Origin of the sequence: Xanthomonas sp. NCPPB 2922 (genome assembly GCF_041520885.1) — a bacterium.
Taxonomy (GTDB): domain Bacteria; phylum Pseudomonadota; class Gammaproteobacteria; order Xanthomonadales; family Xanthomonadaceae; genus Xanthomonas; species Xanthomonas campestris.
The window spans coordinates 342238-399908 of sequence record NZ_JBGOFY010000003.1 but is presented as its reverse complement, the minus strand read 5'-3'; the positions used below and the strand labels follow the sequence as shown (position 1 = coordinate 399908).

General features: G+C 62.1%; 54 protein-coding genes, 3 tRNA genes and 2 pseudogenes (2 of these 59 only partly in view). 17 read left to right on the top strand and 42 right to left on the bottom strand.

The window, feature by feature from the left end:
- The 11 genes and pseudogenes from ACD584_RS06555 to xerC form a co-directional block, all read left to right on the top strand.
- On the top strand, positions 1-34 hold the 3' end of the coding sequence (locus ACD584_RS06555; RefSeq protein ID WP_076036772.1) for a hypothetical protein. 179 nt of this gene lie to the left of the window's left edge; the window shows 34 of its 213 coding nt (coding positions 180-213); its start codon lies off the left edge, out of view; the stop codon is at positions 32-34.
- Between the two features lie 9 nt (positions 35-43).
- Positions 44-2740: pseudogene (locus ACD584_RS06550) on the top strand (toprim domain-containing protein).
- A 320-nt stretch (positions 2741-3060) separates the two neighbouring features.
- Positions 3061-3279: a hypothetical protein gene (locus ACD584_RS06545; RefSeq protein WP_076036771.1), complete on the top strand. Its 219-nt coding sequence runs from the start codon at positions 3061-3063 to the stop codon at positions 3277-3279.
- On the top strand, positions 3276-3563 hold the full coding sequence (locus ACD584_RS06540) for a hypothetical protein (RefSeq protein ID WP_076036770.1): 288 nt from the start codon (positions 3276-3278) through the stop codon (positions 3561-3563). Before ACD584_RS06545 ends, ACD584_RS06540 begins: the two co-directional genes overlap by 4 nt.
- On the top strand, positions 3563-3835 hold the full coding sequence (locus tag ACD584_RS06535) for a hypothetical protein (protein WP_076036769.1): 273 nt from the start codon (positions 3563-3565) through the stop codon (positions 3833-3835). The genes ACD584_RS06540 and ACD584_RS06535 overlap by 1 nt, the downstream gene beginning before the upstream one ends.
- A 78-nt stretch (positions 3836-3913) precedes the next feature.
- Positions 3914-4339 carry a hypothetical protein gene (locus ACD584_RS06530; RefSeq protein WP_076036768.1) on the top strand — a complete coding sequence of 142 codons (426 nt, stop codon included), beginning with the start codon at positions 3914-3916 and terminating at the stop codon, positions 4337-4339.
- Positions 4332-4514 carry a hypothetical protein gene (locus tag ACD584_RS06525; RefSeq protein WP_055821049.1) on the top strand — a complete coding sequence of 61 codons (183 nt, stop codon included), beginning with the start codon at positions 4332-4334 and terminating at the stop codon, positions 4512-4514. Before ACD584_RS06530 ends, ACD584_RS06525 begins: the two co-directional genes overlap by 8 nt.
- On the top strand, positions 4507-4779 hold the full coding sequence (locus ACD584_RS06520; RefSeq protein WP_076036767.1) for a hypothetical protein: 273 nt from the start codon (positions 4507-4509) through the stop codon (positions 4777-4779). Before ACD584_RS06525 ends, ACD584_RS06520 begins: the two co-directional genes overlap by 8 nt.
- Positions 4776-5000: a hypothetical protein gene (locus ACD584_RS06515; protein ID WP_076036766.1), complete on the top strand. Its 225-nt coding sequence runs from the start codon at positions 4776-4778 to the stop codon at positions 4998-5000. Before ACD584_RS06520 ends, ACD584_RS06515 begins: the two co-directional genes overlap by 4 nt.
- Positions 5001-5471: 471 nt before the next feature.
- Complete coding sequence (locus ACD584_RS06510) at positions 5472-5690, top strand: hypothetical protein (protein ID WP_040941058.1); 219 nt, start codon at positions 5472-5474, stop codon at positions 5688-5690.
- Positions 5690-6931 carry a tyrosine recombinase XerC gene (gene xerC / locus ACD584_RS06505; RefSeq protein ID WP_076036762.1) on the top strand — a complete coding sequence of 414 codons (1242 nt, stop codon included), beginning with the start codon at positions 5690-5692 and terminating at the stop codon, positions 6929-6931. The genes ACD584_RS06510 and xerC overlap by 1 nt, the downstream gene beginning before the upstream one ends.
- A gap of 77 nt (positions 6932-7008) precedes the next feature.
- On the opposite strand, the gene ACD584_RS06500 is transcribed toward xerC, so the two are convergent.
- From ACD584_RS06500 to grxD, 12 genes are all read right to left on the bottom strand, one after another.
- A tRNA-Asn gene (locus tag ACD584_RS06500) sits at positions 7009-7085 on the bottom strand.
- 60 nt (positions 7086-7145) lie between these two features.
- The gene (locus tag ACD584_RS06495; RefSeq protein ID WP_070690756.1) at positions 7146-7592 is read right to left on the bottom strand and encodes a type IV pilin protein; all 447 of its coding nucleotides are present in this window, start codon (positions 7590-7592) and stop codon (positions 7146-7148) included.
- Positions 7589-11320, bottom strand: coding sequence for a pilus assembly protein (locus ACD584_RS06490; protein ID WP_076037840.1), 3732 nt, complete (start codon positions 11318-11320; stop codon positions 7589-7591). Before ACD584_RS06490 ends, ACD584_RS06495 begins: the two co-directional genes overlap by 4 nt.
- A 9-nt stretch (positions 11321-11329) precedes the next feature.
- On the bottom strand, positions 11330-11860 hold the full coding sequence (locus ACD584_RS06485) for a PilX N-terminal domain-containing pilus assembly protein (protein WP_070690753.1): 531 nt from the start codon (positions 11858-11860) through the stop codon (positions 11330-11332).
- Positions 11850-12986, bottom strand: a complete 1137-nt coding sequence (locus ACD584_RS06480) for a PilW family protein (RefSeq protein ID WP_076036761.1) — start codon at positions 12984-12986, stop codon at positions 11850-11852. The genes ACD584_RS06485 and ACD584_RS06480 overlap by 11 nt, the downstream gene beginning before the upstream one ends.
- Positions 12983-13459: a type IV pilus modification protein PilV gene (gene pilV, locus ACD584_RS06475; protein WP_076036760.1), complete on the bottom strand. Its 477-nt coding sequence runs from the start codon at positions 13457-13459 to the stop codon at positions 12983-12985. Before pilV ends, ACD584_RS06480 begins: the two co-directional genes overlap by 4 nt.
- On the bottom strand, positions 13456-14001 hold the full coding sequence (locus tag ACD584_RS06470; protein ID WP_076036759.1) for a GspH/FimT family pseudopilin: 546 nt from the start codon (positions 13999-14001) through the stop codon (positions 13456-13458). Before ACD584_RS06470 ends, pilV begins: the two co-directional genes overlap by 4 nt.
- A gap of 113 nt (positions 14002-14114) precedes the next feature.
- Positions 14115-15500 carry a nucleotide 5'-monophosphate nucleosidase PpnN gene (gene ppnN / locus ACD584_RS06465; RefSeq protein WP_076036758.1) on the bottom strand — a complete coding sequence of 462 codons (1386 nt, stop codon included), beginning with the start codon at positions 15498-15500 and terminating at the stop codon, positions 14115-14117.
- Between the two features lie 105 nt (positions 15501-15605).
- Positions 15606-18851: a TonB-dependent receptor gene (locus tag ACD584_RS06460; RefSeq protein WP_012437977.1), complete on the bottom strand. Its 3246-nt coding sequence runs from the start codon at positions 18849-18851 to the stop codon at positions 15606-15608.
- Positions 18852-19612: 761 nt separating this feature from the next.
- Complete coding sequence (locus ACD584_RS06455) at positions 19613-20212, bottom strand: YhgN family NAAT transporter (RefSeq protein WP_006450537.1); 600 nt, start codon at positions 20210-20212, stop codon at positions 19613-19615.
- Complete coding sequence (locus ACD584_RS06450; RefSeq protein WP_076036757.1) at positions 20209-20949, bottom strand: SDR family NAD(P)-dependent oxidoreductase; 741 nt, start codon at positions 20947-20949, stop codon at positions 20209-20211. Before ACD584_RS06450 ends, ACD584_RS06455 begins: the two co-directional genes overlap by 4 nt.
- A complete protein-coding gene (gene grxD, locus ACD584_RS06445; RefSeq protein WP_011037633.1) occupies positions 20946-21266 on the bottom strand; it encodes a Grx4 family monothiol glutaredoxin in 321 nt (106 codons plus the stop codon). Before grxD ends, ACD584_RS06450 begins: the two co-directional genes overlap by 4 nt.
- A gap of 121 nt (positions 21267-21387) precedes the next feature.
- On the opposite strand from grxD, the gene ACD584_RS06440 reads away from it, so the two are divergent.
- Positions 21388-21966 carry a superoxide dismutase gene (locus ACD584_RS06440; protein ID WP_076036756.1) on the top strand — a complete coding sequence of 193 codons (579 nt, stop codon included), beginning with the start codon at positions 21388-21390 and terminating at the stop codon, positions 21964-21966.
- Between the two features lie 233 nt (positions 21967-22199).
- Here ACD584_RS06440 and ACD584_RS06435 read toward each other — a convergent pair whose 3' ends face one another.
- Together ACD584_RS06435 and purE are read right to left on the bottom strand one after the other, a co-directional pair.
- Positions 22200-23342: a 5-(carboxyamino)imidazole ribonucleotide synthase gene (locus tag ACD584_RS06435; RefSeq protein WP_076036755.1), complete on the bottom strand. Its 1143-nt coding sequence runs from the start codon at positions 23340-23342 to the stop codon at positions 22200-22202.
- The gene (purE, locus tag ACD584_RS06430) at positions 23339-23842 is read right to left on the bottom strand and encodes a 5-(carboxyamino)imidazole ribonucleotide mutase (protein WP_011037636.1); all 504 of its coding nucleotides are present in this window, start codon (positions 23840-23842) and stop codon (positions 23339-23341) included. The genes ACD584_RS06435 and purE overlap by 4 nt, the downstream gene beginning before the upstream one ends.
- A gap of 58 nt (positions 23843-23900) precedes the next feature.
- Between purE and ACD584_RS06425 the strand changes: the two genes are divergently transcribed.
- The 3 genes and pseudogenes from ACD584_RS06425 to ACD584_RS06415 all read left to right on the top strand — a co-directional run bounded on the left by ACD584_RS06425 (position 23901) and on the right by ACD584_RS06415 (position 26176).
- Positions 23901-24170 (top strand): Trm112 family protein, encoded by a 270-nt coding sequence (locus tag ACD584_RS06425; RefSeq protein ID WP_011037637.1) that lies wholly within the window; start codon positions 23901-23903, stop codon positions 24168-24170.
- Positions 24171-24178: 8 nt separating this feature from the next.
- Positions 24179-25051, top strand: a complete 873-nt coding sequence (gene nadC / locus ACD584_RS06420) for a carboxylating nicotinate-nucleotide diphosphorylase (protein ID WP_076036754.1) — start codon at positions 24179-24181, stop codon at positions 25049-25051.
- Between the two features lie 62 nt (positions 25052-25113).
- Positions 25114-26176 (top strand): annotated as a pseudogene (locus tag ACD584_RS06415) (DUF2272 domain-containing protein).
- 704 nt (positions 26177-26880) lie between these two features.
- On the opposite strand, the gene pnp reads toward ACD584_RS06415, so the two are convergent.
- From pnp to tpiA, 25 genes are all read right to left on the bottom strand, one after another.
- Positions 26881-28995, bottom strand: a complete 2115-nt coding sequence (pnp, locus tag ACD584_RS06410; protein WP_011037640.1) for a polyribonucleotide nucleotidyltransferase — start codon at positions 28993-28995, stop codon at positions 26881-26883.
- Positions 28996-29168: 173 nt separating this feature from the next.
- Entirely contained in the window at positions 29169-29429 is a 261-nt protein-coding gene (gene rpsO / locus ACD584_RS06405; RefSeq protein WP_011037641.1) for a 30S ribosomal protein S15, read from the bottom strand.
- 157 nt (positions 29430-29586) lie between these two features.
- On the bottom strand, positions 29587-30513 hold the full coding sequence (gene truB / locus ACD584_RS06400) for a tRNA pseudouridine(55) synthase TruB (protein ID WP_076036753.1): 927 nt from the start codon (positions 30511-30513) through the stop codon (positions 29587-29589).
- 78 nt (positions 30514-30591) lie between these two features.
- Positions 30592-30984, bottom strand: coding sequence for a 30S ribosome-binding factor RbfA (gene rbfA / locus ACD584_RS06395; RefSeq protein WP_042598608.1), 393 nt, complete (start codon positions 30982-30984; stop codon positions 30592-30594).
- A 115-nt stretch (positions 30985-31099) separates the two neighbouring features.
- Complete coding sequence (gene infB, locus ACD584_RS06390) at positions 31100-33808, bottom strand: translation initiation factor IF-2 (protein WP_175611625.1); 2709 nt, start codon at positions 33806-33808, stop codon at positions 31100-31102.
- Positions 33809-33903: 95 nt separating this feature from the next.
- Complete coding sequence (gene nusA, locus ACD584_RS06385) at positions 33904-35415, bottom strand: transcription termination factor NusA (RefSeq protein WP_011037645.1); 1512 nt, start codon at positions 35413-35415, stop codon at positions 33904-33906.
- A 4-nt stretch (positions 35416-35419) separates the two neighbouring features.
- A complete protein-coding gene (rimP, locus tag ACD584_RS06380; RefSeq protein WP_011037646.1) occupies positions 35420-36010 on the bottom strand; it encodes a ribosome maturation factor RimP in 591 nt (196 codons plus the stop codon).
- Positions 36011-36208: 198 nt separating this feature from the next.
- Positions 36209-36285, bottom strand: a tRNA-Met gene (locus tag ACD584_RS06375).
- Between the two features lie 201 nt (positions 36286-36486).
- Positions 36487-37947: an NADH-quinone oxidoreductase subunit NuoN gene (gene nuoN / locus ACD584_RS06370; RefSeq protein WP_011037647.1), complete on the bottom strand. Its 1461-nt coding sequence runs from the start codon at positions 37945-37947 to the stop codon at positions 36487-36489.
- Positions 37948-37983: 36 nt separating this feature from the next.
- Positions 37984-39486 (bottom strand): NADH-quinone oxidoreductase subunit M, encoded by a 1503-nt coding sequence (locus tag ACD584_RS06365; RefSeq protein WP_011037648.1) that lies wholly within the window; start codon positions 39484-39486, stop codon positions 37984-37986.
- Positions 39487-39506: 20 nt separating this feature from the next.
- Positions 39507-41666: an NADH-quinone oxidoreductase subunit L gene (gene nuoL, locus ACD584_RS06360; RefSeq protein WP_076036751.1), complete on the bottom strand. Its 2160-nt coding sequence runs from the start codon at positions 41664-41666 to the stop codon at positions 39507-39509.
- 7 nt (positions 41667-41673) lie between these two features.
- Positions 41674-41979 carry an NADH-quinone oxidoreductase subunit NuoK gene (nuoK, locus tag ACD584_RS06355; RefSeq protein ID WP_005914274.1) on the bottom strand — a complete coding sequence of 102 codons (306 nt, stop codon included), beginning with the start codon at positions 41977-41979 and terminating at the stop codon, positions 41674-41676.
- Positions 41976-42638 (bottom strand): NADH-quinone oxidoreductase subunit J, encoded by a 663-nt coding sequence (locus ACD584_RS06350; RefSeq protein WP_175611841.1) that lies wholly within the window; start codon positions 42636-42638, stop codon positions 41976-41978. The genes nuoK and ACD584_RS06350 overlap by 4 nt, the downstream gene beginning before the upstream one ends.
- A 4-nt stretch (positions 42639-42642) precedes the next feature.
- Complete coding sequence (nuoI, locus tag ACD584_RS06345; protein WP_014508211.1) at positions 42643-43131, bottom strand: NADH-quinone oxidoreductase subunit NuoI; 489 nt, start codon at positions 43129-43131, stop codon at positions 42643-42645.
- A 3-nt stretch (positions 43132-43134) separates the two neighbouring features.
- Positions 43135-44226: an NADH-quinone oxidoreductase subunit NuoH gene (nuoH, locus tag ACD584_RS06340; RefSeq protein WP_011037652.1), complete on the bottom strand. Its 1092-nt coding sequence runs from the start codon at positions 44224-44226 to the stop codon at positions 43135-43137.
- Positions 44223-46457 carry an NADH-quinone oxidoreductase subunit NuoG gene (gene nuoG, locus ACD584_RS06335; protein ID WP_076036750.1) on the bottom strand — a complete coding sequence of 745 codons (2235 nt, stop codon included), beginning with the start codon at positions 46455-46457 and terminating at the stop codon, positions 44223-44225. The genes nuoH and nuoG overlap by 4 nt, the downstream gene beginning before the upstream one ends.
- Positions 46454-47788, bottom strand: a complete 1335-nt coding sequence (gene nuoF / locus ACD584_RS06330) for an NADH-quinone oxidoreductase subunit NuoF (protein ID WP_012437962.1) — start codon at positions 47786-47788, stop codon at positions 46454-46456. Before nuoF ends, nuoG begins: the two co-directional genes overlap by 4 nt.
- Before the next feature lie 3 nt (positions 47789-47791).
- On the bottom strand, positions 47792-48319 hold the full coding sequence (nuoE, locus tag ACD584_RS06325; protein WP_011037655.1) for an NADH-quinone oxidoreductase subunit NuoE: 528 nt from the start codon (positions 48317-48319) through the stop codon (positions 47792-47794).
- Positions 48316-49623 carry an NADH-quinone oxidoreductase subunit D gene (locus ACD584_RS06320; RefSeq protein ID WP_011037656.1) on the bottom strand — a complete coding sequence of 436 codons (1308 nt, stop codon included), beginning with the start codon at positions 49621-49623 and terminating at the stop codon, positions 48316-48318. Before ACD584_RS06320 ends, nuoE begins: the two co-directional genes overlap by 4 nt.
- Positions 49620-50372: an NADH-quinone oxidoreductase subunit C gene (locus ACD584_RS06315; protein ID WP_011037657.1), complete on the bottom strand. Its 753-nt coding sequence runs from the start codon at positions 50370-50372 to the stop codon at positions 49620-49622. Before ACD584_RS06315 ends, ACD584_RS06320 begins: the two co-directional genes overlap by 4 nt.
- Positions 50373-50408: 36 nt before the next feature.
- Positions 50409-50963, bottom strand: a complete 555-nt coding sequence (locus tag ACD584_RS06310; RefSeq protein ID WP_016944318.1) for an NADH-quinone oxidoreductase subunit B family protein — start codon at positions 50961-50963, stop codon at positions 50409-50411.
- Positions 50954-51310, bottom strand: a complete 357-nt coding sequence (locus ACD584_RS06305; RefSeq protein WP_011037659.1) for an NADH-quinone oxidoreductase subunit A — start codon at positions 51308-51310, stop codon at positions 50954-50956. Before ACD584_RS06305 ends, ACD584_RS06310 begins: the two co-directional genes overlap by 10 nt.
- A gap of 105 nt (positions 51311-51415) precedes the next feature.
- Positions 51416-51500: transfer RNA gene (locus ACD584_RS06300), tRNA-Leu, on the bottom strand.
- A gap of 49 nt (positions 51501-51549) precedes the next feature.
- Positions 51550-52038: a preprotein translocase subunit SecG gene (secG, locus tag ACD584_RS06295; RefSeq protein ID WP_011037660.1), complete on the bottom strand. Its 489-nt coding sequence runs from the start codon at positions 52036-52038 to the stop codon at positions 51550-51552.
- Between the two features lie 33 nt (positions 52039-52071).
- Positions 52072-52827 carry a triose-phosphate isomerase gene (gene tpiA, locus ACD584_RS06290; RefSeq protein WP_014508214.1) on the bottom strand — a complete coding sequence of 252 codons (756 nt, stop codon included), beginning with the start codon at positions 52825-52827 and terminating at the stop codon, positions 52072-52074.
- A gap of 112 nt (positions 52828-52939) precedes the next feature.
- Here tpiA and ACD584_RS06285 point away from each other — a divergent pair, with 112 nt between their 5' ends.
- Entirely contained in the window at positions 52940-53755 is an 816-nt protein-coding gene (locus tag ACD584_RS06285) for an SDR family oxidoreductase (protein WP_076036749.1), read from the top strand.
- Positions 53756-53809: 54 nt separating this feature from the next.
- On the top strand, positions 53810-55219 hold the full coding sequence (locus ACD584_RS06280) for a hypothetical protein (RefSeq protein ID WP_076036748.1): 1410 nt from the start codon (positions 53810-53812) through the stop codon (positions 55217-55219).
- A 75-nt stretch (positions 55220-55294) separates the two neighbouring features.
- Here ACD584_RS06280 and ACD584_RS06275 read toward each other — a convergent pair whose 3' ends face one another.
- The 3 genes in view from ACD584_RS06275 to ACD584_RS06265 are tightly spaced (each overlapping or abutting the next) and all read right to left on the bottom strand, a layout consistent with a single transcriptional unit that may run on beyond the window.
- The gene (locus ACD584_RS06275; protein ID WP_014508218.1) at positions 55295-55720 is read right to left on the bottom strand and encodes a group 1 truncated hemoglobin; all 426 of its coding nucleotides are present in this window, start codon (positions 55718-55720) and stop codon (positions 55295-55297) included.
- On the bottom strand, positions 55720-56595 hold the full coding sequence (locus ACD584_RS06270; protein WP_175611624.1) for a DUF3034 family protein: 876 nt from the start codon (positions 56593-56595) through the stop codon (positions 55720-55722). The genes ACD584_RS06275 and ACD584_RS06270 overlap by 1 nt, the downstream gene beginning before the upstream one ends.
- On the bottom strand, positions 56592-57671 hold the 3' end of the coding sequence (locus ACD584_RS06265; protein ID WP_076036747.1) for a bifunctional diguanylate cyclase/phosphodiesterase. 1284 nt of this gene lie beyond the right edge of the window; 1080 of the gene's 2364 nt are visible here — the last part of the coding sequence; its start codon lies beyond the right edge, outside the window — the gene reads right to left on this strand; it ends in the stop codon at positions 56592-56594. Before ACD584_RS06265 ends, ACD584_RS06270 begins: the two co-directional genes overlap by 4 nt.

Genomic DNA, 57671 nt, shown 5'->3' with positions numbered 1-57671 from the left:
TCCGCCTGCGCCTCGGCGCGTGCTCGGCGTTTAAGGAAGCTCGATGCAAGAGGATCTGCGACAACAGGTGCTGTCCCGGCTGGAACGGGATTACGGACTCAAGCACCGCAGTGGTACCGAGTACATGCGCGGCGGCAAGTGCCCGTCGTGCAGCAAGAAAGAGCTCTACACCAACCATCTCAAGCCATGGGTGGTGAAGTGCGGCCGTCAATCCAAGTGCGGGCGCGAACTGCACGTCAAGGATCTGTACGACGACCTATTCGACGACTGGTCCAAGCGCTTCCAGCCAACGCCTGCGGCTCCCAATGCTGCAGCCGATGCTTATCTGCAGTTCTCGCGTGGTTTCGATCTGGCGCCGCTGAAAGGTCTCTACACCCAGGACAGCCACTACGATCGCAAGATCAGCGCCGGCACCGCAACTGTGCGCTTTGCGCTGGTCAAGGGCGGCTGGTAGGAGCGCCTGATCGATCGCCCGCACCGCTTCGGCAAACAGAAGGCGCGCTTTGCGCCAGGCCAGAGCTATGCGGGTGTGTGGTGGGCGGCGCCTGCTGCGCTGACAGCCATGCAAACGGCGCGGGAGGTGTGGATCGTAGAGGGCATCTTTGATGCGATCGCGCTCCTGCAGCACGGCGTGTGCGCGGTATCGGCCATGTCTTCCAACGCATTCCCAGAAGAATCGCTGCGCGAGCTGTCCAAGGCACGCATGGCCAATCTTCCGACGCTTGTGTGGGCACTGGACAACGAGCCAGGCGCCCGTGCGTACACGCACAAGCACATCAAGCGTGCAGCAGCGTTGGGCTTCGACTCGCGGGCAGCGCAGATCGTCCAGCGCGGTAGCAAGAAGACCGACTGGAACGACCTGCATTTGCGCGCTATCGCGTCGGATGATCCCAAGCAGTGGGACAACGACGTCAAGGAAGCCCGCTACCAGGGCGACCTGCTTGTGGCCCGCTCAGCGGTGGACAAAGGCCTGCTGATGTTCGAGCACGACGGCCGCAACGACTTCTGGCTGGAGTATCGCTCCCTCCTGTACTGGTTCGATTTCGATACTCAGCGCTTCGACAAGCTGCGCAAGGAGAAGCTGGGTGACATCGATGCCGACGACGGCGACGAGGTTGCAGCCGAGGATCTGAAGAAGATCAAGCGCGCCGCCTGTTCCGTGCAGAAGATCGCCAACTGCTACCCCGAGGCGCTGTACTTCCAGCGCCAGGAGGTCACGGATGAGAGCTGGTACTACTTCCGAGTCGATTTCCCGCACGATGGCCCCAGCGTAAAGGGCACCTTTACCGGTGGTCATGTCTCCAGCGCGTCCGAGTTCAAGAAGCGCCTGATCTCCCTGGCGGCCGGCGCCATGTTCACCGGCACCGGCCACCAGCTGGACCGCCTGATCGAAGAGCAGACCGAGGCAATCAAGACGGTGGACGCCATCGACTTCGTTGGCTACAGCAAGGAACACCGCGCCTACCTTCTCGGCGATATGGCTGTGCGCGACGGCGAGCTGGTGACGGCCAACGAGGAGGACTACTTCGAGTTCGACAAGCTGCGCCTGAAGACCACGCAGAAGTCCATCCGATTGGAGATTCAGCGCGACGCTGAGGCGTTCCGCGTGGATTGGCTGCCATGGCTGTGGCAGTGCTTCGGCACGCACGGCATGGTCGCCATGACGTTCTGGTTTGGCTCGTTGTTCGCCGAGCAGATCCGCGCCGGGCACAAGAGCTTTCCGTTCCTTGAAGCCACCGGTGAAGCCGGCGCCGGCAAGACCACGCTGCTGACGTTCCTGTGGAAGCTGCTGGGCCGCTCGGACTACGAGGGCTTCGACCCGGCCAAATCGTCCAAGGCCGGCCGTGCACGCGCCATGGGCCAGGTGTCAGGCATGCCCGTCGTCCTGCTGGAAGCCGACCGCAGCGAGCCGGACAAAGCGCACTCCAAGACGTTCGAGTGGGATGAGCTGAAGGACTTCTTCGGCGGCGGCACCCTAGCAACGCGCGGCGTGCGCAACGGCGGCAACGAGACCTACGAGCCACCGTTTCGCGGCACGATCGTGATCACACAGAACGCTGCGGTGGACGCCAGCGAGGCGATCCTCACGCGCATCGTGAAACTGCATTTCAAGCGGCCGCAGGTCACCACCGAAAGCCGCATCGCGGCCGACAACCTCAACGCGCTGCAGGTCGAAGAAGTCAGCCACTTCCTCGTGCGTGCCGTTCGGCAGGAGCGCGCCATCCTCGATCTGTTCGCCGAGCGCGTGAAGGTATTCGAGGCCAAGCTTCGCGCTCAGCAGGATCTCCGCCTCGAGCGCGTTATCAAGAACCACGCGCAGATGCTGGCGCTGTTCGACTGCCTGCGTCTGGTCATCGCTATCCCTGACGACATCGTCGAGCAGACGCGGCTCGCGCTGTTGGACATGGCCCTGGAAAGGCAGAAGGCGATCAGCGCTGACCACGCGATGGTCAACGAGTTCTGGGAGGTCTACGAATACCTCGAAGCCACCGGCCACGGTAAAGCCGTCGTCAATCACAGCCGCGACGCGCAGCGCATTGCGATCAACCTCAACCACTTCGCTGCGCGGGCTGCGCAGTTCAGCCAAGCCGTGCCCGACCTCAAGGTACTGCGTGCGCTGCTCGGTGATTCGCGCCGCCACAAATTCATCGGCGCGAACGTGGCCGTCAACAGCGCTGTCCTCAAGGACGATCTGACGGGTGTCGGCACCACGGTCAAGTGTTGGGTGTTCCAGAAATGAGCGCGCTCGCACAGGTGGGAAATTTTGGGAAATTTTCATTGACATCAACCCGGGAGCGGAGCAACCATTACCCCGTCGCCGCACAATCGGCGACCGGGTTTAGCAGCCCGACTAGGAGGCGCACCAGCGCCCATCGATCGATGCACGGCGCTTTTTTTATGCCCGCTGTGTCGACGTGGGCACGTGCCAGCCAGTTCTATGGCGGGCGGTGTGCGGAGGCTTTCGGGCCTGCCGGTGACTCCTACCGGTCTGCTAACCGCGCACCGTCCGCCACCTCGTTTAGCAGCGATGTGCCGGACTCCAATGACTTAGGAGCCCGCATGTCTTACGACGCCCAAGAAGCGCCGGCTAATGCCGCGCGTCAGATCGCCCATTTCTTCGGCTTGATCGCCGACACCCTCGACTGGAATCACACCGCCTGGCTCGCCCTGCAGGCGAAGCTGCAAGCCACGGGCAAAGCACCCGAGGCGCTGACCCTGGCCGATGTCGAGGCCGCCATTTCCAGCATCAATGCCGACCTGGCCGAGGTGCGCCAGTGAGCCGGCGCAACCTGCACAAGGCGACGCGCATCGCTCCAGGCGTCTACCTGCTCCTGCAGATCCGTGCGACGGATGTGCTGGCCGAACTGTACGCGGACTGCCTGCATGACCGTTCCCCGGTGATGTTCGCCTGCAGCGCGATCAAAGCCCCCGGCGAGATTTTCACGGTGGACGACGGCACAGGTCTGGTCATCGGCACTTTGCATCTGGTCATGCCGGAGGCAGAGGCGGCGTCGCTGTGGGAATGGGTAATCGAACGCATGCCCTCAACGGAGGTCGCTTGATGGACGCCGCCCATACGAACGAACAATTCCCAGAGGATGCTGATTTCGCGATCAGTGAAGAGGAGCAATTCCGACTGTGGCGTGCCTATCACGCGGCCACATTGCTTGCTGCGCTGACCAACGACGTCGCGATTGAGGCGGGCATCAATCACGACGGGCCAGCCGCGGTGGCCGAGTACATCCGGCACGAACTGCTCGATGTCCTCAGCAACGCGCAGCGCCTGCGCGAGCCTGATCCCAGCATTCCGCCATCTGGCGCCGACCTGATCTAAACCCGTAACAGCGGGGCCGGCGGGCGGTGCTGTAACACCGCCCCAAGGCCCTCCACCAACGCAACTTGGAGAGTCGATATGCAACAGCAAACTGGAACACGTCCAGCCGCGGCAGCACTTCCGTTGGCTTTGAGCACCGGACCCGGCGCGGAGGCTACCACGCCGGCCGTCGTCGCCTACGACAGAGGCACGGGCGACTGCTCAGCGACCATCACCATGCACGTCACGCATGGCTCGGTCGTGGTCACTGCCGCTCTGAGCATGGGGCCGGTTCGGGAAGCTCGCCAGTCTTGGGAGCGCCGCCGCGGCCCCGGTAGCGGCTGGAAGCTCATCGACGGCCCTCGCTTGTGGACCAAGGCGGAAGGCTGCATCAGCACGGAGCTCGCCGAATTTATGGACGGCCTGGACTTCCCCTTCGACCTGGCCAACATGCTGCCGCGCAGGCCGACAGCGGCCGCAATTGCCACTGTGGCCCAGGCCGCACGGGAGGTGGGCCATGGTTGAGTTGCTCGCTTTGGCGATGGTCCTGGCACCGGCGGCCGGTGGCGCCCTGGTGTACAGGCTGTGGACCACCCGTCGCCCGCGCCTTACTCAGACCGGCCTGGCGGTCGGCCAGGTACCGCAGCGGCTGCGCCGCCGCGCTCGCATGGCCGTTCGCCGGGAGGTCGCTCATGGCTAAGTCCGTCATCGTGATCGGCCCCCAGGGAAGCGGCAAGACACTCAACGCAGAAGCCATGCGCCAGCTGTTTGACCTGCAGGCTGTCGTCGACCTCGACGAAGTGTTCTTCGGGCTGCGCGCCGATCGGGTGGAGCCAGAAGGACAACTGATCTTGACCTGCAACGAGCAGCAAGCCCGCACGTGGTCAGTGCGCTGGGGCCTGACCGTTGTGCACATCGATGTTGTGCGCGCCCGCCTGGGCGCGGCCTGGAGGGCGACCCTATGAATCTGCAGCGCACGATCGAGATTGCGCGCGCCGCCGCGCGGTTGGGAGAGCCTGGCCCCCTGTCCACGGGTGAGGCACTCACCGCCGCCCTGGTGCTGAATCGCCACGACTGGCTGGCAGATATGGGATACACCGTCGCCCAGGCGCTGGACCGGATCGACTCCGACACCGTGCAGCACCTGCGAGATGCCGAGCGCGAACTAAGCCTGGAGGTACCGTGACGCAACGTCAGGTCGACCACGACAACACTTTGCCGCCTTGCGCAAATGGCCATGTGGCCCGCCACATGCTTGACGCCCGCCGCCTTGAGGCGGGCGGCGGGCACTTCATTGAGTGCGTGTGCGGGCGCACGCAGAAGCATCCCAGCTACGAGTTGGCCATGACCGAGTGGCGCCGCGCGCATCGGATACGCACGCCGCGTCAGCCACGTCCTTGCCCCGCAAACGTGGTGCAGCTCGGCCTGCGTTTTACAGGCACCCGTCAGCGATGATCGATAGCGCGAGCAGCGAAAGCCTACGTCGGGCATGTGAGGCGCGCCACTGGCTCCGCCAGGGCTACGTGGACGCGGTCAAGGTGGGAGAGCTACGGCTCCGCATCGCCGCCCAGCGCGGCTATGCGGCGGCTGACTTGCTGGTGGAGGAGATGCGCATGCAATGGCGACGCAGACGGGAGTGGGACGTGGAGCAACGTGCGTGAGCAGTGCGGTCATCACGTTCGAGGATCTACGCCGCCTCTGCGCGCCGGTCGGCCCTGTTCCCCGCGCGTCCACGGTAGTGCGCTGGGCTCGCGAGCAGGGAATTCTCTATAGGTACGACGGACAAGGCGGGATCTGGACCACCCTGGACGCACTCAATGCGGCGTTGGGCCTGGCCCAGGCAACGACAGAGCTACACAACAAGGAACTCATCTGATGGGACGCGGCAGGAAGCGCAAGTTCAACCCGGATATCCCTCGGCACATCGACCAAGACGCCCTCCCGAAGGGCGTCTACTGGGCCGATGGGCGCTGGTACATCATCGAGCCGCATCCCGAGGGCGGCCCAACGAGGAAGCGCACGATCGCCTACGCCGATGCGCGGCTTTCTGACCTCCACGCGGCCAGGGAGGCATCGCGAGGGGCCGGCCTGGTCGGCTCGCTGCAGTACTTGGCCAACGCGTTCAAGCAATCCACCGAGTACCGCGATCTGGCCCGCAGCACTCGCGATGACTACGATCGCCATGCCGAGGTGGCATGCGGCTACGTGCTGAAGGACGGCAGCAAGTTCGGAAGCCTGCTGGTTGATCGCTTGTCCGTTCCCTTGGTGCAGCGCCTGGTCGAGGCACTCGCCAAGGGGCGGGAGGCAAGTGCTGTCCAGCCCGCCTTGCTTGCCAGGCCATCCACGGCCAATCACACGCTGCGTTATCTGCACCGGCTGTTCGCGTGGGGCATACGCATTGGCCATTGCAAGACCAACCCAGCCAGCGGCGTACGGGCAGCCAAAGAGCGTGCCGATGCAAAGATGCCGGATCCGCAGTCGTTCCTGGCGGTGCTTGAGTTCGCTAAAGAGCGCGCTGCGTTGCCACTGCATGCAAAAGGTGCGGTCCCGCCGTACATGCCGGCAGTGATGGTGCTGGCCTATAACGCGCGTCTGCGAGGGATCGAGGTGACAGACCTGACAGACGCGGACGCGCTTCAGCAGGGAGTGCGGTGCACGCGCCGGAAGGGTTCTCGCGACAACATCACCCTGTGGAACGATGATCTCTGGTGGGCGTGGACCTGGCTGCGGGACTACCGCGCCCAACGCATCCAGGCACACAGGCGGCCGGTGCCCCTGCGCCCCGAGCAGCGCGGGCTATTGGTCACCCAAACTGGCACCCGCTTGGCGCGCTCCACACTGAAGACTGCCTGGCAGCGCTTGATCACCGCAGCGATCGAGTTCGGCGTGATTGAAGAAGAGGCGCGCTTCACGCTGCACGGGCTCAAGCATCGCGGTGTCACCGACACACGTGGCACGCGGGCGCACAAGCAAGATGCTGCAGGACACGTCACGCCACAGATGACGCATCGCTACGATCACGAGCTGCAGGTGATTGCACCGCCGAAGTTACCTACTGATGAGGCGCTGGCGAATGCATTGGCGTTCGTCGACCTGGTCGAACCCTCAGCGTCGTGAGAACAGCTAATTTTCCCGGCAATTTTCCCGGCGCAACGAAAAAGGGCTTGCGATTTCTCGCAAGCCCTTGATGTTTCTGGCGCCCGAAGTTGGACTCGAACCAACGACCCCCTGATTAACAGTCAAGTGCTCTAACCGGCTGAGCTATTCGGGCGGGGAGGCAAATTTTAGATGCTGCCTCATAACAATGCAATACCCAGAGCGCGCCCTGTCGTCACCAGCAGTCGGCAGTGGTTCCTGTGCTAGCCGTCTTGGTGCCAGCCTGATTGAGCGAGAGTGTCCCGCACTTATCCTTCACCTGATCGCCCTGAGGCGTTGCAACCACAGTGAAGGTGGAGGCCGTGGGCGCAGCTTGAAGAGACAACAAGTAACGCGCCGAACCGCCCTCTCTGGGCGACTGAGTAAATGCGCCTCCGCCACTGAGCTTGAAGTTCGCAAACGTGCCGTTGGCTGTATGAAAGCGCTCCGCTAGGTTCGCCAATTCCATGAGATCGGCCTTTGCTTGGGCGCGGCGAGACTTTCGTATCTGCTCTGTGTACGAGGGGTACGCGATAGCGGCAAGTATCGCAACAACAGCGACTGTGATCATCAACTCGATCAGCGTGAAGCCTCTCACGGATGCGCGCGCAGCCACTCCGCACCCTCTTTTATTGATGATCATTTGATTTGCCTCCAGGACTGGCGTCCGCACGCGCGCGGGATGAACAGCGGCTGCGAATCGCCACCTCGAATCATCATTGAACACTGCCTGCTGAGCGCATCAGAAAGCTCGCCGCCAGAGGCACTGGGGGGCAACGGGGTCGCCCGCGAAGAAGTAATCACGGAGAGATCCTTCACCGGCCCGGTTCCAGCTGTTTTAAGCCGCACCGCCCCAGTCCCGGTAGCGTAAGCGTTGCCTGTCACTGACCCCGGCCGGACGCCAGACAACTGCGCAGCCCCAGACAATGCATCGAGCCCATACAGCCAATTCGTACCGCCTGGCAAACAGCCATCTCGAGAGCCAGGCTGAAATGTGGGAAAAAAGACGATGCCATTAGCGATAGCCGGAGTACCAACAAGTCGCTCACCCACTCCCGGCAGATCGATATACCAACCCGATCGCCCCGCAGCCATCGCAACTGCAGTCGTGACCCGACTATCCTGGGTAGAGGAGACCACGCTTTGTTGCAACAGATTGCCACGCTGAATCACACCTGCAACTCCACGGTCAAGCACGGCATACAGTGTCTGCGACGAGCTATCCAAATCATCCCCCTCAAACGAAAACGCACCAGTTCCAAAGAACAACATTACATTTCCGCCAGCTCCAGCGGAAGCCAGCAACCCTCCCAAGATGGGCTGGCGCGTCCCTTGCATATCTCTGGCAACAAATAGCGGCGTAGTCGCTGTTGCAACAAGTTCGGGGGCACCCGCAGTGGTTGCAAGATTACGCAGATCAAATTTCCACACTGCGCCAAGTTGGTCGGCCGCATAAACGGTATCTGCGAAGCCATCGCGACTGCTGGTATCGAGCGAAGAGCCGGCCCACCGGTCAACTACTACGATATTACCCAGCCCATTGGGCGCCACTACCCCTGACTCAGCGGCAGGCAACAAATTAACCCGGCCACTCAAGATATCGACGACAAACAGCACCGCGCGACCGTTGATGCTTCCGTAACCATTGCCGAATATCGCCTTCCAACTCACAACGCCAGTGGACGAGCGTACCGGAACGATCACAGGTTTGCCTAATACATTCCCGATATTGGCAGACAACAGTACATTTGCGTTGGAATCATTGATCTCCCAAAGACGGCGCGAGGCATTAAACCCAGTAGGATTGGACACATCGAGAGCGAAAACGCTCTTGCCGCCAGCACCAGTTGTTCCGACCAGCACGGTGGACCAGGCACCTGCGGCAGATGCAACGTCCGAAACAACAACGGGACCATCCACGTAGTAACGATGCGCATACTGCGTGTTCAGTTTGACCGTCGTGTATGGGAAGAGCAGATTTCCCATATGACCAATTACCGATTGGGGTATATATGCAAACTGCTCAACGCCAGTACGGCCATTGAACCCATGCAGCATGCCGTCATTGGCGCCCGCATACACCATACTACGCCCAGCACTCGCTTTACTAAGCAAGTATCCCGCGTAATTGTAAGGGTCGAATTTACCAGAAATGATGTCATACATTGATCGATAACCAAAGTCATCGGTTGCCGCTTCAATTACCGGGGAAGAGTTAACAATATCGCCGAGCCGGGTTGTTCGTGAACGTAATGGCGTTAAATTAGATGTCTCCAATGTCTGATCACCGCGCAGATAAGCGACAGCTTGCGCAGCCGACACTTTTAGCTGAGCAGCAATGCTTGCCGCAGTACAATTCGATAATCCCGATATAATGTTAATGTTACTGCACAGCGCCGAAAGGCTGACGTTGTCAGCATTGAAGACGGCCGCACCGGAGGGCGTGCCGTAAATGATGTTACGTGCATCTGCTGCCGGAATGACTGCACTGGCCTCCCAAAGATCGGCGTAGCTGATTTCTCCAGTGTCGCTTGCGCTGGCCACGCGCTGAGCTTTCAGCCTTCCGAACCAATCCGTACTATTATTCAGCGCGTTATAAGACGGCGCGACAGTAAAAGATCCCGCACCTATACGCGAACCAGTCAACGCGACAGTACCAGACGGAGTGAGACCAGATGCAACACCATTCAAGATGGTACGCATTGCTACAGTCACCTCGTCGGGGGTCTTGGCATTGACAAAGCCCCCCCGCGAATTGATCGTGGCATGCCACAGCTCGTCAACAACAGTGCCGTCATCAACAGTACTGGGATTAGGGAACCCGCTCCAATTGGGCGGATTTAGAAAAGGATCCGCCGTTGCTGCTGCATTGACTTCATAGATACGCCCTTGAGCACCGAGCGTAATACCATAAAAGTTCATATGCAGGTCGGTTTCACAATCCAGCCGCTTCCACTCTACACTGGTCGGTGCAAGCGTCGCGCATTCGTCCGGAACCTTGACATTCCCTGCAGCAAATAGCCCGCCCGTCCGTAGGGGAGTCGCCGTACCGCTATAATAGCTAGCTGCAATATCTGCGATGGTGCCAGAGTAAACGTCAGCAAATGGCTGACCAAGTAGCTCATCTTCGTTCGCAACAGACGAATCGTCCGTATTATTTGTGTAACCATCAGTAAACAGCATGCCTGCGTTTTTTTGACAGGAGCTGATCACGGGCGCACCCGCGTCCACACGCCTGAATTGCTCGCCGAGATAGGAAACCGCAGACCGATTGGGGGTGCCACCATTGAGCGTCAACGTGGTGATGGCGGCATACAGACTGGCCCGCTCATCGGGCATCTTATACATGGTAACGTCATTACGCGCATTGATTGTAAAGTAACCAATATTCATTGTATTGACGCTTATCAATGACTGGGTCATCGACCCAATCATAGCCAAGGTCCTGTTACGATGATATTGAAACCAATTAGCAAAATTTTGAATCGCTAGATTGTATGAAATAATATCATTATAGTTTTCAGACTTTATCTGATACCGCCGAAGATCGCAACCAGAACCGCATCCTCCAACGACTACCGGACGATTTACATTCGCTGTTCTGTAGCCCGCTGGCGCGGGGCTAGCCGCCGGAAGATAGAACGTCGCAGGAAAATAGTCAAATGCGTAGTTCGCGTTCCCCGAATTTCCATCAAAAGTTCTAGCAGCCGTGGACCAATTCTGATTAAAACGATATCTCACCCCAGTGCCTGCCAGATTTGGCACTACAGTATTGACAGGAATATAAAAGCCTTCAGACGTCGAAGTTCGATTTTGCGTTAAATTATATGTAACTCCATAGGGCACCGCCCTACCGGGGCGGGGGTCAGCGCGGGCAGCCGTTATCACAGCATCGGCCTCCTCAGTCCCGTCCGCCTTACGCCACGGGTCGTATGTGATAGCCGGGTCAAAATAGGTTTTATTATAGACAGGCGAACGCGCAAAGCCGAACTGATCAAGTGGAGCAATCGCGTCGCCACCATATGCTTTATCAAATTCAGCATGGGGAAAAAGGTAAAGCAGGCCACCCACATTAGTAGTACAACTGGCGCCGCCTGGAAAAAAAACACCAGACCCTGAGAAGAAGCTTGCAGAGCAGTTATTCCAGCGCAGATTCAAGTCACCGAGCGCCGTCAGCACTTCAAATCCCATCGAGTTTGAGTCATCAACTGCCATGATAAAAGCTGTCCGCGTGGTCGTCTGGGTATTCAACGGCGCTTGCGCTAGACGACCCTGCCCTTGTGCGGAAAAGGCGACGTAAATTCCGTAACTGCACAAGGCCACCACTGCGATGAACGCGATGAATCTCAACTTATAGCGGCGAACTGACATGGACATGCCTCAAGGGCGGAAGATAGTATCGACAGCGGCATCGGCAGCATCGCCGTCTGCCCCGTCGGCGTTGTATGCCGTAATCTGATAGATGGGGTTTGGATCTTCGTTGACGGGCCCACCCATCCCAAGACTTGAATTGCCTGAGATGCAAGGCCCCAGCAAACGCACATTGCTACCAGGTCCGTTACTCGGCTTCAAACTCATCGCCCAGCCGGTTGAATCGAAGGGCTGGGCGCACTCCTTTACATCGGTGACCACCGCGCAACCGGCGTTACTCGTCCGATTGACAGCATTTTCGATGCCGCATTCCGTGGAGCGTGCAAGTTGCTCGGCGTTTTGAAATGCCACATTAGACGAGCGATAGTTAAAAGCCATGCGCTCCTGCAGACCAGTTACCTGCATACCGGCGATACCCAGCAGCGCCAGTAAAATCAACATGATCAACGCAACGTACAACACTGCCCCTGATTGCGTATAGCGACGTCTCAACGCACCTCGCGCAGATATTGCACCATTGCCGGAAGAATTAGTTGCCATATAAGCGATTCCTCAAGGCTACCGTCGTGTCGTACACGCCTCTGACCTTGCCATCCGGCGCAGCCGGCGCAGCAAACTGCACACCAAGCACACTGGGCCGATTCGCAGCTTCGGGCACTGCTGCCGACGCGCTATCAGGGCTTCTAACAAGCAGGCCCACCTGCACACTTCCTACGCGCCGCCACTCTGCTGCCGTATTTCCCAAGGATGCCGCGGTGTTCTGCACGTCCACATAGCCGCTCGGGGGATTTGCGGCAAGATCCGCAACACGGTCTTGCCCATAAATGAATTGTAGACTTTCGATGCCTTCCACAAGTTCTTCAGTCGTGTAGGCGCTGCCGTTATAGCGCGCGCGGAATAATGCAGGCTCTCCGCTGGCCCCTCTGCCAACGTAGTACACAAGGGATTCGGCTCGATACAGACTAGCCTGCCCGGTAGGTTGCCCTGCATAGCGATCGATTGACCTTGCAACCGTCACATCACCTGTAGACGGAGCCACGACAGAAGCTTGAAAGACATCGGCGTAACTGCAATCGGCGACACCGAAGAGCTGTGGAGTTGCCACACCATCCTGCGTCAGCGCGCCCCACCGGGCAGCCGACACAGTGAATCGGGTGCTCGTACCCAGTGTAACCGCTGTAACCGGCACACCTTGAGCAGAGAGAAAGCGCAGAACGACGATGTCACTTCCAGCCAACGGCGCAAGGCTTGTGATGGAGGCCGGTAGGCCAGGCGTCCATCCTGCGACTTCTGCACCCAAGGTCACGACACCTGAAGGCGCGGTTCCATTAGCCTCGTAGCCCTGGATGGAAACCATGAAATTCAAGGCCTGATCCGCCGTTGTGGAAAAGTTGGACTGCAGGGCACCCACACGCTGCAGGTGCGCCTGATCGCTGACGCAACCGAAGTGCCCCGCCATACGCAGATCACGCTGCAGGTAGTCCATTGCAAAGCGCGCATTTTCCTGGGTGCGTGCCAAGCCTTCAGACAAACGGTATGCAGTCTTGGAGGCAGCAAACACTTGAATCACACCCAGCAGCAAGACGAGGCCAATCACCAGCGCGATCATGAGCTCGATCAGGGAGATACCCCGCGTGCGAGTTCGGCCGGAAGCTGCACATCTCATAGTCGCGTACTCACATCAAATCGCGTGCTATCGCCACCACGATCACTCCAACTCAGTTGGACGGTCGCAATACCATCGTTGTAAAGCACTGTCGCGCTTGCTTGATCGCCTAGCGATCGCACTACGTCGCATTTCCATAGCGTAACCATCACCGATACGTTGGCGGTGCCGATGGTCGGAGTGCACGCAGAGGTGCTGACAGATCCACTGGAAAAAGTCGCCTGCCCTGGGAACGCCGCCGCGCTCAGTCGATTGACCCGCATTTGATCCAGCAATTCTGTCGCAAGATTTGTCGCCTGTGTCCGCATGCTCGCGCTTTTAGACATGCGCACACTAGTAGTCTGTAGGAGTGCAAATCCAAGCAGGCCAACAGCCAGAACCAGAACCGCGACCATAACTTCGATCAATGAAAATCCCGCTTGCGGCAGCGCGGTGGAAAATTGACGTCCCAGCCGGTTCGTTGCCTTGCTCATGTGCAATTGCTCTTGGAAATTCGTACTTGCCCGGTGACACTGATGGTAAGCGTGCGCGCCATTCCGACATCGCCAATCGTGCAACTAGCAGGCTGAAACAGCAGTGTCTGCGGCCCAGTGATTGCAGTTCCACCTGCTCCGGTCCCTATCACTCGCCCGCGACGATCAAAGGTAAATTTTTCTGCGGAGTTGCCCTTGAAAACGACGGCACCTTTGCCTTGACCATATCGAATGACCGGTTCGGCTCCATCCATCACGCCGTTGGCGTTTTCGTCCCGCCAGACAAGCCATCCAGCGTTCCAGCTTCCGCCGCAGCCTGTCCCTGAGCTAGAAGGACACATGCCCGCACCGGCGTTAGTGCGTATCGCCTCGCTGCGCCCGAACGACAGCGCGGCCAACATTTCGTTGGCGGAAGTAGCAACCCGGTTGGACTGAATCACCCCTTTGAAACTGGGGAAAGCAACCGCCGCCAAGATTCCGACCACGGCGACAGTGACCATCAGCTCAAGCAAGGTAAAACCAGATTCATGACGAACTGCCATCAAGACGCTCCCCAGCGTTGATGCTTGATGATGCTCTCGCCCTGAAAGGGAGGCAATCGCAAGACAGACGAACGGTCGCGTCTATACGACGAACGCGACCACGGCCTCATTACTCAAGTCACTACCCGATAACAAGGCCGGTAATCCCCCGAGATCTTCATCCGGCGCTGTTCGACGAAGCCGCGCAGCAGTTCGTCCAGGGCCTGCATGATGTCGGGGTCGCCGTGGATATCGAACGGGCCGAACTCCTCGATGCGGCGCATGCCGTCTTCCTTGACGTTGCCGGCGACGATGCCGGAGAAGGCGCGGCGCAGGTCGGCCGCAAGCTCTGGCGCCGGGCGGCCGTGGTGCAGATCCAGCGCGGCCATGGCTTCGTGGCTGGGCACAAACGGCTGCTGGTACTCAAGCGGGATGTGCACCGACCAGTTGAAGTAGTACGAGTCTTTCTGGTCCTTGCGGTGTGCGCGCACCTCGTGAATGCCTTCGGCCATGCGGCGCGCCACCGCGACCGGGTCGCCGACGATGATCTCGTAGCGCGATGCGACAGATTCACCGAGGGTCAGGCGGATAAACCGGTCGATCTGGGCGAAATACGGCGCGGCGATGGTCGGCCCGGTCAGGATCAGCGGGAACGGCAGGTCGGCGTTCTCCTCCCGCAGCAGGATGCCGAGCAGGTACAGGATCTCCTCGGCGGTACCGACGCCACCCGGGAAGACCAGGATGCCGTGGCCGATGCGGACAAACGCCTCCAGGCGCTTTTCGATGTCCGGCATGATCACCAGGTGATTCACGATCGGATTCGGTGATTCGGCGGCGATGATGCCCGGCTCGGTGACGCCGATATAGCGCGTGTGGTGCTTGCGCTGTTTGGCGTGCGCAATGGTGGCGCCCTTCATCGGGCCCTTCATTGCTCCTGGGCCGCAGCCGGTGCAGATGTCCAGGCCACGCAGGCCGAGCTCGTAGCCCACCTGTTTGGTGTAGAGGTATTCGTCGCGCGAGATGGAGTGACCACCCCAGCACACGACCAGATTCGGGTCGGACGGCTGCAGGATGCGCGCGTTGCGCAGCTGGCCGAACACGGCATTGGTGATGCCTTCGCTGGTGTCCAGGTCCGCACGTTGCGCTTCGAGCTCGATGGCCATGTAGGCCAGGTCGCGCACCACGGCGAACAACAGCTCGGCCACGCCGCGGATGATCTCGCCATCCACAAAGGCCATGGCCGGCGCGTTGATCAGATCGATACGGATGCCGCGATCCTGCTGATTCACCTGGATGTCGAAATCCGGGTACAGGTCACGCGCGGCACGCGGGTCGTCGGATGCGCTACCACTGGTCAGCACCGCCAGCGCACACCGGCGCAACAGCTCATGCATGCCGCCACTGGATGCATCACGCAACCGTGCCACTTCTGCCTTGGACAGCACGTCCAGGCCACCACGCGGATAGATCCGCGCATCCACTACCGGCAGCGCCCGTGCTGCCGTACTGCTGAGTTCCATAGCTTGCTCCTGTCGTCTGCGCAGGACTTTAACGTACTCACCCGCCCAAAAGAAAACGGCCGGGAGAACCCGGCCGTTTTTGCAACATGCAACACGCTGGCCAGATTAGAACTGGTAGCGGAAGCCCAGCTGCAGGGCCCAGCGGGAGATGCCGCGATCGTCATACACCGTGGCCTGATCCGGCGTGTTGAAGCGATACACGTACTTGCCACTGGCTGCATCAATGCCGCCGTATTCCACGACACCACGCATACCCGGGAAGCCATACTCCTCGACCTGGCCCCACTTCTTGTTGAGCAGGTTGCCGACATTCATGACGTCGAGCCACACAGAAGCCTTGTTGCCCTTGAAGAAGCCGGGAATCTCCTGCTCGATATGCAGATCGAACTGGTTGATCCAAGAATTACGTGCGCCATTACGTTCGGCAACCTGGCCACGACGGGCAGCCAGATACTCATTGCCTTCAATGTAGTTCCAGAATGCCTGCTCTTCTCCAGCAGAACCGAATAACACATCGCCGCGACCTGCCGGGATGTACAGCAGGTCGTTCAGGCGACCATCGCCATTGGCGTCGTTATCGAAGGCGTAGCTGTACGGACGACCATTGCGGCCCTGGTAAATCAAGCCAAGCTTGGTCTCGTAGTCGCCAAAGAACGCATGTTTCCAGTTCAAGGTACCCAGGATGCTGTTCTTGATTTCATACGCTGCGGTCGAAGCAACGTTTTCGTTGGCCTGGAAAACAGCGTTGTTGCCCAGCTGCGAGCCCGAGGTCGAGCTGGTGAGACCACTGACTTCATCGGCATCGGTATAGGTGTAATACAGACCCCAGGACCAGTCACCGCCATTGAAGGGCTTGTTCAGACCAACGGTGAAGCTCTCGCTACCACCCTTGTCAGTTGGACGCGCGATGATGGCGTCGTTGTAGTTCGGATCGCGCGACCCGCGCGCATCGACCAAGGAGCCGGTGCCACGCACACACGCAGCTGGAGCGCTCGTACCTGTCGGGTTACGACCATCGGCCATCCAGCAAGCGGGATTCAGACCCGGGGTATTCCAGTAAAGATTACGACCATCCTGGCCCACTCGGGTGGTGTTACCCAGATTTAGCTGCTGGTAGTAGATCGCCTCGTTGACCTGAGTCACCACTGCTTCCGCAGACGCCACGATGCCGTACCAGGGCAGCTCGGTGTCAAACGCCAGGTTGGCCTTCCATACCGACGGCTGACCCAGCTTGCTGTCGACGAAATCGACAGACTGCGTTGCACCATTCACCGACCCGTTTCCGATTGGCTGGTTATTGATGTCAGGGGTGAAGCGAATACCGTTGGAATTCACCAACGCTTGGCTGGAGAAGTTGTAATCCGTGTATGCCAAGCCAGTGTTCGAGTACGGGTTCGAGAGCCATACCGTTGCGGCAGCACCCTGGAAGAGGCCGACGCCACCACGCAGCTGGGTGGGACGATCGCTGTCGAACGTGTAGTTGAAGCCGAAGCGCGGCTCGAACAGACCATTACCGTCGATGGTCTGGTCATTACGGAAGCCGAAGATCGTTGACGCCGCCGCATTGTAGGCAGGGCTGTTCTTGACCATCGGCTCGTCGTAACGCACACCAAACGTCAGGGTCAGATTGTTATTGACGGCCCATGTGTCCTGCAGGAACACACCGACGTTCCGCATGCCCCAGTCCGCAGCGACATCGTCGATGTTTCCGGTATTGGACCGCGAGTAGCGATAGTTCAGCGGGCGATTCGCCGCGTAGTCGGCAATTGAGTTGAAGGTGTACGAACCGAAGACGCGCTGTCCGAACAGGTTGAAAAGATCGTTATCTTCGTAGTCGAAGCCAAACTTGACGGTGTGGTCATTCAAGAACAACGTGCCCGCGAAGAAGGCATTCCACGTTTCGGTACGCAGCTCGTTGGCCTGGGTGCTCTGCTCGGTGCCCAGGTTGACGGTGTTGTTACCGATACGCACAGCGACGGCCGGCAACTGCGAAGCGGCCGTACGCACCGCCGAGTAATCACGGTACGAGACTTTGGCTTCAGTCGAGAAGGTGTCGGTCCAATCACTGAACAACTGCGCGGTATAGGTCTTGAGGCTGAAATCGCGCACGTAGTGAAACGAATTCAACGACAGCGCCTGGTTGCCAAACCCGTTGAGGTTGGCAGTGCTCTGCTCGCTCTCGCCATAACGGAAAGAGGCACGGTGCTTGTCGGAGATATTCCAGTCGAGCTTGAAGCCCTTTTCCTCCGACTCCGAATCCAGCGCAGGCAGCGCGAGCGTGCCGGGGTCAAAGCCGTAGACATTGCGCGAAATGTCGATGATACGGTCGATGTCCGACTGCGGGATTTGAACGATATTGCTCTCGCCAGACCCGATCGGACCGTAGCCGGAGGCTCCGGTAAACACGCCCTTGCCCTTGTACTTTTCGTAGTTGGCGAAGAAGAACAGCTTGTCCTTGATGACCGGTCCGCCCAGGGTCAGGCCATAGGTGGTCTCATCATCGAACAGCTGCGGACGGATGTCGTTCTGGTTCTTGCCCGACCAATCGTTGTCGCGATAGGTGCCGTACACCGAACCATGGAATTCATTAGTACCGGACTTGGTGACCGCATTGATCACACCGCCGGTTGCGCCGGTAATGGTCACGTCGTAATTGGCGACATCGACCGAAATTTCGTCGATGACGTCCATCGAGAACGGCTGACGTGGTGTCGGCAAACCATTGGATTCGAGGCCGAACGCATCGTTGGTGCTGATGCCGTCGACGCGGATCAGGTTGAAACGCGGGTTCTGGCCGCCCACCGAGATTTCGTTGCGCGCCTTGTCGGTCTGCGCCACGCGGGGATCCAGGCGCACGTAGTCCTGCAAGTTGCGGTTAATCGACGGCAGCGATTCAATCTGCTCGCGGGTTACGTTGGTGCCGGTGCCCATTTTATTGGCACTGAACAGCGCCGAGCCGTAGTCGCCGCCAATGGCCTGCACCGCGCCGAGCGTGGTCACGTCGCCACCCAGAGCCGCATCCACGCTGTTGACCTGATTCAGGTTCAGGAAAACGCCTTCTTCGGTCTTGGTGCCCTCACCCGACTTGGTGATGGTGATGGTGTACGGGCCGCCCACACGCAAGCCGCGCGCGTTGTAGCGTCCGCTGGCATCGGTGGTGGCGCGGCTGACGGTGCCCGATTCGACGTGGGTGATCGTGACTTCGGCATTCGGCACCGGCTGACCGCCGCTGCTGGTGACCAGGCCAGCGACGCCGGCAGAGGTGCTCTGTGCGAACACGGGGGCAGCGGCGAGTGCAGCAACGAGACCAAGCGTGAGCTTGGACATGCGGAGACAACGGGGGTGGGTCATTTCGGTAGCCTCGATACAGTTGGGCAGTGACAAAAAGGCGCAGTCAGCCCAACCGTTCCCGGGGGTGGGCTGCCGATGATCTGGGGTCCCTTGCCGCGCGGCTGGTTGCTGCCGCAACGGTTAACAACAGATTAACACGCTAAGGCCTGATTGTGACGGTGGCGTGACAAACTTCGCGCACTGCAACATGAACTTCGCATGTGAAGGCGGAAACGCCAAGGTGGGCAAAGTCGCGTGCGATGTGAGATGGACGTCTCGAACTTGGCGATGGCATCAAACGTCATGCAGCCGAACGCCATCGCGGGGCACTTTGCAGTCCTCATCGTAGGCGCTCTGAGAATACGTGCGCTTACGCGCCCAAAACAGATGGACTTCTGTAGAAGGGATTCGTAGAGCCAACGTCTCTGCTGAGGGCGCGACTTTTAACGTCCGCGCCGCGCTCGTGTCTGTTTCCGAATCATCGTGCGAGTTCTCATCGCAAGTGACGGTTTGCTGGCCGTCCACATCGAGCTCGGATCCATCCGCCCACAAATGGACGAGGTGGCAGGCAAATTACGCGAGGCTCCAGACAGTGGAGCCGCTAACGCACGGGCGCCACAGATAAAGTGCTGCCGGCAGCACCACGCGCTCGTTGGCCACCAAGTCAGAGACGATCTACAGCGCCGAACGCGCCAGCCGCCCCTCCAAAGCCCCAGCTGCGCCAAGATCAAGCCAGCTAGGCCACCGGAAGCCAGATCAACACCAGCAGCGGCGGCGAAACATCAGATCGATACCGGCAGCTTGAAATACGTGCCAAGGCCATCCAGGAACATCTGCACCGAAATGGCCACCAGCAACATGCCCATCAGGCGCTCGATTGCGGTCAATGCGCGATGACCGAGCAGTTTGTACAACAGCGGGGCCGAGGCCAGGATCGTGGATGCACCGATCCAGGCAATCATCAGCGCCAGGCTCCAATCCCATAACCGGGTGGGTTCGTTGCTGCCCATCAGCATCACTGCGGCCATGCCGGACGGGCCGGCCACCAGCGGGATTGCGAGCGGCACGATGAAGGGCTCGCCGTCGGGAATCTCGCCCATCAGGCCTTCGGGGCGCGGGAAGATCATGCGGATGCCGATCAGGAACAGCACGATGCCGCCGGCGATCGCCACCGATTCCTGCCGCAGATGCATCAACTCCAGTGCGTACTTGCCGCCCCATAGAAACGCCATCAGCACGAACAGGGCGATCAGCAACTCGCGCGCGAGCACGAAGCGCTGGCGCTTCGGCGGCAGCGGCTTGAGCACGCTGAGAAACACCGGGATGTTGCCGAGCGGGTCGAGGATCAGGAACAGCAGCAGCGCTGCCGACAGAATGGTCATGCGGGGGGGCTCCAGATCGCACCGCGGTGCGAGGCGCCCGCCATGCACAACAAGGTAACGCAGGCAGCGGCGTAGCGCGCGGGATCCAGCGCGTCGCTGTCTTCCTGATGCGTAAATGCACGTGCGCGCAAGGCGGTGCGCATCGGCCCTGGCTGCAGCCCGCTGACGCGGACCGGGCCGGCGGCCGTTTCATGATGCAGGCTGGCAAGCAAGCCACGCTGCGCATGTTGGGCAGCGCCGTACGCACCCCAGTAGGCCTGGCCGACACGCGCGGGATCATCCACGACGAACACCAGCGCCGCATCCTGTTGCTGGCGCAGCAGCGGCAGACAGGCCTGAGTGAGCCAGGCGCGTGCGGTCAGGTTGACGTGGATGCTGCGTGCGAACTCCGCAGGCGCGGCCAGTTCAGCCGGCGTGAGCCCAGCGAAATCGGCGGCGCAATGCAGCACGCCACTGAGCCCGCCCAACTCCGACTGCAGACGCTGTGCGAGCGCGGCATAGTCGTCCGGCGTCGCGCCGGCCAGATCCAGCGGGTACAGCAATGGTGCTGCGCCCTGCCCGGCCAGCGCGTCATAGACACGCTCGAGCGGGCGCAGCTTGCGGCCCAGCAACACCACGGTGGCACCTGCCTGTGCGCAGGCCTGCGCGGCCGCAGCGCCCAAGCCGCCGGCGGCGCCGGTGACCAGCACGACCCGCCCGGCCAGCGCCGCTGCAACGGCTGCCTGCGTGCTGCTCACGGCTGGTAGGCCTCACTGACGATGCGCTTGAGCTCGCCTGCTTCGAACAGCTCCATGGTGATGTCGCAGCCACCGATCAGCTCACCGTGGATGAAGAGCTGCGGGAAGGTCGGCCAGTTCGAATACCGCGGCAGATTGGCGCGGATTTCAGGTTCTTCGAGCACGTTGACGGTGCGCAGCTGGTCGGCGCCTGCGGCCACCAGAGCCTGCACGGCGCGGCTGGAAAAACCGCACATCGGGAATTGCGGGGTGCCTTTCATGAACAGCACGATCGGGTGCTGCTCGACTTCGGCCTGGATCCGTTCCATCACCGGCATTGAACTCTCCTGACTGGGAGCGGCAGGCCCGACCGCCGGGTCGGATAGACTTCCGCAAAGGCGCGCATTGTAAGCCTTCAACGCGCCCTCTCGCCGGACTCCCTTCGCTGCCCCGAACACCATGCCGATCGAACACCTTGCTCTGCCCTACTCCCGCGCCGCCCTGGAGCCACATCTGTCGGCTGCGACAGTGGACGCCCACCATGGCGTGTGCCATCGCAGCGAGGTCGAACGGCTCAATGCGCGCATCGAAGGCAGCGAGTTTGCCGAGCTGATGCTGGAAGAGATCATCGCGCAGGCGCAGGGCACGTTGTTCCAGCTTGCCGCGCAAGTGTGGAACCATAATTTCTATTGGCAGTGCCTGCGCCCGCGCGGCGGCGGCGAACCCCTGGGCCGGCTGGCCGACAGCATCGCGACATCGTTCGGCGACTTCGTGCATTTCAAGCAGGAATTCAACCGCATCGCGCTCGGCACGGTGGGTTCGGGCTGGGTGTGGCTAGTGCAGCGCCCGGATGGCAGATTGGCCGTGGTGGCCACTCCAAATGCCTCCACGCCGCTGACCGGCCCGGACACCGCACTGCTCGCCTGCGATCTGTGGGAACACGCCTACTACCTGGATCACCAGCAGGACCGCGCGCAGTACCTGGATGCCTTCTGGAAACTGATCAATTGGGACTTTGTGGCCAGCCGTCTGCGCTGATGCGCTTTGGCGCATGCTGAGAAGTGCGGCGTCGGAGTGGCATCACTTACGTTGGGTGCTGCTCGCTCAACCAGCCTGGGGCACTAACGCGCCAGGCGATGCCACCGCGTTAGCGCTGACGCAACATGCAGCGCGCCCTTGAAGTTGCATTCACGCTTCAAGGACGCAGCACGCAGTTGAAACACCCACTCAGCACTTAGCGGCGCTGCCCCGCTTGCAGCGCCACGCGCACGCTAAGGCGCCAACCGCGCCACAACCGGCGCCGTCTGCGCATCGCGCTGCAGGGCCTGACCAACGTCACCCAGCAGTTGCGCCAATAGCGCCGGCGTATCCGCACGCACCGTCGCATGCCCCACCTTGCGCCCGTCACGCGCCTGCTTGCCGTAATCGTGCCAATGCCCGCCAGGCACCGCCAGGAAGGCCGCTGTATCGGGCATGGCGCCTAGCCAATTCAGCATGCAGGCATGGCCACGCATGGCAGTGCTGCCGAGCGGCAAGCCCAGCACGGCCCGCACGTGGTTTTCGAACTGCGAAGTCTCTGCGCCTTCGATCGTCCAGTGCCCGGAGTTGTGCACGCGCGGCGCCATTTCGTTGGCCAGTAGCGTGCCGTCGCGCACGAACAACTCCAATGCAAACACGCCGACATAATCCAGGCGTTCGGCAAGCGCACGCGCATGCGCTTCAGACGCTTCCTGCAACCCGGCGTCCACGCTGGCAGGCGCCAGGCTGACCGAGAGCACGCCATCCACATGCCAGTTTTCGGTCAATGGCCAGGCACGAAACCCGCCATCGCGGCCACGCACAGCGACCACGCTGACTTCGCGCTCGAACGGCACGAAGGCTTCCACGATCAGGCCAGCCGTGGCCGCCTGCGCACCCAAGGCATCCCACGCAGCATCGGCGTCGGCAAACGTCTTGATCCGGAACTGCCCCTTGCCGTCGTAGCCGAAGCGTCGCGTCTTGAGCACGCATGGCGCCCCAATGCGCGCCAGTGCGGCATCCAGGCCGGCACGGTCATCGATGGCGGCAAATTCGGGCACCGGGATACCCAGTTCGCGGAACAAGGTTTTTTCGCTGAGCCGGTCTTGCGCGATAGCCAGTGCGGCAGGGTTGGGGAACACCGGCACCTGCGTCGCCAACTGCTGCGCGCTGGCGGCCGGTACGTTCTCGAAATCGAAGGTGAGCACGTCCACCTGCGCGGCGAAGCCAGCTAGTGCGGCTGCGTCGTCGAATGCGCCCACCTGCAACGGCGCCACCTGCCCTGCGCAGGCGTCGGCTGCCGGATCGAACACGGCAAACCGCAGCCCCAGCGGCGCACCGGCCAACACCAGCATGCGCGCCAATTGGCCGCCGCCCAGGATGCCGACCGTAGTCATTGGCGGGGATCGTCGCTGGCCATCACATCGTCGGTCTGCTTGGCGCGGAACTGCGCCAATGCCTGACCGATCTGCGGCTGCTCCGGCGACAGCATCGCTGCTGCAAACAGGGCCGCATTGGCAGCGCCCGCATTGCCGATCGCGAAGGTGGCCACCGGAATACCGGCTGGCATCTGCACGATCGACAGCAGCGAATCCATGCCGTTGAGCGCCTTGGACTGCACCGGCACGCCCAGCACCGGCACTGCGGTCTTGGCCGCCAGCATGCCGGGCAGATGCGCCGCACCGCCGGCGCCGGCGATGATCGCGCGCAGGCCGCGCTCGCCTGCCTGTTCGGCGTAGGTGAACAGCACATCCGGCGTACGGTGTGCCGAGACCACCTTGACCTCGTACGGCACGCCCAGTGCATCGAGCTTCTGAGCTGCGTGTTGCATGGTGTCCCAGTCCGAACGGGAACCCATCACGATGCCGACCAGCGGCGCGGAGTGGTTGGAGGTCATGGCCCTGCCCTGCGGTAAAGACGTATTCTAGCCATCTTCCACGCAAGACAAGACTTCGATGGATCGCAAACTGCTCGACCTGCTGTGCTCCCCCGACACCCGCCAGCCGCTCTCGCTGCTCGATGGCAAGGGCCTGGAAGCACTCAACCGCGCCATCGCCGCCGGCACCTTGCAACGCGTCGACGGCGCCGTGCAGGACCAACCGCTGCGCGAGGCCCTGATCACCCGCGACCGCAAACAGATCTTCCGCGTCGACGATGGCATCCCGGTGCTGCTGGCCGAAGAAGCCATCAACCCGAGCCAGATCGCCGACTTCCCCGAGAAGTGAGTTCGGCCATGACCACCACCGCACCTGTCGCGCCAGCCGATGCGCTGGTGCAGGCAGACGTGGCGCGCGCGCTGGCCGAAGACATCGGCAGCGGCGATGTCACCGCCGCACTGCTGCCCGACGCGCCGGATACGGCCTATCTGCTGTGCAAGCAGGACGCGGTGATCGCCGGGCGGCCGTGGTTCGACGCCACGCACCGCGCGCTGGATCCACAGGTGCAGATCGCATGGCGCATCCAGGAAGGCGATCGCGTCGGCGCCGGCACCGTACTGGCCACCCTGCACGGCCGCAGCCGCAGCCTGGTCAGCGCCGAACGCACCTCGCTCAACTTCCTGCAGACACTTTCTGCCACGGCCACCACCACCGCGGCCTACGTCGCAGCGGTGGCCGGCACCGGTGCGCGCATCCTGGACACCCGCAAGACCCTGCCCGGCCTGCGCGCCGCACAGAAATACGCGGTGCGCTGCGGCGGTGGCGACAACCACCGCGTCGGCCTGTTCGACACCGTGATGCTGAAGGAAAACCACATCCGTGCGGCGGGCTCGCTGAGCGCCGCCGTGCACGCTGCACGCGTGCAGCAACCACAGTTGCCGCTGGTGGTGGAGGTGGAAACGCTGGAGCAGCTGCATGAGGCACTGCAGGTGGGGTGCACACGCATCCTCATCGATGATTTCGACCCGGCAATGCGGCGCGCCGCCGTGCAGATCGTGGCCGCGTTGCCGCCAGCGCAACGCATCCCGCTGGAAGTCTCCGGCAGTGTGGATCTGGCCGGCATTCGCGCCATTGCGCAGGACGGCGTGGATTGCATTTCCATTGGCGGCCTGACCAAGCATGTGCAGGCGGTGGATCTGTCGCTCAAGCTGGGGCCGGCGCCTTACTGATTTCACGCCTGTCCGCAGGCAGCTCTGTCAGCCTGCGCGCAGTGTTCTATGCGGAATCGGTAATGACTGCAAAACCTTGGCCATGGATCTGCCTGCTGCTGGCAGGCTGGGGCGGCACGGCCGCCGCAGCGGAAGTGTGCGATATCCCACCACGCTTCGGCACCAGCCCGGCCGCCATCGCCATCGTGCGCAGCGCCTGCAACGAGCACCGACTGTGGCAGCGCCCTTTTATCGACAGCAAAGGCAAGCTCGCCAGCCTGGGCGTGACCGAGGCAGAGTCCGCCTCGCTCGCCGACGACGGCATGATCGCCTGGCAACGTGTGGCCGGCTACTGGCGCGATAGCGGCACGCTCGCCTCGATGGGGGGGCAGCGCGGGCGCGTCCAGCTGTGCCGCCCTCGACGGCAGCCGCTACACCGCCAGTGATTGCCGCGCATTCCTGGTCGACAATCCTTGGTCGGCCGCCTTCATTTCGTGGGTGATGACGCAGGCCGGCGTCAGTGGCTTCCGCCGCTCCGCGCGTCACCTGGACTACATCCGCAGCGCATATCACGACGGGGCCACCGGCCCATACCAGTTCACCGACCCGGCCGTGGAAAAACCCGCACCTGGCGACATGCTGTGCCTGTTGCGCGGGCGCGATGTCTCGCTCGGCTATGCCGGCCTGCGGGCCGCACTGGGCGGCAGCGCACCGATGCCATGGAAGTCGCATTGCGACGTGGTGGTGGCGGCCAATGTCGGGGGCGATCGCACGCTCTACCTGATCGGCGGCAACGTCTTCAACACCGTGATGATGCGCAAGATGCCGCTGGATCGCGCCGGCCGCGTGGTACTGCCTACGCCGCAGACCGACGCCAGCCAGGGCGAGAGCGAAAACGAGGACAGCCTGGGCGCGGCGCGCGAGTGCACACCGGCACACGAGGAGTTGTGCGACTTCAACCGCCGCGACTGGGCCGCGCTGTTGAAGCTGCGCCCCAACGCAGCAGTGACCGCACCGCCGCCGACCGAACCATTACCCGCGCCTACCGTGCCACCGGCAACTCAGCCAATGCCGCCAGGCTTCCCGCGCGTGGTGCCGCCGCGTCCGGAAGGGCAGCCTGCTCCTGCACAGCCGCAGACGGAGTGAGGTAAGGCCGAAGGGTCTGCGTTGTGCCGTGCTTTCTGAGATAGACAGGCGGCACTTGGGCTTTTCGCGTTAACGATACAGATCCGGCTATGGCTCCGATTCGGCATCGAACTAAAGAGTTGAGTCCCGCCTTGCCCTCAAGCATGAGGGTGCGAGCAGAGCCCCGTACATGAAGCGCTGCCCGCCAAGCGTCAGCGGTACTGCACTTGGCCTCCCAGCAGTTGGTGACTTCCCAGCTGCTGGCTGGGCACGGCTCCATGCCCACGTAATTCCAGCGCGCCCTCACGCGCGTGCGAAGCACCTTCTCCCGACGAGAGTCAGAAGCAGCTTCTCGCGGATAGAGCCGCCCACTCGCTGATCGAACCGATGCGAGTCGCCATCCCTTTACCACCGGAAAGTGATTGGGGTTAAAGGGAGAAGCGCAGCGATCCTGCTGCCTTCCACGCACCGCAATCCGTCCCATTGGGCACGTCTTCCAACGGGAGAAGCCGCGGCATGAGTCAGCCGGGTTTCGGAGAAACGATTCCGCCCATTCGAACAGATTCAACCAAAGCGATATGCACTGGGCTTTGACGCGTGCGCACATGTACGCACTCCCTTGTGCGTGCACAACAACACCCCAAACAAACACTGTACTGCACCGTACTTCGCCCAACAAAAAAGCGGGCCGAAGCCCGCTTTTTCTAACGCACATGCAGCGGCGATTACTCAGCCGATGCAGGCACGCCTTCGCCTTCTTCCACTGCCTTGATCGACAGACGGATGCGGCCCTGCTTGTCCACTTCCAGCACCTTGACGCGGACCAGATCGCCTTCCTTCAACTTGTCGCCGACCTTCTCCACGCGCTCGCTGGAAATCTGCGACACGTGTACCAGGCCATCCTTGCCCGGCAGGATGGTCACGAACGCACCGAAGTCCATGATTTTGGCGACCTTGCCTTCGTAGATGCGGCCCGGCTCCACGTCCGAGGTGATCTGCTCGATGCGCGACTTCGCAGCTTGCGCGGCAATCGCGTTGACCGAAGCAATGATGATCGTGCCGTCGTCCTGGATATCGATCTGCGTCCCGGTTTCCTTGGTGATCGCCTGGATGGTCGAGCCACCCTTGCCGATCACTTCGCGGATCTTGTCCGGGTGGATCTTGATGGTCAGCAGGCGCGGCGCGTAGTCGCTCAGCTCCTGACGCGGGGTGGTCAGCGCCTTGGACATCTCGCCCAGGATGTGCAGACGGCCAGCCTTGGCCTGCTGCAGTGCCTGCTTCATGATCTCTTCGGTGATGCCTTCGATCTTGATGTCCATCTGCAGCGCGGACACGCCTTCGGCAGTACCGGCCACCTTGAAGTCCATGTCGCCCAGGTGATCTTCGTCACCCAGGATGTCGGACAGCACCACGAAGCGGTCGTCTTCCTTCACCAGGCCCATGGCGATACCCGCCACCGGTGCCTTGACCGGCACGCCGGCGTCCATCAGTGCGAGCGAGGAACCGCACACCGAAGCCATCGATGAGGAACCGTTGGACTCGGTGATTTCCGAGACAACGCGGATGGTGTACGGGAATTCTTCCAGGCTCGGCATCACGGCCAACACGCCGCGCTTGGCCAGACGGCCGTGGCCGATCTCGCGACGCTTCGGCGCGCCAAAACGGCCGCACTCGCCCACCGAATACGGAGGGAAGTTGTAATGGAACAAGAAGTTTTCCTTGTACTCGCCAGCGACCGCGTCGATCACCTGGCCGTCGCGGGCGGTGCCCAGCGTGGTGACCACGATCGCCTGGGTCTCGCCGCGAGTGAACAGCGCCGAGCCATGGGTCCGCGGCAGCACGCCGGCCTGCACCGAGATCGGGCGCACGGTGTCCAGTGCACGGCCGTCGATACGCACCTTGGTCTCCAGCACCGAGTCACGCATGGTGTGGTATTCCAGCTCGCCGAATTCCTTCGACAGCTCGGCCGAACTCCAGCCCTCGGAAGCCACGCGGCCTGCCAGCGACTCGAGTACGTCCTTCTTGATCGCCGAAATGGCGTCGCGACGCTGCAGCTTGTCGCGCACCTGGAAGGCGCCCGCCAGCTGGGTGCCAACCGCTTCCTTCAACGCGCTGATCAGCGCGGTGTTCTTGGCCGGGGCCACCCAGGTGCTGGGCTTGGTGCCGGCTTCGACGGTCAGTTCGTTGATGATGTTGATGACCTTCTGCATCTCGCGATGACCGAAGGTGACCGCGCCCAGCATCACTTCTTCCGACAGCAGCGCCGCTTCCGACTCCACCATCAGCACGGCGTTCGCCGTACCGGCCACAACCAGCTCAAGCTGCGAATCCTTCAGCTCGGTGATGGTCGGGTTGAGAATGTATTCGCCGTTCTTGTAACCCACCTTGGCGGCGCCGATCGGGCCGTTGAAGGGGGTACCGGCCAACGACAGCGCAGCCGACGCACCGATCAGCGCGGCGATATCGCCGTCGATGTCCGGGTTCATCGACATCACCGTGGCGATGATCTGCACTTCGTTCTTGTAGTCCTCCGGGAACAGCGGACGGATCGGACGATCGATCAGGCGCGAGATCAACGTTTCCTTCTCGGTCGCACGTCCTTCGCGCTTGAAGAAGCCGCCCGGGATGCGGCCGCCGGCATAGAACTTCTCCTGATAGTCAACCGTCAGGGGGAAGAAGTCCTGCCCTTCGCGCGCGGTCTTGGCGGCGACGGCGGTGACCAGCAGTACGGTGTCGTCCATCTTGACGATGACGGCACCGCTCGCCTGGCGAGCGACTTCGCCCGTCTCCAGGGTGACGGTGTGCTTGCCGTACTGGAAGGTTTTGGTGATTTTTGCCACGGAGGTTTTTTCCTTAGGTGTAACTGTCTTCGTTGGACCGTCGTCGACCCATGCCGAGAACGGGCGGCCGGGAGGCTCCGGCCCATGACGCATGTGACGCTTTACGGATTACAAATTGCGAACGACCAAAACGAAACCGCGGCGCATCGCTGCGCCGCGGCGGTAGGACTCGATTAGCGGCGCAGGCCGAGCTTCTCGATCAGCGACTTGTAGCGCTCGCCGTCCTTCTTCTTCAGGTAGTCGAGCAGGCTGCGGCGACGGTTGACCATCTGCAGCAGACCGCGACGGCTGTGGTGATCCTTCTTGTGGGTCTTGAAGTGACCGGTCAGCAGCTCGATGCGCGCGGTCAGCAGAGCGACCTGCACTTCCGGCGAACCGGTGTCCTGGGCGCTGCGCTTGTTGTCTTCAATAACTTTCTGGGTGTCGACGGACATGATGTGTTCTCGATAGATGCGTGGTCGACAGGAACGTGCATGACGCACCGTCGGACTCGCCGTTTGCTAGAAATGTGCGCGCTTGGCGCCGAGGGTGCCCCGATCGGGGCCGCAAAATTGTAACGTCGCGCGGCCCCGGGAACAAGTTGACTAAACCTTAACAAGCTGCAGCGGCGTTCAGACCGTTGAATAGGCGCTGCGGCGACAGCCGTCCGTCCGCGTCGACAAGGCCCAGCCCGGCTGGGCTGCCGTCCGCATCGAACACCGCAACCTGCCCTTCCGGGAATGCCGGATCGCGCAACCGCTGCCCCATGCGAAAGCGCGCCGCCAAGGTGGCGTCGAGCGTGATCTGCGCAAAATCGCTCAGCCCGGCGGCCACTGGCAGCAGCAATTGCGCCGCATCGGCGCCGGATTCGACCAGCGCGGTGAGCGCTTCCAGGGTGATCATTTGTGGCGTGCGGAACGGCTCCACCCACACGCGGCGCAGCGCGGCGATGTGCGCGCCACAGCCCAGCACCTCGCCAAGGTCGCGCGCCAGGCTACGGATATAGGTGCCGGAGCCGCAGGTCACGCGCAACCGCAACCGCGGCGACGCATAGCTGGTCAATGTGATGGCATGCACCTCGACCTCGCGCACCGGCGCCTCGATGACCTCGCCACGGCGCGCCTTGGCGTACAGCGGCTCGCCGCCCTGCTTGAGCGCCGAATAGATCGGCGCCTGCTGCTGGATGCGGCCGATGAACGGCGCCAGCGCCACCTGCAACGCAGCCTCGCTGAGCGCAGGTACCGGGCGCTCACGCAGCGGCTGCCCATCGGCATCGTCGGTATCGGTGGTGACGCCCAGCACGATCTCGGCGTCGTAGGCCTTGGCCGAACCCAGCAACAGGCCGGCAATCTTGGTGGCCTCGCCAAAGCACAACGGCAGCAAGCCGGTGGCCAGCGGATCCAGGCTGCCGGTGTGGCCGCCCTTCTCGGCACGCAGCAACCGGCGGGCGGCCTGCAGTGCGTTGTTCGAACTGAGCCCGGCCGGCTTGTCGAGCAGCAAAATACCATGCAGCGGACGGAAGGTGATGCGGGGTCTCACGGGATCAACGCTCGCTCGGGCGCGATGCGGCCCGCATGGTCAAGGCCGCGCGGAGCGGCGGCCGTGTGCTGCCGGTGCTCAGCGCGGCTCGGCATCCTGCGCATCGGACGCGGCCTCGGGGCCGATATCGTCCAGATCGCGCAACAGATTATCGATGCGCTCGCCGCGGTCCACCGAATCGTCGTAGTGGAAGTGCAACTCGGGCACGTGGCGCAACTTCATCGCGCGTGCCAGCTGCGTGCGCAACTGCCCGGCGATTTCCTTGAGCCCCTTCACCGCCTCGGCGGAACGCTCCTGCTGCAGCGCGGTGACGAACACCTTGGCGTGCGCCAGATCGCGGCTGATTTCGACATCGGACACGCTGACCGACGGCAAGCCGTGATCGCGCACCGCGGCGTGCACGATGGTGCCGAGGTCGCGGCGTACCTGCGCCGAAACGCGGTCGGTACGGTGGAATGATTTGGTTGGCATGGTCAGGGACCTGGTTGATGCATCGGGCCGAACGGCACCGGAGCCAAAAAAAGACGTGGGCGGCCAGGCCGCCCGCGTCATGCAGCGTCGGGGCCGCGCGGCCCCGGCGATGGTGTTACAGCGTACGCGCCACTTCGATGCGCTCGAAGCACTCGATCTGGTCGCCCGCCTTGACGTCGTTGTAGGCCTTCACACCAATACCGCACTCGGTACCGTTGCGCACTTCGTCGACGTTTTCCTTGAAGCGGCGCAGCGATTCCAGCTCGCCCTCGAACACCACGACGCTGTCGCGGAGCACGCGGATCGGCTTGCTGCGCTTCACCACACCTTCGATGATCATGCAGCCTGCAACCGCACCGAACTTCGAGCTGCGGAACACATCGCGGACCTGCGCGATACCGATGATCTCTTCGCGGATTTCCACGCCGAGCAGACCGGACGCCACCTGCTTCACCTGGTCGATCACGTCATAGATGATCGAGAAGTACCGCAGATCGATACCGTTGGACTCGACGATCTTGCGTGCCGATGCATCCGCACGCACGTTGAAGCCGATGATCGTGGCCTTGGAGGCCGCTGCCGAATTCGCATCCGACTCGGTGATGCCGCCCACGCCGGAGTGGATCACGTTGATGCGGATGTCGTCATTGGACAACGCCACCAGCGACTGCTTGAGCGCTTCCACAGAACCCTGTACGTCGGCCTTGATCACCAGGTTCAACACCTGCTGGCCTTCGCCCTTGCCCATCTGGGCCAGGATGTCTTCCATGCGGTTGGTGGCCGAGGCGACCAGACGCGATTCGCGGCGCTTGGTTTCGCGCTGCTGCGCCACGTCCTTGGCCAGACGCTCGTCGTCGACGACCACGAAGTCGTCGCCTGCTTCCGGCACGCCGGACAGGCCGAGCACCTGCACCGGAATCGACGGGCCCGCCGAGGCCGGCTGGTGGCCGGTTTCGTCGAACAGCGCACGCACGCGGCCGTATTGAATGCCGCACACCAGGTAGTCGCCACGCTTCAGCGCACCCTGCTGCACCAGCACCGTCGCGACCGGGCCGCGGCCCTTGTCCAGCGACGATTCGATCACGGTACCGCTGGCGCGGCCATCGGCCACTGCCTTGAGCTCCAACACTTCTGCCTGCAGCGAAATTGCATCCAGCAGCGTGTCCACACCGGTACCGACCTTGGCCGACACTTCGATGAACTGAGTATCGCCACCGAAGTCTTCGGCCACCACGTTTTCAGCCAGCAACTCGTTCTTGACCCGCAGCGGATCCGCGCCGGCCTTGTCAATCTTGTTGACTGCCACGATCAACGGAACGCCTGCCGCCTTGGCATGCGCCACCGCTTCCTTGGTCTGCGGCATCACGCCGTCATCGGCTGCAACGACCAGCACCACGATGTCGGTGATCTTGGCGCCGCGCGCACGCATCGAGGTAAACGCGGCATGGCCGGGCGTATCCAGGAAGCTGATGACGCCACGGCCGGTTTCGACGTGGTACGCACCGATGTGCTGGGTGATGCCGCCGGCTTCGCCAGAGGCGATCTTGGTCCGACGGATGTAATCCAGCAGCGAGGTCTTGCCGTGATCAACGTGACCCATGATGGTGACCACCGGCGGACGCGAGGTGGTTTCACCCTGTGCGTCTTCGGCATGCGCCAGCAGCGCATCTTCGAAGTCGGCATTGTCCGCACGCACGGCCTTGTGGCCGAGTTCTTCGGTCACCAGCGCCGCGGTGTCGTGATCGATGCTCTGGGTGATGGTCGCCATGACGCCCATCTTGAACAGCGCCTTGACCACGTCGCCGCCCTTGAGCGCGAGCTTCTGCGCCAGATCGGCCACGGTGATGGTCTCGCCGATCGCCACTTCACGCACCACCGGTGCGGTCGGACGCTCGAACCCGTGCGGGCCACTGTTGCTCTGATTGCTACCGCGACCACCATCGTTGCGACGCGACGACGACGAACCCGGACGGCCGGTCGGCTTGCCACGCACGTTGGAACGGCGCGCACGATCGGCCGCAGACAGATGCAGCTGACCGGCAAAGCGCTTGGTCGCATCGTCGTCTTCGACGCCAGCCACCATGACGTGCGAACCGCGCGTCTTGTGCTTGGCGGCATTGTTGCGATCGTCCGGACGTGCCGGCGTCGCCGGACGCGAGGCGGGCGAAGCGCCAGCCGGACGGGCCGGACGCGGTGCCGACGACGGCGAAGACGGTGCACGCGCGGCAGGCGCCGACGAGGGCGCAGGTGCAGCTGCAACCGGGGCCGGCGCACTGGCAGCCACAGCGGCTTCCTCGGCAGCCTTGCGCTCGGCTTCTACACGGTCTTTTGCTGCCTGCTCTTCGTCGCGCTTGCGCTGAATGGCTTCATCGCGGGCACGATCGCTCTCGGCCAGACGCTGCTGCTCGTCCAGGTTGCGCTGACGCGAGGCGGCGAGCTTGGCCAGGATGTCGGCGCGCTCTTCGTCCGGCGTCATCGGCGCGGCGCGGCCGCTGCCTTCGTTCTCGGACTTCACGTACGTACGCTTCTGCCGCACTTCCACGTTGACCGTGGTCTTGGTGCGGCCGGCGTTGACCGTGACTTCCTGCAGCTTGCGCCGATTGAGCGTGATCTTCTTGGCTGCTTCGCTCGCCGCTTCGGCGGGCGTGTCGGCCTTGCCATGCGTGCGACGCAGGAAGCCAAGCAGTTTCATCTTCTCGGTGCTGGTCACGACCTGGTCGGGACCGCTGAACTTCATTCCGGCCTCGGCCAGTTGAACCAGCAGTTTATCGACCGGCGTATTGACCAGTTCGGCAAGCTTGCGGATGGTGGTTTGCTGCGACATTCGGATCCTATGATCTGGTTGGCGCCCCCTCGCCCAGAGCAAGGGAAACGCTGATTCTAAGCCCTGATGGGGTCAGGGCGCGGTTCATTGCCGGCTCATTCGCCGCGCTCCAAACGGGCGATCTCCTCGGCGCGGGCCGCCAGGATCAGCGCCGCGGCGCGCTCCTGGGTCATGCCCTCGATGCCGAAGTCGACGATCTCGTCCGCTGCCAGGTCGGACAAGTCCTCGCTGGTGCGCACGCCGTGCTCGGCCAGAGCAAAGGCCGTTTCCTCGTCCATCCCCTCCAACGCCAGCAGGTCCTCGGTGGGCTGAGTCCCTTCCAGTCCTTCTTCCTCGGCCAGCGCGGCATTGAGCAGCGCGTCGCGGGCACGGGCGCGCAGTTCTTCGACGATGTCTTCGTCGAAACCCTCCACCGCCAGCAGCTCGCCAACCGGCACGTAGGCAATTTCTTCGACCGTGTTGAAGCCTTCGGACACCAGGATCGCGGAAATTTCTTCGTCCACTTCCAGGCGATCCATGAACAGCTGGCGCGCCGATGCCTGTTCAGCCTCGGACTTGGCGGCCACCTGATCGGCGGTCATCACGTTGAGCTGCCAACCGGTCAGGCGGCTGGCCAGACGCACGTTCTGGCCGCCCTTGCCGATCGCCTGTGCCAGGCGGTCTTCCGCCACGGCCAGGTCCATCGAATGCTTGTCTTCATCGACGATGATCGACTGCACTTCGGCAGGCGCCATCGCGTTGATCACGAAGTTGGCCGGGTTCTCGTTCCACAACACGATATCCACGCGCTCGCCATTGAGCTCGTTGGACACCGCCTGCACACGCGAACCGCGCATGCCGATGCACGCGCCGATCGGATCGGTGCGGGTGTCGTGCGCAATCACCGCAATCTTGGCTCGGTCACCCGGGTCACGTGCGCAGGCCTTGATCTCGACCAGGCCCTGGCCCACTTCCGGCACTTCCAGCTTGAACAGCTCGATCATGAATTCCGGTGCGGCGCGGCTGATGAACAGCTGCGGGCCACGCGGCTCTGAGCGCACTTCGGCCAGATAACCGCGCACACGGTCGCCCGGGCGCAGCACATCGCGCGGAATGCCCTTGTCCTTCGGAATGAAGGCTTCGGCATTACCGCCCAGGTCCACAAAGATGTTGCCGCGCTCGGCACGCTTGACCACGCCGGTGATCAACTCACCCACGCGATCCTTCCACGCATCGACCACCTGCTGCCGCTCGGCTTCGCGCACACGCTGCACGATGACCTGCTTGGCGGCCTGCGCGGCGATGCGGCCGAAGTCCGGGTTTTCGATCTGCTCTTCGACGTAGTCACCCACATCGACGCCGTCGGCTTCCTCAATGGCATCCATCAGGCGCACCTGGCGGTCGGGCGACTCCATCACCACATCGTCGGCCACCACTTCCCAACGGCGGAAGGTTTCGTAATTGCCATCCTTGTGATCGATGGTCACGCGCGTCAGCACGTCCTGGTCGGGATAGCGCTTCTTCGCCGCGGAAGCCAAAGCGGCCTCGATCGCGTCGAAGATCACCTCACGCGGCACGCCTTTTTCGTTGGCGACCGCATCCACTACCAGCAAAAGTTCCTTGCTCATTTAGTCACTCCGCGCGCGGCTTGCCAGCCGCCGGCTCGTTGGATGGTTTCTTCTTGTCGTGCCCGGGTTTTTTCGGGCCGGGCTTATTCGGTTTCTGCGGTGCCAGGCCCAGTGCGACCCAGTCCGGCAGGATGCGCGCCTTGTCGATATTGTCGAAGCCGATCTGCACGTCCTTGCCATCGACCGAGAACACGACTGCAGCAGCTTCAGTGTCGATGCGGACGATCTGGCCCTGAAAGCGGCGCCGGCCATCCTGCGCCAGCTTCAACACGATCTTGGCGGACTCGCCGACATGGCGGGCGAACTGATCCAGCGTGAACAAGGGACGATCCACACCTGGCGATGAGACTTCCAGCGTGTAGTTGCCGCTGATCGGATCTTCGACGTCCAACTGGGCAGACACTTCGCGGCTCACGCGCTCGCAATCATCGACGTTGATGATGCGATCGGGCTGCTCGGCGAGCGGCACATCGATATACAGGCGCAACGTTGCGCCACCCGGGGCCGGAAGATATTCGACACCCAGCAGTTCCAGACCCAAGGACTCAACCGTTGGACCCAGCAGATTGGCGATTTCGGTCGCTTTTTCGCTCACAGACTGCCCTGATCAGATGATTGCCAGTAGAACCCCCGGCAACCGGCAGCAAACTTTCCGGTTCCGGAAAAAACAAGGGGCCCGATGGGCCCCTTGCGTGAAAAAAGCCCGACCTCTCAGGGTCGGCGTAAAGACGGGAACATGCGTCCTTACGATCCAAGAAGCTGATGAGTTGCCCGAAGGCAACACATCAAAACTTGGTAGCGGGGGCAGGATTTGAACCTGCGACCTTCGGGTTATGAGCCCGACGAGCTGCCAGACTGCTCCACCCCGCAGCAGAAGCGGAATTATGAAGAACTTGGGAGAAAATTGCAAGCCCTAGTTTTTCATCTGTTGAAGACCTTGGAGGCTCTCAACGTCGCGGCACATGATAACCGCGATGACACAAAAACGAAACAGCGATCACGACTTTATTTCAGTGCCCTGCCAATTAAGTCAGGACACGTGCCCGCATACAGCGGGCACTAGCTATGCGATCAGGCCAGGCCCGCAAACGCGCGCTGGCACCACACCATGATCGGGTTCCAGGCCAAGCCCAGTGCGAGCAACGCGAGCGCATTGACACCCAGCACCGTCCCCAGCACGCGATCCTTGTTGGCAGGCAGCGGCTCGCCAACTGGTTCGTCGAAGTACATGACCTTAATGACGCGCAGGTAGTAATACGCACCGATCACCGCGCACAGCACGCCGACCATCGCCAGCCACAACATGTCGCCCTTCACCGCCGCGCCGAGCACGGCCAGCTTAGTCCAGAAACCGAGGAACGGCGGAATACCGGCCAGCGACGCCATGATGCAGAGCACCAAGCCAGCCATCCACGGGTTGCGTGCGTTCAGGCCCTTGAAGTCGTCGATGTGCTCAGCTTCGAAGCCGCTGCGCGACAGCGCAATGATGGCGCCGAACGACGCCGTAGACATGATGGTGTAGCTCACCGCGTAGAACATCGCCGCGGCATAGCCCTCTTCGCCACCACCGGCCACGCCCATCAGCAGGAAGCCGATATGCGAGACCGTTGAGTACGCCAGCATGCGCTTGAGGTTGCTCTGCGCGATGGCCATCAGGTTACCGATCACCAGCGATAGCGCAGACAGGCCACCGATCAGCAGATGCCACTGCGGCGACAGCGGGCCCATGCCCATTTCCAGAAGGCGATACGCCATGCCGAACGCGGCCAGCTTGGGCGCGGAGCTGATGAACAGCGCGATCGGCGCGGGCGCACCCTGATAGACGTCGGGCAGCCACATGTGGAAGGGCGCGGCACCCAGTTTGAAAGCCACGCCGGCGATCATGAAGATCGTGCCGGTCAGCAACAGCGTGCGCTCGCCCGAGCCTTCGATCGCATCGTGGATGCCGGCCAGGCTCAGCGTTCCCGTGGCGCCATACACCAGCGACATTCCGTACAGCAGCAGACCCGAAGCCAGCGAACCCAGCACGAAGTACTTCATCGCCGCTTCGGTCGCCAGGCCGTTGTCCCGGTTGGACGCCACCAGCGCATACGAGCACAGCGCCAGCAACTCCAGGCCCAGGTAGACCATCAGCAGGCTGCCGGCGGAGGTGAGCAGCATCATGCCGGCAGTCGCAAACAGCACCAGCACCGGAATCTCGCCCTGGTACAGATTGCGCTCGCGCAGATAGCTCCAGCCGTAAACCAGGCTCAGGCCACTGACCAGTACGATCACCGTCTTCATGACATCGGCGGCGGTGTCGCGCACGAACATGCCGTGGAAGGCTTCGCCCTGCCCGCCCGTGCCGGTTGCCAGCATCACCAGCACCACGGCCAGGACTGCGACAGAGAACAGGTGGGTCCAGACCTTGTGCCGCTGGCTCACGAACAGATCGATCATCAACAGTGCGAAGGCACCGCCGATCAGCACCAGCTCCGGTGCGAGCGGAGCCAGGTCAGCGGTGGTCAACGGCGCGAGCGTTGGCGTGGTCATCATCAAATCCTGAAAATCAATACGGACGGCAAGCGGTTAGAGCTTGGTCGTTGCAATCTGGGTCGCCAGCTTGGCGATCGACGGTTCCATCAGGTCGGTCAGCGGCTTCGGATACAGGCCGAGCGCCAACACACCGGCAGCAAACACGCCCAACACGAAGGCCTCGCGACCGTTGATGTCCTTCAGCTCCGCCACATGCGCATTGGCCACTTCGCCGAAGAACACGCGCTTGTAGAGCCACAGCGTGTAGGCCGCGGTGATCACCAGCGTGGTTGCCGCAGCAAAGGCCACCAACGGATGCTTCTGGAAGCTGGCCAGGATGACCATGAATTCGCCAACGAAACCGCTGGTGCCCGGCAGGCCGGCGTTCGCCATGAAGAACAACATGGCAAAGGTGGCAAACCACGGCATGACATTCACCACGCCGCCGTAATCGGCAATGCGGCGGGTATGCATGCGGTCGTACAGCACACCGATGCAGGAGAACATCGCGCCGGACACGAAGCCGTGCGAAATCATTTGCACCATCGCGCCCTGCAGGCCAAGACGGGCCGCATCGGTGCTGCCGTACTCGCGCACCAGGGTGAACGCGATGAAGGTACCGAGGGTGACGAAGCCCATGTGCGCGATGGACGAATACGCCACCAGCTTCTTCATGTCGTCCTGCACCAGCGCCACCAGACCGACGTAGATCACCGCGATCAGCGACAGCGCGATCACCAGCCAGGCCCATTGGTTGCTAGCGTCAGGCAGGATCGGCAGGTTAAAGCGCAGGAAGCCGTAGCCGCCGATCTTCAGCGCGATCGCCGCAAGGATCACCGAGCCGGCGGTCGGCGCCTCAACGTGGGCATCCGGCAGCCAGGTGTGCACCGGGAACATCGGCACCTTGACCGCGAAAGCGATCATGAACGCGAAGAAGATCCAGGTCTGTTCCTTGGCGGTCAGCTGCAGCGCGTACAGGTCGGCCAGCTGGAAGCTGCCACCCTTCAGGTACAGGTAGATCAGGCCCACCAGCATCAGCACCGAGCCGAGGAAGGTGTACAGGAAGAACTTCATGGCCGCGTAGATGCGACGCGGGCCGCCCCAGACACCGATGATCAGGAACATCGGGATCAGCATGGCTTCGAAGAACACGTAGAACAGCATCGCGTCGGTGGCCGCAAAGATGCCGACCGTGACGCCTTCGAGGATCAGGAAGGCCGCAACGTACTGGTTGACGCGCTTGTCGATCGAGCGCCAGGCGCCAATCAACGCAAGCACGGTCACCAGCGTGGTCAACACGATCAACGCGACCGCAATGCCGTCCACGCCCAGGTTGTAGCCGATGTTGTAGGCCGGGATCCAGGCATGTTGCTCGATGAACTGCATGGCATCGTTCGCCGTGTCATACCCGAGCAGCGGCAGACTCAGCACGAAGGTCGCCACAGCCACCGCAAGAGACGCCCAGCGGGCGGTCTCGGCGTTGCGCAATGCGAGGATCAGGGCGCCACCGATAATCGGCAGCCAGATCAGGAGAGACAGTAAAGGCCAGTTCGACACGTTTTCTTATTCCGTACAGGTCAACGCCAGAAATGCATCAGTACCGCCAACAAGGCGATCAAACCGATGATCATTGCGAAGGCGTAGTGATAGAGGAAACCGGATTGCGTGCGACGCAGCAGATGTGCAGCCAGGTCGATCAGTCGGGCAGAACCATTGACCGCCACGCCATCCACCACGTGGGTGTCGATTGCGCGGGAAGCCTTTCCAAGGACCACGCCACCACCGGCGAAGCCATTGATCCACAGCTTGTCAAAGCCGTACTTGTTTTCCAGCAGCCACACGATCGGCGCAAACGCCTTGCGTGACTTAGTGGCCAGCTCTGGCTTCCAGAGATAGAACAGCGCGGCCAGCAGCAGGCCGGCGACCGTCAGGAAGAACGGTGCCGCCATCATGCCGTGCAGCGCGAACGCCACCGGACCATGGAACTCTTCGGCCAATGCGCCGACGGTGTCGCGCGCCGGGTCGTAGAAGTCGACGATGCCGGTGAAGAACGACACGGCCTGCCCCTTCATCGCGTGCGCCGCGTGGTGGCCTTGCCAGTCGGTACCGAACAGCATCGGGCCGATGGTGAAGAAGCCGATCGCCACCGACGGAATCGCCAGCAAGATGAGCGGCAGCGTGACCACCCACTTGGACTCGTGCGGCTCGTGGGCACCATGGTGGCCATGACCATGATCGTCGTGCTCGTGTGCATCATGACCGTGGCTGTCGTGCGTATGCACCTGCGCCTCGGCATCGGTATGGGCGCTGTCGTGATGGGCGTGCACGTCATGTGCATGCGCATCGCGGAAGCGTTCCTTGCCGTGGAAGGTCAGAAACAGCAGGCGGAAGCTGTAGAAGCTGGTGACGAGCACGCCGCCGAGCACTGCCCAGTAGCCGTAGGTGGCAATCCAACTGTGCGACTCATGCGCGTGGTGCGCGGCCGCTTCGATGATGGTGTCCTTCGAGTAGAAACCCGAGAAGAACGGCGTACCGACCAGCGCCAGGGTACCGATCACGCTGGTCCAGTAGGTCACCTTCATGTACTTGCGCAGCCCGCCCATCTTGCGCATGTCCTGCTCGTGGTGCATGCCGATGATGACCGAGCCGGCTGCAAGGAACAGCAGCGCCTTGAAGAAGGCATGCGTCATCAGGTGGAACACGGCGGCCGAATAGGCAGAGACGCCCAGCGCGACGGTCATGTAGCCCAGCTGCGACAGCGTGGAATACGCCACCACGCGTTTGATGTCGTTCTGCACGATACCGATCAGGCCGGTGAAGAAGGCCGTGGTCGCACCGATGAACAGGATGAAGTTCAGCGCGGTTTCGGACAGCTCGAACAGCGGCGACATGCGCGCCACCATGAAGATGCCCGCGGTCACCATCGTCGCGGCATGGATCAGTGCCGAAATCGGGGTCGGGCCTTCCATCGAGTCCGGCAGCCACACATGCAGCGGCACCTGCGCCGACTTGCCCATCGCACCAATGAACAGGCAGATGCAGATCAGCGTCATCACGCTCCACTCGTGGCCGGCGAACAGCTGCACCTTGGCACCAGCCATGGTGGTCGCGTTGGCAAACACGGTGGAGTAGTCGAGCGAGCCGAACCACAGCAGCACCCCGGCAATGCCCAGGATGAAACCGAAGTCGCCCACACGGTTGACCAGGAACGCCTTCATGTTGGCGAACACAGCGGTCGGGCGCTTGAACCAGAAGCCGATCAACAGGTAGGACACCAGGCCCACCGCTTCCCAGCCGAAGAACAGCTGCAGGAAGTTGTTGCTCATCACCAGCGTCAGCATGGAGAAGGTGAACAACGAGATGTAGCTGAAGAAGCGCTGGTAACCCGGGTCTTCTTCCATATAACCGATGGTGTAGATGTGCACCAGCAGTGACACGAAGGTCACCACCACCATCATCATCGCGGTCAGGCGGTCGACCATGAAGCCTACATGCGCCGAGTAGTTACCGACGTCGAAGAAGGTGTACAGGTTCTGGTTGAACGGGCTGGCGCCCTGCTCCACCAGTTGGTACAGCGTCAGGCAGGACAACACGCAGCTGACCGCCACACCGAGGATGGTGACGTACTGCGCGCCCTTGCGCCCTACCTGGCGACCGAAGAGGCCGGCGATGATGCTGCCGACCAGCGGTGCAAGCACCACTGCGATCAGCAGACTCTTGGAGAGAGTGATTTCCATCTACAGGTCAGCCCTTCAACGTATCGACTTCGGCCACATTGATCGTGCGGCGCGTACGGAACAGTGTCACCAGGATCGCAAGGCCGATGGCGGCCTCCGCGGCGGCAACGGTCAGGATGAAGAACACGAACAACTGACCTGCGGTATCGCCGAGCTCGCGCGAGAAAGCGATGAAGTTGACGTTGACCGACAACAGCATCAGCTCGATCGACATCAACAGCACGATGACGTTCTTGCGATTGAGGAAGATGCCGGCCAGCGAGATGCAGAACAGCACCGCGCCCAAGCCCAGCAGGTGGCCCAAGGTAATCAAGACTTCGCCTCCTGTCCGTCGGTCGCATCCAGGGTCGGCGCAACCTGTACCGGCTTTTCAACCGCCATTTTGACCATGCGCAGACGGTCGGTGGACCGCACCCGCGACTGCTCGCTTGCGTTCTGCATCTTGATGCCGGTGCGCTTGCGCAAGGTCAGCATCACCGCCGCCACCACGGCAACAGTCAGGATCACCGCGGCGAACTCGAACGGCAGCAGGAACTCGGTGTACAGGCTCTTTGCCAGCCAGGTCAGGTTGGACGTATCGGCGGCCTGCGCGGCAGCGTTGTCGACCGGGAACGGAGTGGCCAGGCGTCCCTTGACCCCGATCAGCGTGACCATCTGGGCCAGCATGGCGACCGCCACGATGACGCCGACCGGCATGTACTTGACCCAGCCTTCGCGCAACCGGCTAGTGTCGATGTCCAGCATCATCACCACGAACAGGAACAGCACCATCACCGCGCCGACGTAGACCAGCACCAGGGTTACGCCCAGGAACTCGGCGCCCACCAGCAGCCAGATGCAGGCCATCGAGAAGAAGGTGAGGATCAGGCACAACACGGCGTACACCGGGTTGCGCACGCTGATCACCGCACCGGCGGAGACGACCACGACGGCGGAGAAGGCGTAGAAAGCAATAGTGACCCAGTCCATCATGACCTCAACGGAAGGCGGCATCGGCAGCGCGACGCTCGGCGATCTCGGCTTCAAGCCGGTCTCCGATCGCCAGCAGCTGCGGCTTGTTGACAATATTCTCGCCACGCTTCTCGAAGTGGTACTCGAGGATGTGCGTTTCGACGATCGAGTCGACCGGGCAGCTTTCTTCGCAGAAGCCGCAGAAGATGCACTTGAACAGGTCGATGTCGTAGCGCGTGGTGCGACGGGTGCCGTCCTCGCGCTTGGCCGAGTCGATGGTGATCGCCAGTGCCGGGCAGACCGCTTCGCACAGCTTGCAGGCAATGCAGCGCTCTTCGCCATTGGGGTAGCGACGCAGCGCGTGCAGACCGCGGAAGCGCGGCGACTGCGGGAACTTCTCCATCGGATACAGCACGGTGTACTTGGGCTTGAACGTGTATTTCAACGTCAGCCACAGCCCTCCGAGCAGTTCGAGCAGCAGCAGGCTCTTGAAGTAATGGGTGATCTTGTTCATCAATTACACGCCCTTCTGGATCACGCCGTAGAACACCATCAATGCCGTCACCGCGATCCACACGATCGTGAGCGGAATGAACACCTTCCAGCCCAGACGCATGATCTGGTCGTAGCGGTAACGCGGGAAGCTTGCGCGGAACCAGATGTAGGCACTCGCAAAGAAGAACACCTTCATCAGTAGCCACGGCCAGCCACCGGTCCACAGCCAATTGACCCACGGCGAGATATCTGCCGTGACCCAGCCCTGGATCGGGCTCAGCCAGCCACCGAGGAAGAAGATCGAGATCAGGAAGCTGACCAGGATCATGTTGGCGTATTCGGCCAGGAAGAACAGCGCGAACGCGCCGCCCGAATATTCCACCATGTGGCCGGCGACGATTTCCGATTCGCCTTCCACCACGTCGAATGGCGCGCGGTTGGTTTCGGCGACGCCGGAGACCCAGTACACGATGAACAACGGGAACAGTGGAATCAGGAACCAGTCGAAGAAGCCGGAGCTACCCGCCTGCGCAAACACGATCTGGCTGAGGTTGACGCTGCCCGAGGCGATCATCACGCCGACCAGCGCAAAGCCCATCGCGATTTCGTAGCTGACCACCTGCGCGGCCGAGCGCATCGCACCCAGGAACGCGTACTTGGAGTTGGACGCCCAGCCAGCCAGGATGATGCCGTATACGCCCAGCGAGGTCATCGCCAGCAAATACAGCAGACCCACGTTGGCATTGGACAACACCAGCTTCGCATCGAACGGCACCACCGACCAGGCCGCAAACGCCGGCGCCAGGGTGAGCAGCGGCGCGATGATGAACATCGCCTTGTGCGAGCTGCTGGGCTGCAGGATTTCCTTGAACAGCAATTTGAAGACGTCGGCGAAGGCCTGGAAAATGCCCATGCCCACGTACATCGGCCCATGGCGCACGTGCATCCAGCCGATCAGCTTGCGCTCCCAGACCACGTAGAAGGCCACCGTCACGATCACCGGCACGGCGATCAGCAGGATCTTCAGCACGGTCCACAGCAACACGCCGCCATCGCCCAGTCCGAGGAACCACTGGTGCAGGGGGTCGACCACGTTCAACAGCAACTCGTTCATGCAGCCACCACCGTTACCCGACCGGCACCCAACGGCGCGGTTGCGCCATGGCCGGATTCGATCCACACCGTGCCCGGTGCGACGCGCTTGTCCAGCACCACCGGCAAGGTTGCCCTGCCCGCGTCGGTGCCGACCTTGACCACTTGCCCGGCAGCGACCTGCAGCTGCGCGGCCTGCTCCGGATGCATCGCTACACACGGGGCGATGTTGAGCGGGTGCGACTGCAGCGCGGCGGCTCGGCGTACCACCGCATCGGTGCGGTAGATCGCAGCGGTTGAGGCAATCTCCAGACCTTCGCTCGCAGCAGCCGGCTGCGCGGACGTCGCTGCAGTCACGCTGCGCTGCTGCATGCCGGCGCGCAGACCGACCAGGTCGATGAACTCGAACCCAGCCAGACCCAACTCACCACCCAGTGCGCGCAGCACGCGCCAGCCCTCACGCGCCTCGACCGGCAACCGACCCGCAGCACGTGCGGTCTGCACGCGGCCATCGAGATTGGTCAGCGACGCATCGATTTCCGGCAAGGCGCCGATCGGCAGAATCACATCGGCCACGTCGCGTGTGGATGCACAGGCGAACTGGCTGAAAGCGACGACTTTTGCGCCGGCCAGCGCGCTGCGCGCAGCGGCCGCATCGGCGAAATCCAGGCCGGGTTCGATGCCGTACACCACATACGCCTGACGGGGCTCGGCAAACATGCCGGCGACTGTCCGTGCAGTCGGCAACACGCCCTGCGAGACCAGGCCGACCGCATTGGCGCCCTGTGGGATCCGGCACAGCGAGGCACCGGTTGCCGCAGCAAAGGCACGTGCCGCTGCACGCAGCGTGGCCGCCTGCGGATGATTTTCTGCCAGTGCGCCGACCACGATCACGGCGCGGCTTGCGCCCTTGACCGCATCACGCAACGTGGCATCGTCCAGCGCGCCAGCCAGCTGCGATGGCGAGACCACGGTACGGCTGGCCTGGGTGAAGGCGAAATCGAAATCGACCGGGTTGACCGAATGGATCTGGGTGCGGTTCTGGATGCTCGCCTTCCGCAGGCGGGCATGCAGCAGCGGCAGCTCATGGCGCACGTTGGTGCCGAACAGCACCACGACATCGGCCTGTTCGACCTCGGCCAGCGGCGTGGCGAAAGCTTCGGCAACAGCGGCATCGGAGAAATCGCGGTTGAGCAGGCGGTGATCCAGATTGCCGCTGCCCAGGCCCTCGGCCAGACGCGCCAGCAAGGTGCCTTCTTCGTTCGAGGTGGCCGGGTGCACCAGCACGCCGAGCTGATCACCGGCGTTGTCACGCAGGATCTGCGTCGCGGCGGCCAGGCCTTCGGCCCAGCTCACTTCAGTCCATTCACCGTTGACCTTCTTGAGCGGCTTCACCGCACGGTCTTCGGCGTACAGGCCCTGATGCGAATAACGGTCGCGATCCGACAGCCAGCACTCGTTGACGGCTTCGTTCTCGCGCGGCACGGTGCGCAGCACTTCGCCGCGACGCACGTGCAGGAACAGGTTGGAGCCCATCGCATCGTGATAACCGAGCGATTCACGTGCCATCAGTTCCCACGGACGCGCACGGAACTGGAACACCTTGTTGGTCAGCGCGCCCACCGGGCAAACGTCGATGACGTTGCCGGAAATTTCGGTGGTCAGCGGCTTGCCGTCGTAGGTGCCGATCTGCAGGTTCTCACCGCGATACATACCGCCCAGCTCGTAGGTTCCGGCGATATCGGCGGTGAAGCGCACGCAGCGCGTGCACTGGATGCAGCGGGTCATCTCGGTCGCCACCAGCGGGCCGATGTCTTCGTCCGGCACCACGCGCTTGCGCTCATTGAAGCGGCTCACCGAACGGCCGTAGCCAAGCGAGACGTCCTGCAATTCGCACTCGCCGCCCTGATCGCAGATCGGGCAGTCCAGCGGGTGGTTGATCAGCAGGAATTCCATCACGCTGCGCTGGTACTTCAGCGCTTTTTCGCTGCGCGTGGTGACCTTCATGCCGTCCATCACCGGCGTGGCGCAGGCAGGCGACGGCTTGGGCGACTTTTCAACGTCGACCAGGCACATGCGGCAGTTGGCCGCAATCGGCAGCTTCTCGTGGTAACAGAATCGCGGGATCGGGATGCCGGCCTTGTCGGCGGCCTGGATGATCATCGAGCCCTTCGGCACCACCAGCGACTGCCCGTCGATCTCGACGGTGACATGGTCCGGTGGCACGTTCGGGTTCACTGGTTGGGCGCTCATGCGGCCACTCCGACGTGCGTGTCGACGATCGAACGACCGTTGACGATGTAGTACTCGAACTCGTCCCAGAACTGGCGCAGGAAGCCTTGAATCGGCCATGCCGCCGCTTCGCCGAACGCGCAGATGGTGTGCCCTTCGATCTGGCCGGCCACGGTGCGCAGCTGGTGCAGGTCTTCCATCGTGGCCTTGCCGGCGACGATGCGCTCCAGCACGCGATGCATCCAGCCGGTGCCTTCGCGGCACGGGGTGCACTGGCCGCAGGATTCCTTGTGGAAGAACTGCGAGATGCGGCAGGCAAACCGCACGCAGCACACGCTGTCATCCAGCACCACGATGGCGCCGGAACCCAGACCGGTGCCGAGCGCGCGCAGGGTGTCGTAATCCATCTGCAGGCCAGCGACCTGGTCGGCCTTCAGCACCGGCATCGACACGCCGCCAGGCACCACGCCCTTGAGCTTGCGGCCCGGACGCAGGCCACCGGCCATTTCCAGCAGTTCGTCAAAAGTGGTGCCGAGCGGCACTTCGAAATTGCCGCCCTTCTGCACGCAGCCGGACACCGAGAAGATCTTCGGGCCGCCGTTCTTGGTCTTGCTCAACCCCAGGAACCACTCCGGGCCGTTGCGAATGATCGCCGGCACCGACGCGTAGGTCTCTGTGTTGTTGATGGTGGTGGGCTTGCCGTACAGGCCGAAGTTCGCCGGGAACGGCGGCTTGTAGCGCGGCTGGCCCTTCTTGCCTTCCAGCGATTCCATCAACGCGGTTTCTTCGCCGCAGATGTACGCGCCAGCGCCCAGCGCACCGTAGATATCGATATCCACGCCGCTGCCGAGAATGTTCTTGCCCAGCCAGCCGTTGGCATAGGCATCGGCCAGTGCCAGCTCGAAATTTTCGAACGGCTCGTGGTGGAACTCACCACGCAGGTAGTTGTAGCCCACGGTGGAGCCGGTGGCGTAGCAGGCGATTGCCATACCCTCCACCACCGAATGCGGGTTGTAACGCAGGATATCGCGGTCCTTGCAGGTTCCCGGCTCGGATTCGTCCGAGTTGCAGAGGATGTACTTCTGCATGGTGCCCTTGGGCATGAAGGACCACTTCAGGCCAGTCGGGAAACCCGCGCCACCGCGACCGCGCAGGTTGGATGCCTTGACCATTTCGATGACGTCGGCCGGCGGGATCTTCTCTTCGAGGATCTTGCGCAGCGCGGCGTAGCCACCGGTCTTCAGATAGCTTTCGTACGACCACGGGGTGTCGTAGTGCAGGGTCGTGTAGACGACCTGATGCGGCAGCGGCGCCGGACCGACCGGGCCTGAGGGTGCGTGATGATGTGCCATGCCTTACTCCAGCCCGTCCAGCAGCGCGTCGACCTTTTCTTTCGTCAGGTGCTCGTGGTAATGGCCGTTGATGACCATCATCGGCGCTGCAGAGCAGGCCGCCAGGCATTCTTCTTCGCGCTTGAGGTAGACGCGCCCATCGGCGGTCGACTGACCCAACTTGCAGCCCAGCTTCTTTTCCGCGTGCGCCAGCAGATCTTCAGCGCCATTGAGCCAGCAGCTGATGTTGGTGCAGAACGCCACGTTGTGGCGGCCGACCTTCTCGGTTTCGAACATCGAGTAGAAGCTGGCCACTTCGTAGGCCCACACCGGCGGCAGCTCCAGATACTTGGCCACGCCCACGATCAACTCGTCGGTCAACCAACCCTGGTTCTGTTCCTGCGCAGCATGCAGCCCCTGCAACACGGCCGAACGCTTGCGATCGGGAGGGAACTTGCTCAGCCAATGATCGATGTGCGCGCGCGTTTTGTCGCTCAGCACTACCTGCGGATCGACGTCGCGCGCCGCTTCGAAATTACCCGTCGCCTTCATCGGTCAACCTCACCGAAAACCAAATCGTAAGTACCGATCATCGCCACGACGTCGGCCAGCAAATACCCGCGCACCACCGCGTCCATCGAGGACAGATGCGCAAAGCCCGGCGCGCGCAGGTGCACGCGGAACGGCTTGTTGGCGCCATCGGACATCAGGTAGCAGCCGAACTCGCCCTTGGGCGCTTCAACGGCGCAATAGGTCTCGCCGGCTGGCACGCAGTAGCCTTCGCTGAACAGCTTGAAGTGATGGATCAGCGCTTCCATGTCGTCTTTCATGCCTTCGCGGCTTGGCGGAGCGACCTTGAAATTGGTGACCATGACCGGGCCTGGATTGGCCTTCAGCCACTTCACGCACTGCTTGATGATGCGATTGGACTCGCGCATCTCGGCCACGCGCACCAGGTAACGGTCGTAGCAGTCGCCGTTGGTGCCGACCGGCACGTCGAAGTCCACCGCGTCGTACTTGGCGTACGGCTGCTTCTTGCGCAAATCCCATTCGATGCCCGAACCACGCAGCATCGGACCGGTCATGCCCCAGGCACGCGCCAGATCCGGGCTGATGATGCCCACGTCCACGGTGCGCTGCTTCCAGATGCGATTTTCGGTCAACAACGTTTCGTATTCGTCCACACGGGACGGGAACGTGTCGGTGAAGTTCTCGAGGAAATCCAGCATCGAGCCTTCGCGCGCGGCGTTGAGCTTGGTCAGCGCCCCGCCCTTGTGCCAACGCGATTCCTTGTATTTGGGCATGCGATCAGGCAAATCACGGTAAACGCCGCCCGGACGGTAATAGGCGGCGTGCATGCGCGCGCCACTGACCGCCTCATAGACGTCCATCAATTCTTCGCGCTCGCGGAAGGCGTACAGCATCACCGCCATCGCGCCGAGGTCGAGCGCATTGGAACCCACCCACATCAAGTGGTTCTTGATGCGGGTGATCTCGTCGAACATGGTGCGGATGTACTGCGCGCGCTCCGGCGCTTCGATCCCCATCAGGGATTCGATGGCCCGTACGTAGGCGTGCTCGTTGCACATCATCGACACGTAATCCAGGCGGTCCATGTACGGAACCGACTGGTTGAACGGCTTGGACTCGGCCAGCTTCTCTGTGCCACGGTGCAGCAGGCCGATATGCGGGTCGGCACGCACCACGGTTTCGCCGTCCATTTCCAGGATCAGGCGCAACACGCCGTGCGCCGCAGGATGCTGCGGGCCGAAGTTCATCGTGTAATTGCGGATTTCCTGCTTGCTTTCCACAGGATTGCTCGCGAAGGCATCGGTTGCCTGGCGGTACTCACTCACTTGGCAGTCTCCGACTTGCCCACTTCACCAGCGGCAGTCTCATAACGCGCGTCGTCGCGGATCACGCGCGGCACGCCGACACGCGGCTCCACCGAGGTCACCGGCTCGTACACCACGCGCTTGCGCTCGTCGTCGTAACGCACTTCGACGTTGCCGATCAGCGGGAAGTCCTTGCGGAACGGATGGCCGACAAATCCGTAGTCGGTCAGGATGCGGCGCAGGTCCGGATGGCCATCGAACACGATGCCGAACAGGTCGAACGCCTCGCGCTCGAACCAGTTCACACCCGGCCAGATGTCGGTCAACGACGCGACCACCGGCACCTGCTCGTCGGGTGCATAGCACCGCACGCGCAGACGCTGGTTGTGCTGGTAGGAAATCAGCTGGGCCACCACCGCGAAGCGCTGCGTCGGCAGCTGCTGCGGTTGGGCACCGTTGGAACTTTCCTGGCTGGGGAATTCACCCCAGGCAAAGCGACCGAGCGCCTTGCCCTCGACACCACGGCTGAAGCCCTGGGACGACACGTCGGCGGTGTCCCACTCGTCGCTGCCGTAGCCGAGGTAATCAACGCCGCACAGGTCGCTGAGCTGCTCGAAACCGAGCTCGTCGCGCAGGGCAAGACAGGTGGCGTGCCACTGTGCCGCAGCGACTTCCAGCGTCACTTCGCCGCGCGGCTGGACCACGGAGATCTGCGCACCGGCGAAACGCGCCGCTAGTCGGTCAGTGAAGGAAGATGCTTGCTCTGCCATGGGGGCTTGGCTGCTCTCGGTAGGAGAAGACGGGTGTCAGCGTGCGATGGTCTGGGTGCGCCAGATTTTCTTCTGCAGCTGCAAGATGCCGTAGACCAGCGCCTCGGCGGTCGGCGGGCAGCCCGGGACATAGATGTCCACCGGCACGATGCGATCGCAACCGCGCACCACCGAATACGAATAGTGATAGTAGCCGCCACCGTTGGCGCAGCTGCCCATCGAGATGACCCACTTCGGGTCGGGCATCTGGTCGTAGACCTTGCGCAATGCCGGCGCCATCTTGTTGACCAGGGTGCCGGCGACGATCATCACGTCGGACTGGCGCGGCGACGGGCGGAACACCACGCCGTAGCGGTCCAGGTCCAGGCGCGCCGCACCGGCGTGCATCATCTCGACTGCACAGCAGGCCAGACCAAAGGTCATCGGCCACATCGAACCGGTACGCGCCCAGTTCAACAGCGCATCGACGCTGGTGGTCACGTAGCCCTTTTCGAGCAACGGATTTTCGCCTTCCGGGCGCAGGATGTCTTCGACCCGGCCTTCCGGCATCGGGTTGGTCATCAGACGATCCAGGGTCTGAATCACTCCCATTCCAGCGCTCCCTTCTTCCACACGTAGATAAAACCGAGGAACAACATGCCGACGAACAGGCCCATGGTGACCAGCGAGCGTGCGCCGATCTCCATGAACACCTGTGTCCACGGCACGATGAAGATGATTTCCAGATCAAACACGATGAACTGGATCGCGATGAGGTAGTAGCGCACATCGAACTTCATGCGCGCGTCTTCGAATGCCTCGAAGCCACACTCGTACGGCGAAAGCTTGCGCGCGTCCGGGCTGCGCGGAGCGAGGAACCGACCAATCAACATCAGCACGATGCCGATGCCAGTGGCGACAACCAGAAACAGCAGACTCGGCAAATATTCGGCCAGCACAGCGATTCTCTCTTGCCTCTGCCCGCACGCGCCGCGTGCCGGCATGGGGTATAGGCAGACCCCGCGCCGGCATTGCCGCGATGCGCAGGAACTGCAACCAAACAATGGTGCCCAAGAGGGGACTCGAACCCCTACGACCTAAGTCGCTACCACCTCAAGGTAGTGCGTCTACCAATTCCGCCACCTGGGCATACGTTGCGCCGCTGGGCATCCCAGTGCGCAGCGTATTGTAACCGCCTTCAGTCTTTTTGTGCTGGTTCCGGCGTCTTTTCTTCGCGTGCGGCAGGCGCCGGCTGCGTCGGTGCGGACTGCACAGGTGTTGCGGCAGGTGCAGTGGCCGGCTCGGCCGCAGCAGGCAACGGCTGCGAGGGAGCGGTGGGCACTGCGCCAGCGGCAGGCGCCTGCGGCAACGGCTGGGTCAACTCACCCGCGGCGGCCGGAGCCGGCGTGGCCGACTGCGACATCACGCCCAGGTTCTGGTCGGTGGGACGGGCGCCATGGGTGGCGTACCAGGCCATGAACAGACTGATGCTGAAGAACACCACCGCCAGCCACTTGGTCGACTTGGACAGGAAGTTCGACGCACCCTGCGAGCCGAACACCGTGCCCGACGCGCCCGCGCCGAAGCCCGAGCCCGCCGCCGCACCGGCGCCACGCTGCATCAGGATCAGCGCAATCATCGCCAGCGCGACCAGCACGTAGACCACATTGAGGATCAACATCAGCATTTCGAAATCCGTCCCCGGACAAAACTTAATGGGTTAACAAGCGGCCGCCGCACGCGCGATGGCCAGGAAGTCTTCGGCAACCAGTGACGCGCCGCCGACCAGCCCACCGTCGACGTCGGGCTGGGAAAACAGCTCGCTGGCGTTGTCGGGCTTGACACTCCCCCCGTACAGGATGGGCAGTGAATCGGCAATTCTAGCATCCGCCTTCGCGACTTCGCCACGAATGAAGGCGTGCACGGCCTGGGCCTGGTCCGGCGTGGCGGTGCGCCCGGTCCCGATGGCCCAGATCGGCTCGTAGGCCACTACGGCGCGGGCGAATCCGGTGCTGCCGACCAGGCTCAGGACCGGCTCCAACTGGGCACGTAGGATTGCCTCAGTCTGACCGGCCTCGCGCTGTTCCAGCGATTCGCCAACGCACAGCACCGGGATCAACCCGGCATGCATTGCGGCGGCAAACTTGCGCGCGACCAGCTCGCTACTTTCCTGGTGATACTGACGGCGCTCCGAATGCCCGACCAGGCCGTATTCGGCACCGACATCCACCAGCATCGAGGCGGACACTTCACCGGTGTAGGCGCCCTTCTCGTTGCTACTGACGTCCTGTGCACCGAATGCCAGGTGGTGGGCCTCGAAGTCCTCGATCAGATCACCGAGATACGGCAAGGGCGGCAGGATGACGACATCGACACCCGCCAGGGGCATGTGCGCGGCCACCTGCGCCACCAGTTCGGTGGCGAAGGCACGCGTGCCATGCAGCTTCCAATTTCCAGCAACGATCTTTCGACGCATCAGGTGCAGGTTCCTGAGTTGAAGACAGGCGTGAGAATAGCCCATGCCCTGTCGGTACCCGGCAGACTTGTGTCCGATGCGTGTCCCATTTCACCCCAATCAGGAACCTGCCATGTCCGTTTCGCCTGTCTTCGCCCTGATCACCGGCGCTTCCAGCGGGATTGGTCGCGAGATTGCCCGTGCCTACGCAGCGCGCGGGATGCCACTGATCCTGACGGCGCGGCGAGTGGACCGGCTGGAGGCGCTGGCCGCGGAATTGGGCGCGCAGGTGCGGGTGGAAATCCTGCCGGAGGATCTGGGCGACCCGGCCGCCCCTGCCCGGCTGGTCGCCGACATCCAGCGCCAGGGCTGGACCGTGGGCACCCTGGTCAACAACGCCGGCTACGGCGTGCCCGGGCGGTATCTGCAGAACGACTGGCAGACGCATGCGCGGTTTCTGCAGGTGATGGTGACGGCGGTGTGCGAACTGACCTGGCGGCTGTTGCCGATGATCCGCGCCAGTGGCCAGGGCCGGATCCTCAATGTGGCCTCGTTCGCCGCACTGACGCCCAGCGCCGATGGCCAGACGCTGTATGCGGCCGCCAAGAGTTTCATGCTGCGCTTCAGCGAGTCGCTGGCGCTGGAGAACGCCGATTGCGCGGTGAAGGTGTGCGCGCTCTGCCCGGGCTTTGCCTGGTCGGAATTCCACGATGTCACCGGCACCCGCGCGGCGATGTCCACCCTGCCCGGCTGGGCGTGGCTGCAGGCCGATGCCGTGGCGGCGTACGGCATCGCCGCGCTGGAACGCGGGCAGGTGCTGGCGATACCAGGGTGGCGCTACCGCCTGGTGAACGTTGCACTGCACGTGTTGCCGCACGCGCTGCTGCTGCGGCTGATGGCACGTGGCTCGCACCGGGTGCGCCCTTTGGAGAACGCAAGCGATGCATAAGCAAGCGACACTGCAACTGACAGGCCACATCTCGCGCCGCTCGCGACCGGGAACATGGCAAACAACGCGATGGACAGGGGAAAATCAATGACGACAAGATTCATAATGCGCCATCAAGCGGAGCTCATTGCGCTCTTCATTGCATCATCGGCTTTCTTTGCAATTCAGCTTGCCATCGATGCCAAGGCATTTACCGGAGATGCCGGAGCCTACTGGGCCTTGAGCTCAGCAATTACTGAAGGGACCTTCCCCAAGACGATTCGCGGATATTCCTACCCACTTCTACTGACACCATTTAGATTCGCTTTTGACCATTCAGAGCAGGCTGGATTGTTATTACTCAAGCTCGGGCAATCGATAGGATACGGCTACTTGTTTTCGATCCTCTTTCCGAACCTTTATCAGGTCATATTTGACGCCAAACCGTCGGCATCCACCAGACTCACCCCTGCACTCCTGATGGCCTTTGCATTTCCCGGATTGATATCTTACCCGCTCAGCGACGCACCTTCTTTTGGGATAATGGCGCTAGCCTTATATGCTTGCATCAAGGCCGTCAAATCACAGTCCTTCAGTCTTTTAATCGTAGCAGGGCTGCTTGCCTATTTAGCCTACAACACACGAACCATCTATTTATTTTCCTTCTTTACACTCATGGTCATTGCTGCGATTTTTTTCTCAAAAAGCCTTAAGCAAAGATTTTTTGCATCGACATGCTTTCTACTAGGCGCACTAGTAGGCGCAGCCCCCCAAATGGCAATTAATTACAGCCACCACTCAACGCGCTCCCCACTCGTAGTGACGGATGTCCGCGGCGCATCCCTATTTGCTCGGCAGCTGGCATGGGGAATGATCGTTGACAAATATGAAACACATATTGACCCCCAGACCAAAAAAGCCATACCCGTATTCTATGCAAACAACAATGGCGCACTCATCCTCCAACAAAATGGAGGCATTGAGAACAATCAATCAGTCGTAAAAATAGCTGGCCTGATGACCCAGCATCCAATTACATTTATAAATATATATCTCCGTCACATTGCGTTAGCTCTCGATGTGAGGGACGGAGAAGTCTACACTCGGAACCCTACGTCAGAAAAAAATATTCAGTCGCTGATTTTACTTAGCATCGTCTTATTTGGGCTAACCCAACTTGTCCGAGCAATCTTCTTTCAGGCCTCTAGTGAGCCGGTAAATCGCAGACTTCTTTACACGCTCGTGCTCCTGGCGCCTTGCATAGCCATCATTCCCGGCGCCATTGAAACTCGCTTCTTCTTGCCAATTCATTGCCTTTCCTACTGTGCCCTTGCGTTTGGTGGAATAAAAAAGGAAGCCATCGCAATACAGCTAGCGTGCACAGCAATCTTGACAGCAGCGATCTTCACGTTTGCCGCAAAGTCGGCAGACAGCCCAATCCACTCCCGACCCGAGTCTTACATCCCCACCCCATCGAATATATGAAGCAGGCAACGATCTGGCCACTATGATCGCGTGCAAACTTATGCATCAGTCAACCACTCGAGTGCCTATCCATCCTCAGTGATTGACGATCTCGCCATGCATCGCGGCCAGCCGTGCGAGCAGGCGATTCTGGGTTCGGCGCGGAATGTTGCGCTGATCCATTGCCCAGTTGAGATCTTCGACCAAGGCATTGAAGTCGCCCTCGCGGATGGCCATATGCTGGTGCGCCTGTGCCATGGACTTGGCAGTGTCCGGGCACGGGCCATCGGCGACATGGCAGAATTTCTGCACCAGCCGCTCGTTGAGCATGACGATGTTGACGCGTGCAAAGTGCTCGACGATGCGCGGGTCGTCGGCGATGCGCGAGAGCATGGTTTCCACCAGGGCCTCGATCCCGGGCTGACCGCCCAATTCTTCGTACAACGTCTGCCGCGGTTGCGTGGTGGCACAGCCGCTCAACATCAGCACGCAAAGCAGCGAATAGCGCAGCCATCGGGTCATCACAACGCCACCTGCACGGAAAGATACGGTCCGCGCTGACGCTTCAAGGTGGCAACCTCGCCCAGATCGGCCCAGGCGGCGGTCAGCGACACGTGCTTGGTCGGGAACCAGGCGACGAAGCCGTCGGCCCAGGCTTGCTCGCGGGCGAAACCGAGATTGTTCGGCTTGTCGCGATACTCCAGGCCCACCACCCACGACGGGCTCAGCACCACGCCAGCGCTGACTTCACCGACCAGCCGATAACTGTTGCGACGGTCGCCGCCGAAGCCCAGCAACCCGGTTTGATTGGCGCGAGTAGCGCGCACGGTGCCGTTGAGCAGCAACTGGTAGCCGCCAGCGCCTTGCAGCAATAGCCGCGTGGCGCTGAGATAGACATCGGTGCCGTGGTCGTCGCGTGCACCGATCGCCAACGGCAAGGTGCCGTCGCGCAGGCGCTTGTACTGCACGCCAAGACTCAGCTGTGGCGCGCGCCCGTAGACCAGGTCACCATGCAGTCGCACTTTCGCGCCGAATACATCCTGGCCAAGCGCATTCCACGGCAACCCCAGCCGGTCCTGCAAGGTGCCCAGGTCCAGACGCTGGCGCGCCACCGAAAGCTCGAGCCGATTGCCAACGGTCAATGCGGCGCCCTGCACATCCAGACGGTAATCGCCGCTATCGACGTGGGTGGCGAACGCCACGGTGCCGAGTTCATCGCGCGTGCCGTACCCCGACAACGTGGCCCAGGGCACGATGCCACCGCCACTGCTGCCTTCGAGCATCGAGACGCCGCCGGTGGCCAGCAACCGGCCCTCGCCCGCCATGCACAGCAGTGGGCTCAGGGCCATTGCGGCGAGTAGCGTTGCAGCGACTACCGTGCGTGGAAAACGCTTCATCGTTGACCTCCCGCCTGCGCCGCGGGCGAGCGACCGAGCTGGCGCATGCACCATGCCAGCAGCGGTTTTTCTTCCAGTGGCGGCGAATACAGATAGCCCTGCACCATGTCGCAGCCGTAGCCGCGCAGCAGCGCCAGCGCAGTGTCGTTTTCCACGCCCTCGGCAATCACGCTCAGGCCGAGGTTATGCCCCAAATCGATGGTGCTGCGCACGATGAAGGCATCGTCGGTGCCTTCGGCCAGCTGCATGACAAAGCTCTTGTCGATCTTCAATTCGTTCACCGGCATGCGCTTGAGCTGGGCCAGCGAGGAATAGCCAGTGCCGAAGTCGTCGACCGACAGCCGCACGCCCACATTGCGCAGTTGATGCAACATATGCAGCGCAAATTCGACATCGCGCATCAATGCGCTTTCGGTCAGTTCCAGCGTGACCGAGGTGGCCGGCACCGCATGCCGCTGCAGGCAGCCGCGCACGAAGTCCGGCAGACCGGGGTCGGACAGATCCAGCGCCGACAGATTGATGGCCATGCCCAGTTCAAGCCCCTGCGCTCGCCACTGCGACTGGCAGTGCAACGCCTCGTCCAGCACGAAGCGGGTGAGCGGATGGATGACGCCGGAATGCTCGGCCAACGGAATGAATTCGTCCGGGCCGATCGGCCCCAACACCGGGTGATGCCAGCGCACGAGCACCTCGACCTGCTCCACCTGATCGGTACGCAGGCTGATCTTGGGCTGGAAGCGCAAGGTCAGCTCGTTGCCACCGATGGCCTGACGCAGATCGCCGGTGAGACGCAGCCGGCGTAGATGCTGCTCGTCCTGGCCAAGCCGGTACACGCTGGCGCCACTGGCGGTGTCGCCGACCTGGCCGCGCGCGATATCGGCGCGACGCAGCAGCGTGTCCGGGTCGGCGCCATGTTCGGGAATCAACGCAATGCCGATGCTGGCTTCGAGCTGGATGCGCGCCTGCGGCAACGCCAGCGGGCTGCGCAATTGCAGCAGCAGGCGTTGGGCTTCCTCCTGCACGGTGGCCGGGTCGGCATGCGCCACCACCACCATGAATTCGTCGCTGCCAAGGCG

What these genes read in the sequence shown, in the direction of transcription:
- ACD584_RS06545 (WP_076036771.1), top strand. Translation starts at nt 3,061, where the DNA reads ATGTCTTACGACGCCCAAGAAGCGCCGGCTAATGCCGCGCGTCAGATC.
- ACD584_RS06535 (WP_076036769.1), top strand. Translation starts at nt 3,563, where the DNA reads ATGGACGCCGCCCATACGAACGAACAATTCCCAGAGGATGCTGATTTC.
- ACD584_RS06530 (WP_076036768.1), top strand. Translation starts at nt 3,914, where the DNA reads ATGCAACAGCAAACTGGAACACGTCCAGCCGCGGCAGCACTTCCGTTG.
- ACD584_RS06525 (WP_055821049.1), top strand. Translation starts at nt 4,332, where the DNA reads ATGGTTGAGTTGCTCGCTTTGGCGATGGTCCTGGCACCGGCGGCCGGT.
- ACD584_RS06520 (WP_076036767.1), top strand. Translation starts at nt 4,507, where the DNA reads ATGGCTAAGTCCGTCATCGTGATCGGCCCCCAGGGAAGCGGCAAGACA.
- ACD584_RS06515 (WP_076036766.1), top strand. Translation starts at nt 4,776, where the DNA reads ATGAATCTGCAGCGCACGATCGAGATTGCGCGCGCCGCCGCGCGGTTG.
- xerC (WP_076036762.1), top strand. Translation starts at nt 5,690, where the DNA reads ATGGGACGCGGCAGGAAGCGCAAGTTCAACCCGGATATCCCTCGGCAC.
- ACD584_RS06495 (WP_070690756.1), bottom strand. Translation starts at nt 7,592, where the DNA reads ATGATCATCAATAAAAGAGGGTGCGGAGTGGCTGCGCGCGCATCCGTG.
- ACD584_RS06490 (WP_076037840.1), bottom strand. Translation starts at nt 11,320, where the DNA reads ATGTCAGTTCGCCGCTATAAGTTGAGATTCATCGCGTTCATCGCAGTG.
- ACD584_RS06485 (WP_070690753.1), bottom strand. Translation starts at nt 11,860, where the DNA reads ATGGCAACTAATTCTTCCGGCAATGGTGCAATATCTGCGCGAGGTGCG.
- ACD584_RS06480 (WP_076036761.1), bottom strand. Translation starts at nt 12,986, where the DNA reads ATGAGATGTGCAGCTTCCGGCCGAACTCGCACGCGGGGTATCTCCCTG.
- pilV (WP_076036760.1), bottom strand. Translation starts at nt 13,459, where the DNA reads ATGAGCAAGGCAACGAACCGGCTGGGACGTCAATTTTCCACCGCGCTG.
- ACD584_RS06470 (WP_076036759.1), bottom strand. Translation starts at nt 14,001, where the DNA reads ATGGCAGTTCGTCATGAATCTGGTTTTACCTTGCTTGAGCTGATGGTC.
- ppnN (WP_076036758.1), bottom strand. Translation starts at nt 15,500, where the DNA reads ATGGAACTCAGCAGTACGGCAGCACGGGCGCTGCCGGTAGTGGATGCG.
- ACD584_RS06460 (WP_012437977.1), bottom strand. Translation starts at nt 18,851, where the DNA reads ATGACCCACCCCCGTTGTCTCCGCATGTCCAAGCTCACGCTTGGTCTC.
- ACD584_RS06455 (WP_006450537.1), bottom strand. Translation starts at nt 20,212, where the DNA reads ATGACCATTCTGTCGGCAGCGCTGCTGCTGTTCCTGATCCTCGACCCG.
- grxD (WP_011037633.1), bottom strand. Translation starts at nt 21,266, where the DNA reads ATGCCGGTGATGGAACGGATCCAGGCCGAAGTCGAGCAGCACCCGATC.
- ACD584_RS06440 (WP_076036756.1), top strand. Translation starts at nt 21,388, where the DNA reads ATGCCGATCGAACACCTTGCTCTGCCCTACTCCCGCGCCGCCCTGGAG.
- ACD584_RS06435 (WP_076036755.1), bottom strand. Translation starts at nt 23,342, where the DNA reads ATGACTACGGTCGGCATCCTGGGCGGCGGCCAATTGGCGCGCATGCTG.
- purE (WP_011037636.1), bottom strand. Translation starts at nt 23,842, where the DNA reads ATGACCTCCAACCACTCCGCGCCGCTGGTCGGCATCGTGATGGGTTCC.
- ACD584_RS06425 (WP_011037637.1), top strand. Translation starts at nt 23,901, where the DNA reads ATGGATCGCAAACTGCTCGACCTGCTGTGCTCCCCCGACACCCGCCAG.
- nadC (WP_076036754.1), top strand. Translation starts at nt 24,179, where the DNA reads ATGACCACCACCGCACCTGTCGCGCCAGCCGATGCGCTGGTGCAGGCA.
- rpsO (WP_011037641.1), bottom strand. Translation starts at nt 29,429, where the DNA reads ATGTCCGTCGACACCCAGAAAGTTATTGAAGACAACAAGCGCAGCGCC.
- rbfA (WP_042598608.1), bottom strand. Translation starts at nt 30,984, where the DNA reads ATGCCAACCAAATCATTCCACCGTACCGACCGCGTTTCGGCGCAGGTA.
- infB (WP_175611625.1), bottom strand. Translation starts at nt 33,808, where the DNA reads ATGTCGCAGCAAACCACCATCCGCAAGCTTGCCGAACTGGTCAATACG.
- nusA (WP_011037645.1), bottom strand. Translation starts at nt 35,415, where the DNA reads ATGAGCAAGGAACTTTTGCTGGTAGTGGATGCGGTCGCCAACGAAAAA.
- nuoN (WP_011037647.1), bottom strand. Translation starts at nt 37,947, where the DNA reads ATGACCACGCCAACGCTCGCGCCGTTGACCACCGCTGACCTGGCTCCG.
- nuoL (WP_076036751.1), bottom strand. Translation starts at nt 41,666, where the DNA reads ATGGAAATCACTCTCTCCAAGAGTCTGCTGATCGCAGTGGTGCTTGCA.
- ACD584_RS06350 (WP_175611841.1), bottom strand. Translation starts at nt 42,638, where the DNA reads ATGATGGACTGGGTCACTATTGCTTTCTACGCCTTCTCCGCCGTCGTG.
- nuoI (WP_014508211.1), bottom strand. Translation starts at nt 43,131, where the DNA reads ATGAACAAGATCACCCATTACTTCAAGAGCCTGCTGCTGCTCGAACTG.
- nuoH (WP_011037652.1), bottom strand. Translation starts at nt 44,226, where the DNA reads ATGAACGAGTTGCTGTTGAACGTGGTCGACCCCCTGCACCAGTGGTTC.
- nuoG (WP_076036750.1), bottom strand. Translation starts at nt 46,457, where the DNA reads ATGAGCGCCCAACCAGTGAACCCGAACGTGCCACCGGACCATGTCACC.
- nuoF (WP_012437962.1), bottom strand. Translation starts at nt 47,788, where the DNA reads ATGGCACATCATCACGCACCCTCAGGCCCGGTCGGTCCGGCGCCGCTG.
- nuoE (WP_011037655.1), bottom strand. Translation starts at nt 48,319, where the DNA reads ATGAAGGCGACGGGTAATTTCGAAGCGGCGCGCGACGTCGATCCGCAG.
- ACD584_RS06315 (WP_011037657.1), bottom strand. Translation starts at nt 50,372, where the DNA reads ATGGCAGAGCAAGCATCTTCCTTCACTGACCGACTAGCGGCGCGTTTC.
- ACD584_RS06310 (WP_016944318.1), bottom strand. Translation starts at nt 50,963, where the DNA reads ATGGGAGTGATTCAGACCCTGGATCGTCTGATGACCAACCCGATGCCG.
- secG (WP_011037660.1), bottom strand. Translation starts at nt 52,038, where the DNA reads ATGCTGATGTTGATCCTCAATGTGGTCTACGTGCTGGTCGCGCTGGCG.
- tpiA (WP_014508214.1), bottom strand. Translation starts at nt 52,827, where the DNA reads ATGCGTCGAAAGATCGTTGCTGGAAATTGGAAGCTGCATGGCACGCGT.
- ACD584_RS06285 (WP_076036749.1), top strand. Translation starts at nt 52,940, where the DNA reads ATGTCCGTTTCGCCTGTCTTCGCCCTGATCACCGGCGCTTCCAGCGGG.
- ACD584_RS06280 (WP_076036748.1), top strand. Translation starts at nt 53,810, where the DNA reads ATGGCAAACAACGCGATGGACAGGGGAAAATCAATGACGACAAGATTC.
- ACD584_RS06275 (WP_014508218.1), bottom strand. Translation starts at nt 55,720, where the DNA reads ATGACCCGATGGCTGCGCTATTCGCTGCTTTGCGTGCTGATGTTGAGC.
- ACD584_RS06270 (WP_175611624.1), bottom strand. Translation starts at nt 56,595, where the DNA reads ATGAAGCGTTTTCCACGCACGGTAGTCGCTGCAACGCTACTCGCCGCA.